Source organism: Methylobacterium planeticum (assembly GCF_008806345.1).
GTDB classification, from domain to species: domain Bacteria; phylum Pseudomonadota; class Alphaproteobacteria; order Rhizobiales; family Beijerinckiaceae; genus Methylobacterium; species Methylobacterium planeticum.
Window position 1 is genome coordinate 54214 of the sequence record NZ_VZZJ01000002.1, and the last position, 56522, is coordinate 110735.

Below are 56522 nucleotides of genomic sequence, written 5' to 3' on the forward strand. Positions count from 1 at the left end.
AGGTCGCCGCCGCCTGCCGCTACTGGTCGGGGGACATGGCGGCGGTGGTCTCGAATGCGGGCTTCACCCCGGCCGCCCGCAAGCTCGCGGCCGCCACCGGCGTACGCCTCCTCCACCACGACGACCTCGAGGACCTGCGCCCGATGCGGCAGGTCACGGGGCGAAGCCGCAGCGCGGCCCCGCAGGCCTGAGGATCGGGCAGCGGCGTCTCAGGAGGGGCCGTCTCAGGAGGAGCCGTCGAGGGGCAGCCAGCGCCGGCCGTCCCGGGCAAGGAGATCCTCGGCGCCCTTCGGCCCGTCCGTGCCGGCGGCGTAATCCTCGACGCCCGCGCTCTTCCAGGCGGTCAGCAGCGGGTCGACCGCGGCCCAGCCGGCCTCGATGTTGTCGGCGCGCTGGAACAGCGTCGCGTCGCCCACCATGCAATCGTACAGCAGGGTCTCGTAGCCGACATTCGGCGCCTCGGTGAAGAAGTCGGCGTAGCGGAAGCGGGTGTCGACCCGGCCGAGCGCCATCTGTGGCCCGGGCCGCTTCACGTTGAGCACCGTGCTTGAGCCCTGCTCGGGGTCGATCGTCAGGCGCATCACGTTCGGGGCGAGCTCGGTCACGGCGCTCTCGCGGAAGAGGTGGAACGGCGGCGGCTTGAAGTGGATCGCGATCTCGGTGAGCCGGTCGGTCATGCGCTTGCCGGTGCGCAGGTAGAACGGCACCCCGGCCCAGCGCCAGTTCTCGATCTGGAGCTTGAGGGCCACGTAGGTCTCGGTGTTCGAATCCTTGGCGACGTGCGGCTCCTCCCGGTAGCCCACGACCGCCACGCCCGTCTCGGTGCCCGCCACGTACTGGCCGCGCACGGCGTCCTCCGGGGCGATCGGGCGCACCGCCTCGGCGACCTTGGCCTTCTCGCCGCGCACCGCCTCGGCGTCGAAGGAGTTCGGCGGCTCCATCGCCACCATGCAGAGGAGCTGGAACAGGTGGTTCGGCACCATGTCGCGCAGGGCCCCGGTCGGCTCGTAGAAGCCGCCGCGCTCCTCCACCCCGATGGTCTCGGCCGCGGTGATCTGGACGTGGTCGACGTATTCGCGCCGCCAGATCGGCTCCAGCATGCCGTTGGCGAAGCGCAGCGCCATGATGCTCTGGACCGTCTCCTTCCCCAGGAAATGGTCGATCCGGTAGAACTGGCTCTCGTCGGCCTGCTTCAGGATGCGGGCGTTGAGGGCCTTTGCGGAGGCCAGATCGGAGCCGAAGGGCTTCTCGATCACGACCCGGCGGAAGGCGCCGTCGGCTTGCTCGAGGAGGCCGGCCTGCCCCAGATGCTCGACGATCGGCCCGAAGAAGCGGGCCGCCACCGCGAGGTAGAACACGGCGCTGCCCGCGACCTTGCCCTTCAGCGCCGCGTAGGCCGCCGGATCCGCGAAATCGCCCTTCAGGAAGTGGATCCGGTCCCGCACGAAGCCCCAGGCCTTGGGGTCGATGTGGTCGGCGTGGAATTCCGAGGTGGCGTCCCGGGTGAAGGATTCCATCGTGGCGGTGAGGTCCTGGCGCAGGCCCTCGTCGCTGTTGTCGTTGTGGTCGACGCCCAGGATCTTGAAGCCCTCGGCGAGGAGGCCGGCGCCCGCGAGGTTGTAGAGGGCCGGCATCAGCAGGCGCTTCGTCAGGTCGCCCGCCGCCCCGAAGATCACCAGGGTGCAGGGCGGGGCGGCCGTCGTGCCGCAGGCGGCGGGCTCGTTGAGCGTCACGGTCTGGTCCATGGGCAGAGGCTCCCGGTGCGAGCGGACCCGCGCGACAAGCTGAGCCGGCGGGATCGCACGTCAAACGGCCGATGCCGCCCGGCGTTCCGGCGCGGCAGGGCTGCGTGCGCGTCGCGACGGGCCCGCATCGCGGCGGACGGGCCGCGGCGGACGCGGCTACTCGTCCGTGCGCACGGCCTGGCCGCCATCGACCGGCAGGCGGGCCCCGAGGAGTTCCGGCCCCCCCGGCAGGCTGCGCACGTCCCAGCCGCCCCCGAGCGCCCGGATCAGCGACACCGCCGTGGTGAAGCGGCTGAGCCTGACCTGGAGCGCCGCGACCTCGTTGTTGAGGGCGAGGGCCTGGGCGGTGATGACCGTGGTGAAGTTTTGGGTGCCGGCCCGGTACTCGTTGAGGGTGATCTCGACGGCGCGCCGGGCGGAGGCCACGGCCTGGTCCTGGGCGGCCTGCTGGCGGGCCAGGATGCGCACGCCGGCAAGCCCGTTCTCGACCTCGCTGAAGGCCGTGAGCACCACCTGGCGGTAATTGGCCACCGCCCCGTCATAGGCCGCCCGGGCCGCCCGGAGGGCGGCCGAGCGGGCACCGCCGTCGAACAGCACCTCGGTGCCGGCGGCGGCCACCGACCAGACCTGGTTGGCGGCCGAGAACAGGCCGTTGCGCGGGTCCCCGGAGATGCCGCCGGACGCCGAGAGCGTCACGGTCGGGTAGAAGGCCGCGACCGCGACCCCGATCAGCTCGCTCTGGCTCTGCACGCTGCGCTCGGCCTGGGCCACGTCCGGGCGCCGCTCGAGGAGCTCGGAGGGGATGCCGACCGGGACCGCGGGCGGGCGGGCGCCGAGGCTCGCCACCGGAATCGAGACTTCCGAGGGCGGGCGCCCGACGAGGAGCGCGATGGCGTGCTCGAAGGTGGCGCGCTGCAGGCCGACCGCGATGGCCGAGGCCTGCGTCGTCTGCACCTGCGTCTGCGCCGTGATCACGTCCGAGCGGGCGGCCACGCCCGCGTTGTACTGGTTCTCGGTGATCGCGAGGGTGCGCTTGTAGGCTTCCACCGTCTCGTTCAGCAGGCGCTGCAGGGCGTCGGTGTAGCGCAATTGCAGGTAGTTCGTGACGATTTCGGCCTGGACCGAGAGGCGCACGAGCCCGATCTGGGCCGCGTCGGACTGGGCCGAGGCCACATCGCTCTCGATGTTGCGGCGGGTGCCGCCGAACAGGTCGAGCTCCCAGCTCGCCTGTCCCTGGAGCGAGACGTTGGTGCGCTCGACGCCGCCGGCCCGGGTGCGCGAGAGGCCGGGCGCCCCGATCACCGTGGGGTAGAGGGCGGCGCGGGCCTGCTCGACCAGGGCCCGCGCCTGCCGGTAGCCGGCCACCGCCTGGCGCAGGGTCTGGCTGTCGACGTCGACGAGGCGCACGAGCCGGTCGAGGGCGGGGTCCCTGAACACCCGCCACCAGTCGCCGCGCTCGGCCCCGTCATTCGGCTGGGCCGCGCGCCAGCCCTTCTTCGACGCCACGTAGGCGGCGCCGTCCTCGCGCTGGCCGCCCTCCTTGAAGGCGAGCGGCGTCTCGACGGAGGGGCGCGTGTAGTCGGGCCCGACCATGCAGCCGCCCGTGACGGCGGCCAGCCCCATGGCCGCCAGAAGCCCCCGGATCCGCATCATTCGGCGGCCGGTAGCGCGGGGCCGCCGCCCGCGGCCCGGCGGGCGCGGCGCGCCATCGCCCAGTGCCGCAGCCGGTCGAGGTAGAGGTAGACGACGGGGGTCGTGTAGAGGGTCAGGATCTGGCTCACGATCAGGCCGCCGGCGATCGCGATGCCGAGCGGACGGCGCAGTTCCGAGCCCTCGCCGCCGGCGAGGATCAGGGGCGCCGCGCCGAGCAGCGCGGCCAGCGTTGTCATCATGATCGGCCGGAAGCGCAAGAGGCAGGCCTCGAAGATCGCGTCGTGCGGGTTGGCGCCGTGGGTGCGCTCGGCGTCGAGGGCGAAGTCGATCATCATGATCGCGTTCTTCTTCACGATGCCGATGAGCAGGAACACCGCGATGAGGGCGATCACGGTGAATTCCGTGCCCGAGACGAGGAGCGCCAGGAGCGCGCCGATGCCGGCCGAGGGCAGCGTCGAGAGGATCGTGATCGGGTGGATGAAGCTCTCGTAGAGGATGCCGAGGATCGTGTAGACGGCCAGGATCGCGGCCAGGATCAGCAGCGGCTGGCGCGAGGCCGAGGCCTGGTAGTTCTTGGCCGCGCCCGCGAACTCGCCGTGGATGGTGGCGGGCAGGCGCAGGGAGGCCATCGCCTCCTCGATCGCCGCGGTGGCGTCCGACAGGCTGCTGCCCGGCGCCAGGTTGAACGAGATCGTGGTGGCGACGAACAGGCCCTGATGGCTCACCTGCACCGGCGCGTTGCCGGTCTCGAGGCGGGCGAAGGCCGAGAGCGGGATCATGGTCTCCTTGGCGCTCGAGACCGGCGCGCTCGACGAGGCGCCCCCCTTGCTCGCCGCGATGGCGTTGGAGGCGGCGTTGCGGGCGGAATCGCTCGCGATGGCGGCGGCCGTGGTCGAGGGGTCGGTGGCCGTGGTATCGGGCGCGGCCGCGGTGCTGCCGGTACCGTTGGTGTTGGCCGTGCCGTTCGCCGCCACCGTGCCGGCCACCGCGTTCGTGGTCGCCGAGCCCCGGGCCTTGCCGCCCGAGGTCGAGACGTAGACCATCTTGAGCGTCTCGGGCGATTGCAGGTAGCGCGGGGCGATTTCCATCACGACGTGGTACTGGTTCAGCGGGTTGTAGATCGTCGAGACCTGCCGCTGGCCGAAGGCGTCGTAGAGGGTGTTGTCGATCTTGTCGGGGGTGATGCCGTAGCGGAAGGCGGTCGCCCGGTCGATGACGAGGCGGCTCTCCAGCCCCCCCTCCTGCTGGTCCGAGGTCACGTCGGCGAAGATCGGGTTCTTCTGCAGCGCCTGCAGCAGTTGGGGCGCCGCCGCGTAGAGCTCCTCGGAGGTGTCCCCCTGCAGGGTGTACTGGTACTGGGCGAAGCTCTGGCGCCCGCCCATGCGCAGGTCCTGGCGCGGGAACAGGAACAGCCGGGCCCCCGCCACCTGGGCGAGCTTCGGGCGCAGGCGGTTCATCACCTCGGTGATCGACGGGCGCTGGCCCCGCGGCTTCAGGCTGACGAAGACGTTGGCGGAATTGGTGCCGCGCCCGCCCGTGAAGCCGACGACGCTGTCCACCGCCGGGTCCGCCTGCACGAGGGCGGTGGCCTGGCGCAGCTTCTGCTCCATCGCCTGGAAGGAGATGCGCTGGTCGGCCTGGATGCCGCCCATCATCTGCCCCGTATCCTGCTCGGGGAAGAAGCCCTTCGGCACGATGACGTAGAGGTAGATGTTGAGGCCGATCGTGGCGAACAGGATCAGCATCACGAGGCGGCCGTGGCGCAGGCCGAAGCGCAGGGAGCGCTCGTAGCCCCGCAGGGTGCCCTCGAAGGCGCTCTCCAGCCCGCGGATGAACAGGTTCGGGCGCCGGGACGGATCGTGCGTCTCGGGCTTCAGGAGGCGCGCGCACATCATCGGCGTCGTGGTGAGCGAGAGCACCAGCGAGATCAGGATCGCGAGCGACAGGGTGACGGCGAATTCCTGGAACAGCCGCCCGACGAGGCCGCCCATCAGCAGGATCGGCAGGAACACGGCGACGAGCGACAGGCTCATCGAGATCACCGTGAAGCCGACCTCGCGCGCCCCGAGGAGCGCCGCCTCGACCCGGGACTTGCCCTGCTCGATGTAGCGCTGGATGTTCTCCAGGACCACGATGGCGTCGTCGACGACGAAGCCCGTCGCGATGATCAGCGCCATCAGGGACAGGATGTCGAGGGAGTAGTCGAGCAGGTACATCGCCGAGAAGGTGCCGACGATCGAGATCGGCACCGCCACCGCCGGGATCAGGGTGGCGCGCCACGAGCGCAGGAACACGAACACCACGAACACCACGAGGGCGACCGCGATCAGCAGGGTCTCCTCGGTCTCGGCCAGCGAGGCCCGGATCGTGGCGCTGCGGTCGCCCGTGAGGGTCAGGTCGATGTCCCCCGGCAGGGCCGCCTGGACCTGGGGCAGCGCCGCCTTCAGGCCCTTGATGGTCTCGACGACGTTCGAGCCCGGCTGCTTGTAGATGAACAGGATGACGCCGGCCTTGCCGTTGATCAGGCCGAGGTTGCGCTTGTCCTCGACGGAATCGATCACCCGGCCGACATCGGTCAGGCGCACCCCCGCCCCGTTCCGGTAGGCCACCACGATGTCGCGGTACTCGGCGGCGGTGCGGCCCTGGTCGTTGGCGTAGAGCTGATAATGGCGGTTGCCGGTCTCGATCGCGCCCTTCGGCGAATTGGCGTTGGCGGAGGCGAGCGCCGCCCGGATGCCCTCGAGGCCGATGCCGTAGTGGAACAGCGCCGTCGGATCGAGCTCGACCCGGACCGCGGGCAGGGAGGAACCGCCGATATCGACGTTGCCGACGCCGGGCAGCTGGGACATCTTCTGCTGCACCACCGTGGCGGCGGAATCGTAGAGCTGGCCCGGCGACAGGGTGTTCGAGGTGAGCCCGAGGATCAGGATCGGGGCGTCGGCCGGGTTGAACTTCCGGTAGGTCGGGTTCTGGCGCAGCGCCGTGGGCAGGTCGGCCCGGGCCGCGTTGATCGCCGCCTGGACGTCGCGGGCCGCCCCGTCGATGTCGCGGTTGAGGCCGAACAGCAGGACGATGCGCACCGTGCCGGTGGAGCTCGTCGAGGTCATCTCGTTGACGTCGGCGATCGCCCCGAGGCGGCGCTCGAGGGGTGCCGCGACCGTGGTCGCCATGGTCTCGGGGCTCGCGCCCGCCATCTGCGCCTGGATCAGGATGACGGGGAAATCCACCTGCGGCAGGGGCGCGACCGGCAGCTTCAGGAAGGCGAAGATGCCGGCGAGCAGCACCCCGATGGTCAGGAGCGTGGTGGCGACCGGGCGCCGGATGAACGGCTCCGAGACGTTCACGGAAGCGCCTCGCCGGCCGGCACCCCGCCCCCGCGCCGTCCCGTGACGCGGCGCTCCAGCCGGTCGAAGGCGAGGTAGATCACCGGGGTCGTGAACAGCGTCAGCACCTGGCTGACGATGAGGCCGCCCGCGATGGCGATGCCGAGGGGCTGGCGCAGCTCCGAGCCGACGCCGGTGCCGACGATGAGGGGCACCGCCGCGAAGAGCGCGGCGAGCGTCGTCATCATGATCGGCCGGAAGCGCAGGAGGCAGGCCTCGAAGATCGCGTCGGGCGGGCTCATGCCCTCCTCGCGCTCGGCCTGGAGCGCGAAGTCGATCATCATGATCGCGTTCTTCTTCACGATGCCGATGAGGAGCACGATGCCGATGATGGCGATGACGTCGAGGGAGAGCCCGAACAGCATCAGCCCGAGGAGCGCCCCGATCCCGGCGGAGGGCAGCGTCGACAGGATCGTGATCGGGTGGATGAAGCTCTCGTAGAGCACGCCGAGCACGATGTAGACGGTGACGATGGCGGCGAGCACGAGGAACAATTCGTTGCCGAGCGCCGCCTGGAAGGCGAAGACCGAGCCCTGGGGCACGACGCGGAAGCTCGACGGCAGGTCGATCTCGCGCCGCGCCGCCTCGATCGCCTCGACCGCCTGGCCGAGGGCCGCCCCGGGGGCGAGGTTGAACGAGACCGTGGTGGCCGGGAACTGGCCGAGATGGCTGATCAGGAGGGGCGCCCGCCGCTCGCTGACGCGCGCCACCGCCGAGAGCGGCACCTGGCCGGACGTCGCCGTCGAGGAGGGCAGGTAGATCGTGTTGAGGCTCTCCAGCGTCCGATGCAGCTCGGGATCGGCCTCGAGGATGACCCGATACTGGTTCGACTGGGTGAAGATCGTCGAGATGATGCGCTGGCCGAAGGCGTCGTAGAGCGCGTTGTCGACGGTGGCGGGGGTGATGCCGTAGCGGCCCGCCGTCGCCCGGTCGATGGTGACGTAGGCCGCCAGCCCGCTGCCCTGGAGGTCGCTCGCCACGTCCGAGAGCAGGGGCGAGCGCTGCAGCGCCGTCACGAAGCGGGGCACCCAGGTCTCGAATTCCTCGAGGTTCGGGTTCTCCAGGATGACCTGGTACTGGGTCGCCGAGACCGCCGTGTCGATGGTCAGGTCCTGCACCGGCTGCATGTAGAGGCGGATGCCCGAGACCCCGGCGCTGGCCTGCTTCAGGCGGTCGATGATGCCGCTCCCGGTGGCCGTGCGCTCGTCGCGGGGCTTCAGGTTGATCAGGAACCGGCCCGAGTTCAGCGTCACGTTCTGGCCGTCGACGCCGATGAAGGAGGACAGGCTCGCGACGTCCGGATCCTTGAGGATCAGGCCCGCGAGGCGCTGCTGGCGCTCGGCCATCGCCGCGTAGGACACGGTCTGGTCGGCCTGGGTGATGCCCTGGATCACGCCCGTATCCTGCACGGGGAAGAAGCCCTTGGGGATCACCACGAACAGGTAGCCGGTGAGCACGATGGTGCCGAGGGTGACGAGGAGCGTCAGGCCCTGGTGGTTCAGGACCACCCGCAGCGCCCGGCCGTAGGCCGCGATGGTGCCGTCCATCGCCTGGCGGCCCATGCGCGACAGGAACCCCTCGCGGCGGCGGACCTGATCCGGCGGCACGTGCTTGAGGAGGCGCGCGCACAGCATCGGCACCAGCGTGAGGGAGACCACCGCCGAGATCACGATGGTGGCCGCCAGCGTGATGGCGAATTCGTGGAACAGGCGCCCGACCACGTCGCCCATGAACAGGAGCGGGATCAGCACCGCGATGAGCGAGACGGTGAGCGAGATGATGGTGAAGCCGATCTCGCGCGAGCCCTTGAGCGCGGCCTCCAGGGGCGAGTCGCCGTCCTCCACGTGGCGGGCGATGTTCTCGATCACCACGATGGCGTCGTCGACCACGAAGCCCGTCGCGATGGTGAGGGCCATCAGGGACAGGTTGTCGAGGGAGAAGCCGTAGAGGTCCATCACCGCGAGGGAGCCGATCAGGGAGAGCGGCACGGACAGGCTCGGGATCAGGGTCGCCGAGAGGCTGCGCAGGAACAGGAAGATCACCAGCACCACGAGGGCGATGGCGAGGCCGAGCTCGAACTGAACGTCCTTGACGGAGGCCCGGATCGTGGTGGTGCGGTCGGTGAGCGGCGTGACCGTGATGGCGGCCGGCAGGGTCGCCTGGAGCTGGGGCAGCAGCGCCTTGATCTTGTCGACGGTGGCGATGACGTTGGCGCCGGGCTGGCGCTGGATGTTGAGGATGACGGCGGGCGTCTCGTCCATCCAGGCGCCGAGCTTGGTGTTCTCGGGCCCGTCCACCACGTCGGCGACGTCCGAGAGGCGCACCGGGGCGCCGTTCTTGTAGGCGATGATCGCGTCGTTGTAGGCGCGCGGGTCCCGGATCTGGTCGTTGGCGTTGATGGCGTAGGATTGCTTCGGGCCGTCGATGTTGCCCTTCGGGGTGTTGACGTTGAGGTTCGTGATCGTGGTGCGCAGGTCGTCGATGTTGAGGCCGTAGGCCGCGAGCGAGCGCGAATTGAAGCGCACCCGCACCGCCGGGCGCTGACCGCCCCCCATGCTGACGAGGCCGACGCCGGCCACCTGGGAGATCTTCTGGGCGAGGCGCGTCTCGGCGAGGTCGCGCACCTGCGTCAGCGCCATGGTCTTGGAGGTGAGCCCGAGCGTCAGGATCGGCGCGTCGGCCGGGTTCACCTTGGCGTAGATCGGGGGCGCCGGCAGGTCGGAGGGCAACAGGTTGCCGGCGGCGTTGATCGCCGCCTGGACCTGCTGCTCGGCGATGTCGAGGGAGAGGTCGAGGCTGAACTGCAGGGTGATGACCGAGGCGCCCGCCGAGCTCTGCGAGGTCATCTGGTTGAGGTTGGCGAGCTGGCCGAACTGCCGCTCCAGCGGCGCGGTCACGGCCGAGGTCATCACCTCCGGGCTCGCGCCCGGATAGAAGGTCTGCACCTGGATCGTCGGGTAATCCACGGAGGGCAGGGCCGAGACCGGCAGGTTGAGGTAGGACACCATGCCGACGATCAGGATCGCCAGCATGAGGAGCGTCGTCGCCACCGGCCGCAGGATGAAGAGGCGCGACGGGTTCATGGGCGGCGCCCCGCCGCGCGGGCCGGGCCTTCATCGAGCCGCGCGGGCGCGCGCATCCGGCCCGTCACCGCAGCCCGAGGGGCTGCGCGATCCGCGATCGACCACGCCCTCGGGACGGAGAGGCCTGGATGGGACGGGTTCACGGCGCCGGCTGCCGCTCGCGGCGGCCCTGCCTGCGCTCCCGGGGCGGCGTCTCGCCCGCCGCGGCCCTGTCGGCCCCCGATTTGTCGCCCGAAGCCTTGTCGCCAGAAGCCTTGTCGCCAGAAGCTTTTTCATCGGCCGCCCTGTCGCCAGTCGGGGATTCGGGCGGGGCGGCGGGGCCGCCGGTGATGCGCACGCCGGCGCCGTCGCGCAGGCGGTCGGTGCCGTCGGTCACGACCCGGTCGCCGACCTTGAGGCCCTCGGTGACGGCGGTGCGGGTGCCGTCGGTCTCCCCGACCTTGATCGGGCGCACCGCGACCTTCTCGTCCCCGTCCATCAGGTAGACGTAGGTGCCCGGCGTGCCGCGCAGGATCGCGGCCGTCGGGACCACGGGGGCGTTGCGCACCGTGTCGACGGTGAGCTTGGCGTTGACGAACTGGTTCGGGAACAGCGCCTCGTCGTCGTTCTGGAAGATCGCGCGCAGCTTCACGGTGCCGGTCGTCGTGTCGATCTGGTTGTCGACGGTGTCGAGCACCCCGGTGCCGATCTCGTTGGCGTCGCCCCGGTCGTAGGCGCGCACCACCAGCTTCGCCCCCGCCCGCACCTGCCGCATCACCCGGGAGACGTCGTCCTCCGGCAGGGTGAACAGCACCGAGATCGGGTGGAGCTGCGTCACCACCACGATGCTGGTCGAGGCGGCCGTGATGTAGTTGCCGAGGTCCACCTGCCGCAGGCCGACCCGGCCGTCGACCGGCGAGGTGATGCGGGTATAGGCGACGTTGAGCTTCTGCTGGTCGACGAGGGCCTGGTCGGCCGCGACCGTGCCCTCGTTCTGCTTCACGAGGGCTCCTTGGGTGTCGACGTTCTGCTTCGAGATCGAGTCCTGCTGCACGAGGCGCTGGAAGCGGGCGAGGTCGAGCTTCGAGTTCTGCAGGAGCGCCTGGTCGCGGGCGAGCTGGCCCTGGTACTGCGCCAGCAGCGCCTCGTAGGGCCGCGGGTCGATCTGGGCGAGGAAGTCGCCCTTCTTGACCATCTGGCCCTCGCGGTAGCCGATCTCCGTGAGGTAGCCGCTGATCTGCGAGCGGATCGTCACGGTGGCGAGGGGCGTGACCGTGCCGAGCCCCTGGAGCACCACCGGGATGTCTCCCGCGACCACGCTCGCGATGCCGACGGCCTGGGCCGGCTCGCCGCCGCCGCCATGCCGCCCGCCCCGCCCGGCGCCGCGGCCCTTGGCGGCGCCCGGCTCACCCGCGACCTGGGTCTTCGAGGCGTCGTACCAGCGGTGCCCGATCGCCCCCGCCCCCATCAGGAGAAGGAGCACGAGGAGCCAGCGGCCGATGCGGCTGCGCCGGCGCGTCGTGCGGGCCGGCGGCGATTCCACCGGGATCTCGCGCGCCGTCTCCGTCCGGATGGGTGAGCTCTCGTTCATACCTGCTTAACCTGAGCGCCTGCCGGCGAGCGATCCCGAAGGTCTGCGGATGCCCCGCGGCGGCCCGTCCTGCATCGTCGCCCGTATCCGCCCTGCACCGGGACCGGAGGCCGGTTGTCCGTCGAGACCGCCTTCCGATCAGACGTCGTGCGCATTTCGTTCTGTACAAGATTCCTAGGAGAATCGCGCGTGCGGCATCTTCGTGGAGACGCCCCGGCGCAGGATTGCCCAGGGTCCGCTCCATGCCCGCGCAATACGTTCTCAGTACGGCACCGACGTTTCCAAGGTGTTGCTGCCGCCAGGGCGATACCGTCAGGGGCGCTCGAGCGAGCGGTAGAAACGCACCACATCGCGAAAAGGCTCATCCACCGGCGCGACCGGCATGGTGAGCCGCAGGGCCACCCCGAGGGCGCCGATGGCGAGGGCGAGGGCGAGGCAGGTTCGCATGAGGCGCGCAGCGGAATCGTTCGGCGAGGGGCCCGTTGTAGCGGCCGGGGGGCGAGGTGCACACGCGAAAAGGGCCGCCAACGAATTGGCGGCCCTCTCCACGACCGGAACGGCACTTCACTGGGATCGAACGAGGGGGCGGAGTTCCATCCAGGCGAAGGCCGTACCAGCCGTGTGTCGGAAACCTATCTCACGAGTGATGAATGTCAACATTCGTCACTCGGTCCGAGCCGCGCCGGGATCGGCGACGTGCGCTTGCGCACGCTTCGCCGGGCGGAGCGATCGTGATACTGCCCGCCCGCAGGCGTCTCCACGGAGGGCGCCACGACCGCACAAGTTTCGGACATCACGGCAGAATTTCTCGCATGAACCCGGTCTTCGCCGATCTGCCGACCTCGGTCTTCGAGGTGATGTCGCGCCTCGCCCGAGAGACCGGGGCGATCAATCTCGGCCAGGGTTTCCCCGACGATCCGGGCCCCGCCGACATCCGTGCCCGGGGCGCCGAGGCCCTGCGCGACGGATACAACCAGTACCCGCCGATGATGGGCTTGCCGGCCCTGCGCCGGGCCATCGCGGCACATTACGCCCACCATCAGGGCCTCGCCCTCGACCCCGAGACCGAGGTGATGGTGACCTCGGGCGCCACCGAGGCGCTCGCCGGCGCGCTGCTCGCCCTGATCGAGCCCGGCGACGAGGTGGTGCTGTTCGAGCCGCTCTACGACGCCTACCTGCCGCTGGTGCGCCGGGCCGGCGGCGTCCCCCGCATCGTCACCCTGCGCCCGCCCGCCTTCCGCCTCGACGCGCAGGCCCTGGCCGAGGCCTTCTCGGCGCGCACCCGGGTCGTCCTCCTCAACAATCCCCTGAACCCCAGCGCCACCCTGTTCTGCGACGAGGACCTCGCGCTGTTGGCGGGGTTCTGCCAGCGCTTCGACGTGGTGGCGGTCTGCGACGAAGTCTGGGAGCACGTCGTCTTCGACGGCCGCCGGCACCGGCCCCTGATCAGCCTGCCGGGCATGCGCGGGCGCACGGTGAAGATCGGCTCGGCCGGCAAGATCTTCAGCCTGACGGGCTGGAAGGTCGGCTTCGTGATGGCGGAGGCGCCCCTGATGCGCGTCCTCGCCAAGGCGCACCAGTACATCACCTTCACGACGCCCCCGAACCTGCAGGAGGCCGTGGCCTACGGGCTCGCCAAGGCGGACGCGTACTTCACCGGGATGCGCCGGGATTTCGCCCGTTCCCGCGACCGGCTCGCGGAGGGCCTGCGCGCCCTCGGGGTGCCGGTGCTGCCCTCGCAGGCCACCTACTTCCTCAACATCGACATCGCGGATCTCGGCTTCCCGGACGACGTCGCGTTCTGCGAGACCCTGGTGCGCCGCCACGGGGTCGCGGCGATCCCCGTGAGCGCGTTCTACGCGCGGAGCCCGATCCGCACCCTGGTGCGCCTGTGCTTCGCCAAGGGCGATGCCACCCTCGACGCGGCCCTGGAGCGGATGTCGACGCTGCCCCGGAGGTCCGCATGAGGGAGACTCGCACGCGGGAGGCCCGGATGAGGCCGCCCGCGCGCGTCCCGGGCCTTCGCGGGCGAGACCTCGCTCACGCGCATGGTCCTGACCTCGACCCTGATCTCGACCCTGATCTTGGCCCTGATCTTGGCCCTGATCTTGACCGCAAACTTCGCCGCCCGCCAGGCAAGCCGAGCCTTGCCGAGACCGGGGGCTGGGGCCACATCCTTCCCCATGACCGCTTTCGAGTCCTTCCGCGCCGCGCCCCGGGATCCCGCGATGGCCTTCAGGCCGGCGGGCGGGGCCAACCCGGCCTTTCCCTTCGCCGACATGAGCCGCGAGGCGAGCCTCGCGCGCCTCGAGAAGCTGGCCCACCTCCTGGATTCGGCCTTCCTGATCCCGGGCACCAACCGCCGCGTCGGCATCGACGCGGTGCTCGGCCTCGTGCCGATCGTCGGCGACTTCGCCGGCATGCTGATGTCGTCCTACATCGTCTACGAGGCCAAGCGCCTCGGCGTGCCGCGCTGGCTCCTCGCCCGCATGGCCCTGAACGTCGCCTTCGACGGGATGGTGGGCGTGGTGCCCCTCGCGGGCGACCTGTTCGACGCGGCCTTCAAGGCGAACCGGCGCAACGTGCGCCTGCTGCGCCGCCATCTGGAGCGCACCGGCGGCTTGCGTCCGAACGAGATCGAGGGCACGGCATTCCGCATCGACGGATGAGCGCGTGGCCGAGGACCGGGGGGCGGAGACGATGAACGAGGTCGCCCGCCCCGGGGAGGCCGAGGCCGTCTCGGCGCCGATGCCGGGCGCCCAGCCGATCGTGCTGGCGCCCGCGACCCGGCGCGGCCTCTCGCCCCTGAACCGGCGCCGGCTCGCCAATTTCCGGCGCAACCGCCTCGGCTTCTGGTCCTTCGCGATCTTCGTCGGGCTGTTCGGCCTCAGCCTGTTCGCCGAGGTCATCGCCAACGACAAGCCGATCATCGCCTCCTACAAGGGCGAGATCCTGTTCCCGGTCCTGATCGACTACCCGGACGAGAAGTTCGGCGGCTTCCTGGCGCGCACGGATTACCGCTCGGAGGAGACCCGCCGGGAGATCGCCGAGAACGGATGGGCGATCTGGCCGCCGATCCCCTATTCCTACGACACCATCCTGACCGGGCTGCCGACGCCCTCCCCCTCCCCGCCGACCTGGCTGCTCGACGACGCACAGTGCCGGCCCGTCGCCGAGAGGCGAGGGGGTACGGGCTGCCGCGACATCGAGTGGCACTGGCTCGGCACCGACAACACCACCCGCGACGTCCTCGCCCGCGTCATCTACGGCTTCCGGATCTCGGTGCTGTTCGGGCTGATCCTGGCGCTGATCTCCTCGGTGATCGGCGTCGTCGCGGGTGCGGTGCAGGGGTACTTCGGCGGCTGGGTCGACCTCGCGTTCCAGCGCTTCATCGAGGTCTGGAGCGGCATCCCGACCCTCTACCTCATCATCATCATCTCGGCCTTCATCGCGCCGGGCTTCTTCGTGCTGCTCGGCATCCTGCTGCTGTTCTCCTGGGTGGCGCTCGTCGGCGTGGTGCGGGCGGAATTCCTGCGCGCGCGCAATTTCGAGTACGTGCGGGCGGCGCGTGCCCTCGGCCTCTCGAACATCCGCATCATGGCGGTGCACCTCCTGCCGAACGCCATGGTGGCGACCCTGACCTTCCTGCCCTTCATCCTGAACGGCTCGATCACGACGCTGACCTCGCTCGACTTCCTCGGCTTCGGCCTGCCGCCCGGCTCGCCCTCGCTCGGCGAGCTGCTCGCCCAGGGCAAGGACAACATCCAGGCTCCCTGGCTCGGGCTGACGGGCTTCGCCGTCGTCGCCACGATGCTGAGCCTGCTGATCTTCGCGGGCGAGGCGGTGCGGGACGCCTTCGACCCGCGCAAGACCTTCCGGTAGGCCGCCCCGGCGCGAGATGGCGCGCGGGAACGGGTGGAGGGAGATACCGGCCACGCCGCTCGGCGGCGTGGCCGGGCGGCCGGGGCCGGACGAGCCGCGTGGTCGGGCCGCCCTGGCTCCCCTCCTCGACGCTCGGCGCCGACCTCCTACTTGCCGCTGGCGCCGCCGCCCGCGGAGTTCGATTGCGGCTTGTTGTTCTGCTCGGCGTTGCCGGCAGCGCCGGAGGAGCTGTGCGGGTCGCGGCCCTGGGCCAGAACGGGTGTTGCGAGAAGCAGTGCGATCGCACCGGCAGCAGCGAACAGCTTCATGGGAGCTTTCCTCGGAATGGCCCAGCTCGCTCAGGTCGAGCGAGACTGATGATGGGCGTGTGGACACAACCACTAATCGAATTGATGGGTTGCTTCCCAACATCGCGCAAAAAATTCACAGCCGAATGCTGCGGCCCTGCGACCCGATACCTGCCCCGAACAAATCGGGACGGAACTGTTATTTCGAGAAACCAGCATCTCTTGCCGAGGCCGAACACCGAGGCATCGTGATGATCACTACGATTTCATTTGAAATTTTTCTGTTCAACCCGAATCCGTATTGAAGGAACGAAGACATTCTCGGCGGGCCGATCATGGGTCTGCGCAATCCCTCTATCGGATTCCCCGAGCGAATGCTGTGTGGTCCTGATCCTCAACAGGCTAGCCGGGATGACGGCCCGGATCGATCAATGTCGCGGCCCTCAGTGGCGGAGCCGTGGAGCCATCTGGGCACTAATGTCAGAGCGTTGAAGTGGCAAAACCGTACAATGAGCAACATTTTTCTGAATTTCCATGAGGATTTGCTTATTGTTTATAGGAATTCAGAACAGGTCGTCCGGGCGGTTGGCGAGAATTTCAACGATCAATCCTGCCTTGCATTTGTATCTTAACAGCTTCCTGCTTGCATTCCTTGGATAGTGTCATAACTTCCCGCCAGAGGGGACGTCAGGTAAGGGATCATGAAAATGTCGGACGGTGAACAAACACAGCACGACACGCATATCGAACGCACCGTCGATGTCGTCTCGGCCTATGTTGCGAACAATTCAATTCCGACAGCCGATCTGCCGGCCCTGATCACCAGCGTCCACGAGGCTCTGCATGGACTTGCTGCGGGCACGGCCCGCCCGGAATCGGATGCGGTCGAGAAGCCCACGCCGGCGCAGGTCCGCAAGTCGATCCGTCCGGATGGACTGGTGAGCTTTATCGACGGCAAGTCGTACAAGACCCTCAAGCGCCACCTGACGAAGCATGGCCTCGATCCGCACAGCTACCGCGAGCGTTTCGGTCTGCCGGCCGACTACCCGACCACCTCCGCCAACTACTCGGCCCAGCGCTCCGCCCTCGCCAAGAGCCTCGGACTCGGCCAGCCCGGCCGCAGCGCCGCGGAGGTCGAGGAGCCGGCCGAGGCCCCCGAGGCCCCGAAGGAGACGGGCGGGCGCCGCCGGGGGGCGGCCGCGGGCACGACCGGCAAGGGGCGCGGGAGCCGCAAGACGGCCGCGGCCGCCTGAGCGAGGCCAGGTTCGGCCGTCGGCGCGGCGTCGCGCCCGCAAGGCGGCTGCCATCGACGGCGCGGTGATCCGAGGGCGCGCGGCGAACGCGGTCCCCGCACCGGGCCCGGAGCCCGGCCGCCCGCCTAGATCGGCGACGGGCGTCGGCCGAGGAGCCAGTCCCTGGCCCGCATCAGCAGGGCCGGACGCACCCGGGCCACGTCGTCTCCGTCGAGGAGCGGAGAGGCGGAGAGGGCGGCAAGGTAGGCCTCCTCCGCATCGCGGCAGGTGCGCAGGGCCGCGTCGGCGGCGGGCATGCGGCCAGAGAGGGAGGCCTGGAGGCCGAAGCTGCGATGCAGGCAGCCCCGCCAGGCGCCGTGCAGCTCCGCGACCGCGCCCGCGAAGGCCGGCACGGGACCGAGGCCGGGCAGCGTGCCGGCGACGATTGCGGCGGCCAGAACCAGGGGACGGATCGTCATGCGCGGGCGGCTCCGGAAGCGCCGCATCCTCGCGCCCGCACGCTGAATTTTCCCCTAACCGCGCCCCGTCCGGCTCGTCCCGGATCGGGAACGCTCAGCGGTTGGCCGTCGTCACGGGGGAGAGGCTGCGGCCGAGGGAGACCCAGGCGACGCTGTCCTGGCTCTCGCGCTTGATGAAGGTGTAGCCGGTGCGCCGCCAGGGCAGGATCGTATTGGTCTTGTTGTCGAGGATCATGTCGCCCCGGTCGGTGATCAGGGTGAGGACCGCGTGGCCCTCGCCCTTCTCGTCGATCACCACGGTCATCCGCATGGCGCGCCGGGGCAAGCCGGCCTCGGCCAGGAGATGGCGCTTCAGGAGCTGGAAGTCCTCGCAATCGCCGATGCCGTCCTCGGCGAGGTCCCAGCGGTCCGGCACGTGGAGGTGGTCCATGTCGGTCATGGCCTGCACGGCCTTGTTCACCCGCTTGTTCACCGCCACGACGGTGTTCCAGATGGCGGGCGTCAGGGTGATGCTCGCGGGCTCGTTGCGGTCGACCGCGCATTCGGCGGCATAGGCCTGGCAGAAGGCCACCCAGGCCGAGATCGGCTTGGCCTCGCCGGAGGCGGTGGCGGCGCTCGGCACGCTCGGAAGGGCCGCGAAGGTCTGGGCACCGGCGGGGGCGGCGAGCAGGCCCGCCGCGACGGCGAGCCCGGCGACGACCTTGCGCAGAGCGGACCTTCTGCCCGACACCGCATCCCGCCCCTTGGAAATCGCGAACCGCATCGCCGTGGCCCAACCCGTTAAGCTTTCGTTAACGAAGCTCTCACGCCCGGGCTCCCACCGCAATCGGGGTGATTCAGATTGGGTTAACGCTGTGCGCAACTGCCCCGGTTATCCCGAGCCCGGCGACCGGGGGCCGCAGACGCGGCAAGGCCCCGGCCCGGAGAAGGCCCGGCCCCCAGCGACGATTTCGGATCTCGGATGGGTGAGCGGGCGCGGCGGCGCGGTCAGGCGCGCGCGCGGCGGAGGCGCACCGGATCGCGGGCCTCAGCCCGCATGCGTGTTGTGGATCTGGTCGAAGTCGAGGAGCGCCGTCTCGATCACGATCTGCGTGCGGCTGATGACCTCGAGCTTGCGCAGGATCTCGGAGACGTGGGCCTTCACGGTCGAGTCGCCGACCTGCAATTCGTGCGCGATCTGCTTGTTGAGCTTGCCCTGGCGGATCATCATCAGCACCCGCAATTGCTGCGGGGTCAGGCGCGCGACCCGCTCGGCGAGAGAGGATTTCTTGGAGGCCGCCGGACCCGGATGCGCCAGTTCCGGCGGGATCGCGAGGGCGCCGCTGAGCACGTCCGCGATGGCGCGGGTCAGGGTGGTCTTGTCGACGGCCTTGGGCACGTAGCCGGCCGCGCCGTGGTGCAGGGCCTCGCGCATGATGCGCGGATCTTCATGGCCCGAGACGATCAGGATCGGCACGCGGGGAAAGCGGGTGCGGATCGTCACGAGGCCGTCGAAGCCGCTGACGCCCTGCATCGAGAGGTCGAGGAGGGTGAGGTCGATGCCGCGATGGGCGGCGAGGATCCGGCAGGCGCCCTCGATGCCGTCGGCCTCGTGCAGGGTCGCGTCCGGATAGGTCAGCCGGATGGTGCTGGCGAGCGCGTCGCGGAACAGCGGATGGTCATCGACGATCAAGAGCTGCATGGCCGCCCCTCCCGCGGCGTCCTCGGCCCCCGCGCCCGGCATCACGGCGTCCTGCCCGGTGGAGCTTCGGTCCAACACAACACTCCTGCGGCGCGCAAACACTCGTGCGGGTTCGACCGGCGCGGACGCGTCGATCGAGGGGCCGGCGGCCTCGGAACGCGAGCGGGTGTTGAGAAAACCGCCCGCGTTCCGGGACCTTAGCATATCCGCCGCCGGAGGGCTGCCCCGGCGGCGAACTGCTATCGCGCGATCGAGCCCCGCCTCAGCGCGAGGCCAGGGTCTTCGGCAGCTTGAAGGCCCAGAAGCTGCCGCCCTGGTTGATGCCGGCGGTGGATTTGGCCACCTCGCCGCCCCAGAGCGGCACCGCGCCGCCCCAGCCGGCCGCGACGCCGACCCATTGCTCGCCGTCCTGCTCCCAGGTGATCGGCGAGGCGACCACGCCGGTGCCGACCTGGAACTTCCAGACCTCCTCGCCGGTCTTGGCGTCGAAGGCCTTGAGGAAGCCCTCGGGCGTGCCCGTGAAGACGAGGTTGCCCGCGGTGGTCAGCACGCCGGCCCAGAGCGGAGCCTTGTTCTTGTACTCCCACACGGTCTTGCCGGAGGCCGGGTCGATCGCCTTGAGCGAGCCGATATGGTCCTCGAAGATCGGCTTGATGGTGAAGCCGGCACCCAGATAGGCCGCGCCCTTCTTGTAGTTCACGGGCTCGTTCCAGATGTCCATGCCCCACTCGTTCGAGGGAACGTAGAACAGCTTGGTGTCCGGGCTGTAGGCCATCGGCATCCAGTTCTTGGCGCCCAGGAAGCCCGGCACCGCGAATACGCTCTTGCCCTTCTTGCCGTCCTCGGACTTCGACGGATCGCCGGGGCGGAAGGCGTCGTCGTAGATCGGCCGGCCCTTGTCGTCGATGCCCTTGGCCCAGTTGATCTGGCTCACGAACGGCGTGGCCGAGACGAACGCCCCGTTCGTCCGGTCGAGCACGTAGAAGAAGCCGTTGCGGTCGGCGGTGGCGCCGGCCTTGATGGCCTTGCCGCCCTTGTTCAGCTCGAACGGGATGAACTCGTTGACGCCGTCATAGTCCCAGCCGTCATGCGGGGTGGTCTGGTAGCCCCAGACGATCTCGCCGTTCTCCGGGTTGAGCGCGATGCGCGAGGCCGACCACTTGTTGTCGCCCGGGCGCAGGGCCGAGTTCCACGGCCCCGGATTGCCCGTGCCGAAGTAGATCAGGTTGGTCTCCGGGTCGTAGGTGCCGCCGAGCCAGGTGGCGCCGCCGCCGAACTTCCACATGTCGCCGGGCCAGGTCTCGTTGACCTTGCCGGTCATGGTCGAGGGCTTGCCGTTGAGCGTGCCGACATGGCCCTCGATCACCGGGCGCTGCCAGACGATCTCGCCCGTGTCGGCGTCGCGCGCCTCGACCCGGCCGACGACGCCGAACTCGCCGCCCGACACGCCGGTGATGATCTTGCCCTTCACGATGATCGGCGCGGCGGTGTAGCTGTAGCCGGCCTTGAAGTCGTCGATGTCCTTCTTCCACACGACCTTGCCGGTCTTCTGGTCGAGGGCGACGAGCTTGGCGTCGAGGGTGCCGAAGATGACCTTGTCCTTGTAGAGCGCGGCGCCGCGGTTGACGACGTCGCAGCAGGGCAGGATGCCCTCGGGCAGGCGGGCGTTGTACTCCCAGAGCTTCTCGCCGGTGCGGGAGTTGATGGCGTAGAGGCGCGAGTAGGAGCCGGTGACGTAGAGGACGCCGTCCTTGACCAGCGCCTGGCTCTCCTGGCCGCGCTGCTTCTCGCCGCCGAAGGAGAACGAGTAGGCCGGCACCAGGCCCTTGATGGTGTCGCGGTTGAGGGTCTTGAGCGGGCTGTAGCGCTGGGCCTGCGGACCGAGGCCGTAGGTGACGACGTCGTTCGTGGTCTTGGCGTCGTTGAGGATGTCCTGCTCGCTCACGCCCTCCGCCAGGGCGGGCATCGCGGTCGCGCCGGCGAGGAGCGCCGTCGCCCCCGCCGCCGACAGGAACCGATGTCTCAGTCTCATGGCATGTCCTCCGTCATGGTCGTGCGGCCCGATTCTTCGGCGCCGTCAGGGCTTGGTCCCTCGATTCGAAGGCGCCCCTTGAGACCAGCGTAGGGCGAAGCGCAACGATGTCTTATTGGCCTTTGGTCGAAGTTCTTCGGTTTTTCTAAGAAAATCTGCGGCCTCGGTACTGCGTTCGACGCCGGACATCTCGCAGATGCAGCAACGATCGGGGTGATCGACTGGTCGATCCGGCGTCTCGACCCGTCTCGATCGAGCGGAAACGCGCCATCGTCCCTCGAAACCGGTCGCCCGGCCGCGGAACTGGGTCGGTGCAGCGCCCTGGCCCGGTGCCGGCGGCGCGATCCGGCTACCCCGGCCCGAGCCGCCTCAGTAGCCCTTCGGGGCCGTGAAGCTGACGCCGTAGGCCGCGCAGATGGCCGACAGCCGCCCCTCCGCGATCAGGGCCGTGATGGCGTCGCCGACCGCGTAGGCGAGATCGCGGGAATCGGTGCGCACCGCGCCCCCGATCTCCCAGCGGGTCTTGACCAGGCCCGGGACCGCGACCTCGACGACCGGATTCGCCTCGGGCGCGGCCCCCCCCGCCTTGAGGGCGGCCTCGAGATTGGCGCGGGTGCCGGCCAGGATCGTGGTCTCTCCGGCGAGATAGGCCCTGGCCGCCTCGTCGAAGGCGCGGAAATGCTTGAGGTTCTGCCGGTAGCGGCCGCCCTCTGCGGTGAGCAGCATCAGGTCGGAAGCGCTCGCGCCCTCCACGGCGACCGCCTGGCCCTCGATGTCCTTGAGGGCGTCGAAGCCCTCGAGCTTGCCCTTCCGGTAGGCGAAGGCGAGGTGCTGATCGAAATAGGGGCTCGTGAGGAAGATCTGCTCGTTGCGGGTCGCGAGTTCCCGGTCGTGGGGCACGTGCAGCATCAGGTCCGCGAGGCTGGAGCCGGCGAGGTCGCCCTTCCAGAGATTGAGGCGGAAATCGCCGTCGACGTTCTCCCCCGCATCGACGATGCGCAGGTCGAGCTTGACCCCGAGCTTCTCGGCGACGGCGCGGGCCAGATCGACGTCGATGCCGCGCGGCCGGCCCGCCTCCTCGCTCGAGAACGGGGCGTTGTCGCCGTAGAGCGCCACCCGGACGGTCCCGGAGGCCACGACTTCGTCGAGGGGCCGAGCCTGGGCCGGCGCGGCCAGCAGCAGGCCGCAGGCGACGAGCCCGAGGTGGCGCCGGAGGAAGGCTCCGACATGTTCGATCGCCCGCATCGCGTCAGCCCATCCCCTCGGCGCCCTCAATCCTCGTGCTTGGATTCGATATAGCTGCGGATCGCCCAGAGGGCTTCCTGCGAGAGAGTCCCCTCGAAGGCCGGCATCTTGGTCATCCCGTTGATGATGGCGCCGTGGCGGACGCGCTCCTGGAACCAGGTGTCGCCCTCCTGGCCCTTGTCGAGGTAGCGCAGGTCCGGCGCGAGGCCGCCGGAGATCATCTGCAGGCCGTGGCAGCGGGCGCAGTTCTGATTGTAGCCGGAATCACCGATCGCGATGGCCTTGGCGTTGCCCCGATAGGGGTTCTCGCCGCGCCAATCGTCGCCGAGCGCGTCGAGGCCGGTGGTGTCGACGGGCTGGGGCTGGACGTCGCCGTGGGCGCGCACGGCCTGCGCCGACAGCATGAGGCCGAGCGCGACGAGCGCGCTCCCCGCCAGCATGGGGAGCTTCGACATACCGTTTCCTCCTGATCTTGCGGGGACGGTATCAAGCGGGTCGGCCCAAACCCATTGTGCTTTGGTACACTGTACTTTGGTACGGAGCGGTCGGATCGAAAGGAAGTGCACCTTCGTCCAATACCGGCGCGCCCCGATTTCACCCTATCGTCGCCGCAACGACAGGCCACAGGGTGGAAGCGAGAACGGCCGCGATGCGGGCTGAGAGAGAGCGTCGACACGGCCCGGCCGGGCGGCACGCCGCCCCGGCCCGTCTCGCTGCGCTCGGCGCCGGCCTCCTCGGACTCGCGCTCCTCGGCGACACCGCGGCGGCGGACCCCGCCCCGCCCGTCGCGATCCACTACCTCGAACGCCGCATCGAGCGGCCGACGCCCCTCAACAACGAGGATCCGATCCCCGGCGACGAGGGGGCCCGGGGAGCCGGGCTCGGGCTGAAGGATTCGAACGCGACCGGCCGGTTCGTCTCCCTGAGCTTCACCCTCGCCAGCAAGGTGGTGGAGCCCGGCGAGGATCTGGCGGCGGCCTTCCGGGCGCTCGGACAGCCGCGTTTCCTCGTCGTCAACGCGCCGGCCGAGGACGTGCTGGCGCTCGCCGACCTGCCGGAGGCGCGCGACACCCTCTTCCTCAATGTCGGCGCCCCCGACACCCGCCTGCGCGACGCGGATTGCCGGGCCAGGCTCCTCCACGTCCTGCCCTCGCGGGCGATGCTGGCCGACGCCCTCGTGCAGCTTCTGGCGTTCAAGCGCTGGACCCGGATCCTCCTCATCTCGGGGCCCGAGCCGGGGGACGCGCTCTACGCCGAGGCCCTGCGCCGCAGCGCCAAGAAATTCGGCGCCCGGATCGTCGCGGAGGCCCGCTTCGACGTGCACGGCGCCGACATCCGCGACACGGCCTTGCGCGAGTTCGCCCTGGTCACCCGGGGCCCCGAGCACGACGTCGTGGCGGTGGCCGACGAACAGAACGGCTTCGGCACGAACCTCGTCTACAACACAGCCTCGCCCCGGCCCGTCGTCGGCACGCAGGGGCTCACCCCCGCCGCCTGGGGCCGGCCGGTCGAGGCCTGGGCGGCGGTGCAGCTCCAGGGCCGCTTCACCAAGCTCGCCGGCCGGCCCATGCGCCCGATCGATTACGCCGGCTGGCTCGCCGTCCACGCCATCGGCGAGGCGGCGGTGCAGCTGAGGTCGGGCGACCCGACGGCGATCCAGGCCCTGATGCGCTCGCCGCGCTTCGAGGTCGGCGGCTTCAAGGGGCGCCCCCTGAGCTTCCGGCCCTGGAACGGGCAGCTGCGCCAGCCCGTCTTCCTGCTCTGGCCGGGGGCCGTGGTGGCGAGCGCGCCGCTGGAGGGCTTCCTCCACCACCGCACCGACCTCGACACCCTCGGCCTCGACGCGCCCGAGAGCGCCTGCCGGGCTTTCACGGGAGGGGCCGGATGATCCGCTCACGCACAGGACGCGGCAAGGTCCCGATGACGCTGTCCCCTCTCCCATTCCTCCCGGGTCTGGCCCTGGCCCTCGGGCTCGCAGCCGGCGCGGCGCGGGCCGAGGAGATCTTCGTCACGAACGAGCGCGACAACAGCGTCTCGGTGATCGACACCGCGACCTTCGAGGTCGTCCGCACCTTCCCGGTCGGGCGGCGCCCGCGCGGCATCGTGTTCTCGCGCGACGGGCGCCAACTCTTCGTCTGCGCGAGCGATTCCGACGCCGTGCAGGTGATCGACCCGGAGACGGGGCGGCTCCTGCACAACCTGCCCTCCGGCGAGGACCCGGAGCAGTTCGCCCTGGCCCCCGACAACCGCACCCTGTTCATCGCCAACGAGGAGAACGCGACCACGACCGTGGTCGATGCCGAGACCCGCAAGGTGCTCGCCCAGATCGATGTCGGCATCGAGCCCGAGGGCATGGCGGTGAGCCCGGACGGCCGGATCGCGGTGACGACCTCCGAGACCACCAACATGGTCCACTGGATCGACGTGCCCTCCCTCAAGGCGGTGGATGCCACGCCGGTCGGCCAGCGCCCGCGCCACGCCGAGTTCACCCGGGACGGGACCAAGCTCTGGGTCTCCTCGGAGATCGGCGGCACGGTGGCGGTGATCGACGTCGCCACCCGCAAGGTCGCCGAGACCATCGGGTTCGAGATCAAGGGCATCGCGGGCGACCGGATCCAGCCGGTGGGCATCACCCTGACCCGGGACGGGCGCTTCGCCTTCGTGGCGCTCGGCCCCTCCGACCGCGTCGCGGTGATCGATGCCCGGACCTACAAGGTGCTGAACTACATCCTGGTCGGGCGCCGGGTCTGGCATCTCGCCTTCACGTCGGACGAGAGCCGGCTCCTGACCACGAACGGGGTCTCGGGCGACGTCACCGTCATCGACGTGGCGGCCGCCAAGGCGCTCAAGAGCATCAAGGTCGGCCGCTTCCCCTGGGGCGCCGCCGTGCGCCCGAGCGCGGCGCACCGCTCCGCCGGCGCCGAGCCGTGAGGCGCAATCCGGCGCCGATCGTCCCCCGGGACCAAGCGTCGCTTCCGGGCGAGCCCGGAGCCCGACAGGCGCGCGGCGGGCATGCGATCCGGGACCGCCGGCGGCGCAGGATCCTGCCGCATCGGCGGCCCCGGCCGGGCGGAGGTGCCGCCGCGGGGCATCCGCGGGCCGGCAGGGCGCTGGGCCTCCTCGCCCTGCTCTGGGTTCCTCTGCTCTGGATCCCCCTGCTCTGGGTCCTGCCCGCCGCCGCCGGCAGCCTCGATCGGGCAGGCCTGGAGAAGCTCTTCCCCGCGCCCCTCGTCGTCGGCGAGAAGGACGAGGCGGCGCCGGTCTGGCCGATCCTGAAGCAGGAGGCCGGGTCCTACGAGGTCTTCGCCTACGCCTTCGAGTCGATCGATCTCGCGCCGATCCCGGGCTTCGGCGGCACGCCGCCCGACCTGCTGATCGCGCTCGCGCCCGACGGGAGCTTTCGCGACGTGCGGGTGATCGCCCACCACGAGCCCGTCTTCCTCGAGGGCCTCGGCGAGGCGCCGCTCTTCGCCTTCGTGGAGCAGTATGTCGGCCTCTCGGCCCGCCGCGCGATCCGGGTCGGACGGCCGAACGCGCGGGCGGGCGGGGCCGCACCCCAGGCGGTGGTGGACGGCGTCTCGATGGCGACCGCCTCGACGCGGGTGATCAACGAATCGATCCTGGCCGCCTCCCTGGCGGTCGCCCGCCGGAAGCTCGGCTTCGGGGCGGCGGCCCAGGTCGGCCTGAAGGTCGAGGCGAAGCCCGACCTGTTCGAGCCCCTGAGCTACCGCCAACTCCTCGAGCGCGACTACGTGAAGCGCTTCACGGTGACGAACGCGGAGGCGGAGGCCGCTTTCAAGGGCACCTCCGTGGAGGGATCCTCGGAAGGGCCGCCGGAGGCGGTCCTCAGCGACCTCGTCATCGCCTACCTCAACGCTCCCTCGATCGGCCGGAACCTCCTCGGCGAGGTGCGCCACGCCGCCCTGATGCGCGAGCTCGGCCCCGGCGACCACGCCGTCATGGTGGTGAGCGCCGGCCCCCTCAATCCGCTCGGCGACGACTTCGTGCTCGGCTCGGTCCCGGATCGCCTCTCGATCCAGCAGGAGGGCCTGACGATCAACGCTCGCGACATGGCGATCGAGCGCCGGGGCGCCGGCATGGAGGGCCTGCCCTCGGGCCCCTGGACCATCCTGCGGATCGGCAGCCAGGCGGGGTTCGATCCGGGCGCCCCCTGGATCCTCACCGAGAAGATCGTGCGGGAGCGGGGCCAGATCCTGGTCGAGCGCATCGCCCAGGAGATCTCGGCACCCTACGCCCTGCCGGCGGCGCTGTTCACCCGCGAGACGCCGGATGCGGGCCCGAGCTGGATCGAATCCTGGCGGGCGCGGGGCGTCGAGCTCGGGCTGATCGCCGCCTCCCTCGGCCTCCTCGTGCCGGTGCTGGCGCGTCAGCGCGGCCTCGTCTCCGACCAGCGCCGCTTCACTCCGTTCCGCCTCGCCTTCCTGGCCTTCACGCTCCTGTTCATCGGCTGGTACGCGCAGGCGCAGCTCTCGGTCTTGACCCTCGTGGGCCTCGTGCGCGCCGCGGCGGCGACGCATGACCTCAGCTTCCTCCTCTACGATCCGCCCTCGCTCCTGCTCTGGGGATTCGTGCTGGCGACCCTGGTGATCTGGGGGCGCGGCACCTTCTGCGGCTGGCTCTGCCCCTTCGGCGCCCTGCAGGAACTCGCCGCCTGGGCGGCAGGGCCCCTGCGCATCCGCCAGATCACCGTGCCGCCGCGGCTCGACCGGGGGCTGCGCCTCGTGAAATACGCCGTGCTCGCCGGGATCCTCGGGGCGGCGGCCCTCGCCTCCCCGCTCGCCGACAGCCTGTCGGAGGCCGAGCCCTTCAAGACCGCGATCACCCTCTCCTTCGTGAGATCGAGCCCCTTCGTTCTCTACGCGGCCGGGCTGATCGTCCTCAACCTCTTCGTCTACAAGGGATTCTGTCGCTACCTCTGTCCCCTCGGGGCCGGCCTCGCGCTCGCCGGGCACCTGCGCATCCTCGACTGGATCCCGCGGCGGGCCGAGTGCGGCTCGCCGTGCCAGCTCTGCAAGGTCCGCTGCCGCTACGGCGCCATCGCGCCCTCGGGGGCGGTCGATTACGCCGAGTGCTTCCAGTGCATGGATTGCGTCACGATCATCCACGACCCGCGCCAATGCGTGCCGCAGGTCGTGGCACGCAAGCGCGGCCGGAGGCTGACGCCGCGGCCGGTGGCGGCGGAATGATGGGGCCGCGCATGCCGATGCGGCGACGCAGATTGCTCCTCGGCACGGTGGGAGCCCTGGCGGCGGCGGCCGGTCTCGGCGGCAGCGCGGCGTTCCGCAGCCTCGCGGCGGGCCGCGGGCTCGCGACGCGGACCCGTGCCGGCCTCGCACTCGGCACCACCGTGGCGCTGACGCTCGCCGGGCGCGACGAGGCTGACCTCGAGGCCGCCCTCCGGGAGGGGTTCCGGGCGATCCGCGCCGTCGAGGCCGCCGCGAGCCTGTTCCGGACGGACAGCGCGCTGGCGCGCCTCAACCGCGACGGGATCCTGCGCGCGCCCGATCCTCTCCTGGTGACGCAGTTGCGCTTCGCCCTCGACCTCGCGGCGGCGAGCGGGGGCGCCTTCGACCCGACCGTGCAGCCCCTCTGGACCCTCTGGGCCGGACATGCCGCCCGGGGCGGGCGCCCGGCGGACGCGGCCTTGCGCGAGACCACCGCCAGTGTCGATTGGCGCCGCGTCCGGCTCGAGCCGGACGCGATCCGCCTCGAGCCCGGCATGGGCCTGACCCTCAACGGCCTCGTCCAGGGCTTCGCCGCAGACCGGGTGATGGCCGTCCTCGAGGCGCACGGCATCGCGGACGCCTTCGTCGATACGGGAGAGTTCGGCGCCCGCGGGCAGCATCCGGACGGCACGCCCTGGCGCCTCGGCCTCGCCGACCCGCGCGCGCCGCACGCGATCGCCGAGGTGCTCACGCCGTTCTCGGGCTTCGCCTCGACCTCCGGCGACTACGCCACGAGCTTCTCGCCGGACCATGCCGACCACCACATCTTCGACCCCGCCACCGGGCGCTCGCCGGCGGCCCTGTCCAGCGTCACCGTGACGGCCCCGACCGGCCTCCTCGCCGACGGCCTCTCGACGGCCGCGATGGTGCTCGGGCCGGCGGCGGGGCAGCGCCTCGTCTCGGATTATCCGGGCTGCGCGGCGCGGTTCACCCGGAAATCCTGAGCCTTCGGTGGGGCCGCGGAGCCCGTGCCGGGTCAGTAAATCCGCGCCGTCGAGGTCCGGTTGCGCGCAACTGCACCGCTCGACATAATCCCCGCATAAGAGAGCGGGCATCCAAGCCCAGCACATGACGGGAGTGGAACGTGGATCAGGGCACGCAGATGCGCGCGCATCTGTGCGGAATCAGGACGGCGTGGACCGGCGCGGCCGATGCCGCGCGGGCTGTTTCCGAGATCGCGGACGCGATCGGCGGGGCCGAGATCGCGCAGCTCGTCGTGTTCTTCTCCCCCGATTACGAGCCCGCCGCCCTCAACCGCGCGCTCAAGGCGCATTTCCCCGGCGCGGCGACGGCCGGCTGCACCATGTCGGGCGGCTTCTCCCCCGCGGGCGGCCTCGACCGGGGGCTCGTCGTCATCGGCTTCCCGGCCAAGGGCTTCCGCATCGTCTCGACGGTCCTCGACGCCATCGGGCATCTCGACGTCGAGCGCACGGCCTCCGCCGTCCGGTCGCTGCGCCGCACGCTCGAGCCGCACGGCCCGGACGACCGGCGGGAGCGGCGCTTCGCCCTCTCGCTGATCGACGGCCTCACGGATGCGGAGGAGACGGTGGTCTCGGCCATCGCCTGGGCGCTCGACGGGATCCCCCTCGTCGGCGGCTCGGCCGGGGACGACCTCACCTTCCGGGACACGGTGCTGCTGCACGATGGGGCGATCCACCGGGACGCCGCGGTGCTGCTCCTCGTCGAGACCGATTTCCCGGTCCAGATCTTCAAGAGCGACAATTTCGAGCCGACGAGCACGAAGTTCGTGGTCACGGCCTCCGACAACGAGGGCCGCGTCGTCCACGAGCTGAACGCCGAGCCGGCCGCCCGCGAGTACGCCATGGCGGTCGGGCTCGATCCCGAGGGCCTCTCGCCGATGAGCTTTGCCGCCTACCCGCTCGCGGTGAAGATCGGCGGCGAGTATTTCTGCCGCTCGATCCGGCGGATGAACCCGGACGGCTCGCTCAGCTTCTTCTGCGCCGTCGACGAGGGCGTCGTGCTGACGCTGGCTCAGCCCTGCGACATCGTCGCGGCGACGCGCGCCGAGCTGTCCCGCCTCGACGAGGCCCTCGGCGGCCTCGACCTCGTGATCGGCTTCGAGTGCGTGCTGCGCCGGCTCGATGCCGAGAGCCGTCAGGTCCGCCACGGCATCGCGGAACTCTACCGGCGCTACAACGTGGTCGGCTTCGAGACCTACGGCGAGCAGTACCGGGCGATGCATCTCAACCAGACTTTCACGGGCATCGCGATCGGCCGGGTGCCGGCGCCCGCCGGCCTCGCCTGACCGGCACCCGCGCATGCTCGCCACCCCCGATTCCCTCGAGCGGCGCATCGAGAAGCTGGAGCGCATCAACGCCGCGCTGATGGCCCATGTCGAGCGCAACATGGACCAGCAGGGCGGCGCCTACTCGCTGTTCCAGACCGCCATCACCCTGGAGGGCCGCGTCCGCAGCCGCACCGAGGAGCTGACCGGGCTGATGCACCGGCTCGAGCGCTCGAACGCGGCGCTCGCCACCGCCAAGGAGGAGGCCGAGACCGCCAACCGCTCGAAGACCCGCTTCCTCGCGGCCGCGAGCCACGACCTGCTTCAGCCCCTCAACGCCGCCCGCCTCTCGGTCTCGGCGCTGGCCGACCTGCCCCTCGGGCCCGAGGCCGCCACGATCGCGAACCAGGTCGAGCGCGGACTGCAGACCATTGAGGACCTGATCAAGACCCTCCTCGACATCTCGAAGCTCGATGCCGGGATCGTCCGGCCGGAGGTGAAGCCCGTCTGCCTGCGCGACCTCTTCGCGACGATCGCGGGCAGTTTCAAGCCGTTCGCCGCGCGCAAGGGCCTGCGCCTGCGGGTGCGCGGGCCGGACCTCGTGGTGATGAGCGACGTGGCGCTGCTCCAGCGGATCCTGCAGAACCTCGTCTCGAACGCGATCCGCTACACCGAGAGCGGCGGCGTGCTCCTCGCCGCGCGGCGGCGGGGGGAGGGCTGCCGGATCGACGTGGTGGATTCCGGCCGGGGCATCGGCGACGGCGAGCGCGACCTCGTCTTCGAGGAGTTCTACCGCGGCGGGGCGGGGCGGGGATCGCCGGAGGAGCCCGGCCTCGGGCTCGGCCTCTCGATCGTGCGGCGCATGGCGCAGGCCCTCGACCACCCGCTGACCCTGGCCTCGCGCCCGGGCCACGGCACCCGCATCTCCCTCGCGCTGGCTTTGGGCTCGGCCCAGGCCGAGCCGCCCGCCCACGCGATGCCGGTGGCGACCCGGCTGACGGGCGCCCGCATCCTCATCGTCGAGAACGACCAGGCCACCGCCGACGCCCTGAAGCGGCTCCTGCAGAACTGGGACGCGCAGGTCTCGGCCTATCGCGATCTCGCGGGCGTCGCCGCGGGGGTGGCCGCGGGCAGCGTCGCCCCGGACCTCCTCATCCTCGACTACCATCTCGACGACGGGGCCTGCGGCCTCGACGTCGCCGCCTACCTGCGCAACCTGACCCAGGCCGCCCTGCCGGTGATCGTCACCACGGCCGACTATGCCTCCGAGATCGAGGGCCGCGTCGCCGGGATCGGGGCGGAGCTGATGCACAAGCCGATCAAGCCGGCGCAGCTGCGCTCCCTCCTCACCTACATGCTGGCCTGACGCCCCCGTCAGCGGCGGCCGCCGAAGCCGCCCGGGCCGCCGCCCGGTGTCCCGAGGCCGCCGCCGGGCGCCCCGAGGCCGCCGCCGGGCGCCCCGAAGCCGCCGGGACCGCCCGGACCCGGGCCGCCGAATCCCCCCGGACCGGCGCCCGGACCTCCTCCACCCGGCCCACCGCCGGGACCCGGGCCTCCCCCGCCCCCGAAGCCGCCGGGCCGGTCGCCCGGCGAGGGCCGGGTGTCGATCTCGAGGCCGCGCGGAGACGGGCCGCCGCCCGGGCCGTTCGGGCCGGTGCCGGGCAGGCCGTGGCGCAGGTCGAGCCGGTCCGGCGCCCGGTCGAAGCGGCCGGGCCCGTCCGGCGCGCGCTCCGGGCCGCGCTCGAAGCCACCCGGCGGACGGCGGTCGTCGATGCGCAGCTGCTCGACCGTCAGGCGCCCGTCGCGGGCGACGTCCGTGGTCAGCACGGCCCGCACGCTGCCGCGGCGGGGCACGTCGGCGCTGGCCCCGCCCGCGACGCCGATGCCCGAGCCGAGGGCGAGCCGGTCGCCGTTGCGGCCGATATAGGCCTCGATCGAGACCCGCCGCAGGCCCGGTACGAACAGCGCCCCGGCCTCCGTCGCGTTCGCGACCCGCAGGCCGCCCGCCGCCGGCTCGCCGGTCACGAGGGCGCGGCTTCCGACGAGGGCGGCCTCCATCCCCTCCAAGCGCAGCCCCCCGATCATCGCCGCGCCGTCCGGGCCCCGCCGGACCGGGCCCGCAACCTGCGCGGGGCCGGTGGCGCGGGACTCGATCAGGCTGGCGACGACGACGCCGTCGGGCCGGCGCAGGCCGCTGACGGCGACCCGGTCACCCGCGGACCAGCGCCCCTTGAGCCCCGCGGTGGAGATCCGCTGCCCCAGCACGGTGAGGCCGCCCCGCGTCACCGCCTCGACGGGGCCGACCACCTCGCTGGTGACCTCGATGCGGCCCGTCGCGAGGCCGCGCCCGGCCTCGCGGGCGACGACCCGCACCACCTGGCCGATTCTGAGGTCGCCGGCCCGGGCGGGGGCGCCGTCGATGCGCACCGCGACGTCGGCCGGGTAGGCGATGCGCAGGTCGTTGACGATGATCGAGCCGAAGCGGCGGATCGTGCCGATCACCCCGGTGCCGCCGATGCCGCGGTCCCCCTCCCCGAGGGGGCCCTCGTTGCCGCCCTCCGGACGGGAGCCCCCCTCCGGGCGGGCGCCGGTGCCGCCGATGCCCTGGTCGCGGATCGGCGCGTCCGGCGCGGCGCGGCCGGTCCGGGGCAGCAGGGCGCCGCCGAGCCCGGCGAGCAGGCGCAGCAGGTCGCGACGGGACGGGGCGGGCGGACGCACGCGGCCATGTCTCACGCGGCGTCACCGGAGCCTTGGGGAGCCCGGCGCGGCGGCGCCTCCTCCGCGTAGACGTAGAGGCCGAAATTCCAGCGGTGGTCGCCGCCCGGATCGGTCGCGCAGGCGGCATGCGCCTCGCGGTTCGCCTGGGCCAGGGCCTCCATGGCGATCTCGCGGGCGCGCCGCTCGAGGTGCCGGGCGAGTTCGGCGGAGAGGCCGTCGTAATGCACGGCCCGCTCGAGGAAGCGGGGCGCCTCGCCCATGATGTTGGCGACGCTCGCGGCGATGTGGTCGTGGAGGTTGCGCCCGAAATAGTAGAGCTGCGGCTCGCCGCCGCCCTTCGGCACGTAGGCCGCCTCGGCCAGGACGATGCGGCCCTGCGGATCGAGCAGCGCGAGCCCGCGGTCGAGCCACTCGTCGAGGACGGCACGGGGGCGCAGGTCCCGGGTGACCCCGGAGACGAGGCTCTCGAAGGAGACCTCGCCGTCCTCGCCCGCCCGCGGCAGCGGCAGGGGCCGCCCCTGCCCGTCGGTGAAGTGCGGATCGGCGAGCCAGCGGGCGATGATCCGGCTCGTGCGCGAGACCACCGCCGGCACCGCGCTCACCGGCGCCCCCGCCCCGCGCAGGCGCCGGACCTCCTTGCGGTGGATGCCGGTGAGCAGGCTGACGCGGCTATCCGTCTGCTCCTTGCCGGGCAGGGCGAAATCGTACTCGGCCACGTTCACGTAGAGCTCGCGCAGGAGATTGATGAGCGCCGGGAAGGTGATGCCGCGGGCCACGAACAGCCGCACGAGCGGGCGCAAGAGGCGCGCCACCGGGGCATGCAGGCTTGCCCCCTCGGGGGACGTGTCGGGCATCTCGGACATCGGCGCACCATAGATCGCCGCCCGTGGGACACAATCCCACATCGTGTGCGAACGCACGCCGGATCACCGAAATCCGATTGACGTGGGAATTTTACACACGTATCTCTCAAGCGTGGTCAAATTTCCCACGGAACGACGTCGATGCCCGAGACGAAGCTCAACCTGTTCGCCCCTTCACTCCCGCCGATGCGCCTCGTCGACCCGCCGCGGCAAGTGTCGACGACGTCCGGTCTTGCCCCCCTTCGCCGCGGCCTGTTCTGCCTGGCCGCGCTCGCCCTGCCCGTCCTCGGCATGACCCTCGCGGACAAGGTCCACCGCGCGGGACCGGCCGGGGCGATGCAGGCCGCCGCCGGTTCGCTTGTCCCCTCGGGCGGATCGGCGGCGGCACATCCCACGGTCACCCGGCTCGCACGCGAGGCCGGCTCCACCGCCCTCCCGCCGGCCGGCCTCATCCTGAGGGCGAGCCTCCCGACCGACCCGTCCTCCCCGCGGTGATGCGCATGAACCCGGCCTCCCTCCCGAGCGCGGTGATGCGCCGCCCCGACGATTCCGATCCCTGCGGCGGCACGCGGATCCTCGATCTCGCGATCTGCCTGATCCTCGCCGTCACCATCGTCAGCCTGCTGATGCTGGCGCTGTGAGGCGGGACCGCCCAACCATGAGACACACGATGCTGAAGCCGATTCCGGCCGTCCTGCTTGGCCTCGCTGCCCTCGGATCCGCCACGGGGCTCGCCCCGGCGCGTGCGGCCGACCTGCCGCTCCGCCAGAGCCCGCCACCGCTTCCCCTCCCGCCGGCCTTCACCTGGACAGGATTCTATCTCGGCGTGAATGCGGGCTACGGCCTGCGCGGCGCGCCGAGCAGCTTCACCGACGCGACCTACGGCAGCGTCAGCCAGGGCTCGCGCGACCGGGGCGGCTTCCTCGGCGGCGCCCAGGCGGGCTACAATTACCAGTTCACGCCGGGTTCGGGCGTCGTGGTCGGCGTCGAGACCGACATCCAGGGCACGGCCTTCGCCAGGGCCGACGCGGCCTATCTCGGCACCACTCCCTATTACAGCGTGCGCCCGAGCCTCGATTACTTCGGCACGGTGCGGGGCCGCGTCGGCTACGCCTTCGACCGGGTGCTGATCTACGGCACCGGCGGCTTCGCCTACGGGGGCGGCTCGACCGCGTCCGACGCCTCGGCCTATTCCGGCACGCGGCCGGGCACGACCAGCACCGGCTACGCGGTCGGCGGCGGGCTCGAATACGCCTTCACCGACAAGCTCTCCGCCAGGATCGAGGCGCTCTACGTCAACCTGCGCCAGCGCGCCTCGGGCACGGCGACCTACGACGCCACGATCCCGGCCTATTACGGCCTCGGCCGCGTCGATCCCGGCTTCGCGGTGGTGCGGGTGGGCCTGAACTACCGGTTCTGAGGTCGCCGGCACGGCTTCGTGTGCGGTGCGGTGCGGATCGGTTGCCGCAGCGCGGCCGTGACCCATCTTGGCGGGCGAAGGGGCCTCTCAACCGTAACGAGAGGACCTGTCCGGAAGGACCCGCCTTGACTGCTCCTCTCCTCGACCGCCTCCTTGCGGCCACCCGCGTCGCGGCCGTTGCCGCCATGGCGGCCGGCGCGGTCACGACGACCGCGCCGGCCGCCGCGCAGGACCTGCCCAGGATCGATACGGCCCGTGGCGCCCTGCTGATCCACGGCAACTTCTGCGGACCGGGCAATCGCGGACCGGGCTACCCACCGATCGACGCCCTCGACGTCGCCTGCATGCATCACGATGCCTGCACGCCGCCGCCGGGGGATCTTCCGCACTGCGCCTGCCACGATCGCCTGCACGTGGAGGCGGGCCGCGTCGCCCTCGACCCGGCGGCCCCGCGGTCGATCCGTGACAAGGCGAAGTTCGTCTCGGACGGCGCCCTGTTGCTGCCCTGCCTCGACTGAGGCGGAACCCGGGGCGCGCCGATCGGGCGCCGGCCCCGGGATGCCGGCCCGGCTGGCCTCAGGCCGCGTCGGTGGCGGCCGGCTTCGGGCCGCCCTTGGCGACGCCCACGAGGGCGGGGCGCAGGACCCGGTCACCGATGATGTAGCCGGACTGCACCACCTGCACGACGGTGCCGGTCGGCACCTCGGGGTCCGGCACCTCGAACATCGCCTGATGCCGGTTCGGGTCGAAGCGCTGGCCCTGCGGCTCGATCAGCTTCACGCCGTGGCGCTCCAGCGTCTTGGTGAGGTCGCGCTCGGTCAGCTCGATGCCGTCGAGGAGCCCCTTGAGGGCGCCGTCCGCGCCCGCGCGGCTCTCGGCCGGCACGCTCTCGACGGCGCGGCGGACGTTGTCCGCCGTGTTGAGCATGTCGCGGGCGAAGTTCGTCACCGCGTAGGTGCGGGCGTCGGCCACCTCGCGCTCGGTGCGCCGGCGCAGGTTCTCCATCTCGGCAAGGGTGCGCAGGACCCGGTCCTTGAGTTCGTCGCGCTCGGCCATGAGGGCGGCCAGGGCCTCGGCGCCCGGCTGCGGCTCTGGCGCGGCCCCGGCCTGCCCGGCGCCGTTCGCGCCGCCGCGGTCCTCCCGCTGCTCCTCATGCTCCATGTCGTTGCCCATCATTGCGATTCTGTCGTCCGGAATGGTCAGGGGGGTCGGCGCTGATATCAGGCGGCGGAGCCGTGAAATCAACCCGCGCCGCGCGCCGGAACGGGCCGCCGCTGCGGCAGGACCAGGACCGCGGCCGCCGATTTCCGCGGAACGACCCGGAAGGACGACCGGTTGGGAGGTCCGGATCCGCCGCCGGGCCGCCCGGCCGGATCACGACACCCACGACCGGACACGCGCACGGCAGGAAACGGGGACCATCGCCTTGACCCCGGGCATCACCGCCCTGCGCACCACCCTCCTGGCCCTCGCGCGCCTCGGCGGCACCGCCGGCGCCGCCCTCGCAGAGGGCGGCGCCCCGAGCAGCGGCCAGGGCGGCGGCGCCAGCACGAGCTCCGGCAATCAGGTCGGCAGCGAGACGAACCCCTCGGCGAATACCGGCCGCTGAGCCGGGCCGCCGGACGGTCTGGGCGAGGGGTGGTGCGCCCCTCGCCGGATCACGCCTCCCGCGGCGGCGGGGCGATCACCAGGGCCTCGAGGCCCTCCGCCTTGAGGGCGGCGACGTCCCCCGCGAACACTTCCATCACCGTGCTGCGGATCGTGGCCTGCCGGTCGGGCTGGGTCACGCGGGTGCCCGTGAGGTCCGTGACGTAGAAGACGTCCACCGCCCGCTCGCCGAAGGTCGCCACGTGGGCCGAGGTGATGTTGAGGGAGAGGCGGCTCAGCGCCGTCGTCAGCTCGTAGAGCAGACCCGGCCGGTCGAGGCCGGTGATCTCGATGACGGTTTCGCGGCTCGACAGGGCGTTGTCGATGAAGACGTCGGGCGGAACCGGGAAGGTCTTGGCGCGGGCGCTCGTCGGCGGGTGCTTGTCGGCCACGAGCTCGGCGATCTTGATCTCGCCCTTCAGCGCCTTCTCGATCGCCGCCGTGATGCGCTTGGCGCGGCGCATCTCGTCCTCGTCGCGCTCGAAGGCGCGGGAGACGAAGATCGAATCGAGGGCGAAGCCGTCCGTCGTCGTGTAGATCTGCGCGTCGACGATGTTGCCGCCCGCCGCCGCGCAGGCGCCGGTCACGATGGCGAGCAGCCGCGGGTGGTCGGGGGAGTAGACCGTCAGCTCGGTGACGCCCCGCACCGGGTCGGTCTCGACCTCGGTGCCGACGGTGCGGCCGTCCTCGGTCAGGCGCTTGATGAAGCCCGCATTCTTGAACTGGCGCAACGCCTCGACCTTGAGCCAGTAGGCCTGGTTGTGACGGGCCGCGTAGGCATCGAACGCCTCCGAGCCCCAGTCGGTCAGCTGCTCGCGCAGGGCCATCTGGATCAGGCGCACCCGGTCGGTGCGGGCGATCTCGGAATGGCCGCCCGAGAGCACGACCTCGGTCTCGTCGTAGAGGGTTCGGATCAGGGTGCCCTTCCAGGCGGTCCAGACGCCCGGCCCCACCGCCGTGATGTCGGCCACCGTCAGGATGGCAAGGAGGCGCAGCCGCTCCAGGGTCTGCACCACCCCGGCGAACTTCTCGATGGTCTTCGGGTCCGACAGGTCGCGGCTCTGGGCCGTCATCGACATCAGCAGGTGATGCTCGACGAGCCAGGCCACCGTCTCGGTCTCGGACTGATTGAGGCCGAAGCGCGGGCCCAGCCGCTCGGCGATGGCCGCGCCCGCGATGGAGTGGTCCTCCGGGCGCCCCTTGGCGATGTCGTGCAGCAGGATCGCGACGTAGAGCGCCGTGCGGTTGTGGATCGTGCCGATCAGGCGCGAGACCAGGGGGAATTCCTCGTCGACGCGGCCGGAATCGATCGCCGCCAGCACGCCGATCGAGCGCAGCAGGTGCTCGTCCACCGTGAAGTGGTGGTACATGTTGAACTGCATCATCGCGACGATGCGGCCGAAATCCGGGATGAAGCGGCCGAGCACCCCCGCCTCGTTCATCTGCCGCAGGATGGTCTCGGGGGAGTTCTTCGAGGTCAGGATGTCGAGGAAGAGGCGGTTCGCCTCCGTGTCCGAGCGCAGGGAATGCCCGATCAGCCGGAGGCTCCGGTTGGCGAGGCGCTTGGCGTCCGGGTGGATCGCGAGGTTGTGCCGGTCGGCGAGCCAGAACAGCCGGATCAGGTTGACGGGATCGCGCTCGAAGGCGTCCTCGGCCCGCAGGTTCACCCGACCGTGGTCGAGCCAGAAATCCTCCGCCTCGATGGCGGTGGCGCGGAAGCGGTCGCGGAAGCGGCCGATCCAGCGGTCGAGCACCGGGGTGCGCTTGGCGTGGCGCGCCTCGAGTTCCGAGCAGACGATGGCGGTGAGGTCGCCCACGTCCTTGGCGATCAGGAAATAGGCCTTCATGAAGCGCTCGACGCCGGACAGGCCGCCCCGCGCCCCGTAGCCGATGCGCTCGGCGATCCGGGGCTGCAGGCCGAAGGACAGGCGCTCCTCGGACCGGCCCGTGACGAAGTGCATGTGGCAGCGCACCCGCCACAGGAACTCCTCGCAGCGCTCGAACAGGCGGTACTCCTCCGCGGTGAACAGCCCGGCCGCCACGAGCTCCACCTGATCGCGGACCCGGTAGGTATATTTCGCGATCCAGAACAGGGTGTTGAGGTCGCGCAGCCCCCCCTTGCCGTCCTTGACGTTCGGCTCGACGAGGTAGCGCGAGGCGCCGGCCTTGGCGACGCGGGCGTCCCGCTCGCGCAGCTTCGCCTCGACGAACTCGTGGGCGGTCCCGATCACGAGCTCCATGTCGAAGCGCGTCACCATCTCCTCGAACAGGCTGCGCGTGCCGAAGATGAAGCGGGCCTCGAGGAGCGCGGTGCGGATCGTCATGTCCGCGCGGGCCTCGCGCAGGCACTCCTCCACCGAGCGGGTGGCGTGGCCGACCTTCACCTTGAGGTCCCACAGCACGTAGAGCATCGCCTCGACGACGCTCTCCGACCAGGCGGTCTGCTTGTAGGGCAGCAGGAACAGGAGATCGATGTCCGAGCCCGGCGCCATCGTGCCCCGGCCGTAGCCGCCGGTGGCGACCACGGCGAGCTGCTCGCCGGTGGACGGGTTGTCGTTCGGGTAGAGGCGCCAGACCACCGCGTCGTGGATCGCCTTGACGAGGGCGTCCGTGAGGCTGCTGATCGCGCGCGCGCAGGCAATGCCGTCGCGATCCTTCAGCAGGCGCTTCTCGGCCTCCTTGTGGCCGCGCTCCAGAACCTTGCGCAGTTCGGGGACCAGCACGGCGCGCAGTTTCGTCGGCTCGCGGGCCTCGCGGTCGAGATTGTCCAGAACCTTGTCGAAGGCTGCTACGGCGTCAAACATCCTTCCCCCGTAGCATGTTACGCTCAGGCTGCCAGGGGGCGGGCGCGACACGGCGTCGTGACCATCACGAGCATCCCCGGCGCGTTCTCTTCCGCGGAAAATTCGTTTGACTTAAAGAACGCGACTGCCTAGCTCATAGGCGCCGGCGCCAGGGAGAGCGGGCGGCTGAATGGGAGGTTTCCATGACGTTGCGCCTCGACCGCCGGATTTTCGCCGGGACCGTCCTGGGAATCCTCGCCTGCGGGACGCTCGCGCTCTCCGGCGCCGCCCCGGTCCGCGCCGCCGACGTCCAGGAAATCCGCCTCGACTGGGCGACCTACAACCCCGTCAGCCTCGTCCTGAAGGAGAAGGGCTTCCTCGAGGAGGCGCTGAAGCCGCAGGGCATCAAGGTGCGCTGGACGCAATCGCTCGGCTCCAACAAGGCGCTGGAATTCCTCAACGGCGGCGCCATCGATTTCGGCTCCTCGGCGGGGGCCGCGGCGCTGCTCGCGCGCATCAACGGCAATCCGATCAAGGCCGTCTACGCCTTCTCGCGGCCGGAATGGACCGCGCTCGTCACCCGCAAGGACACGGGGATCGCCAAGGTCGCGGACCTCAAGGGCAAGCGCATCGCGGTGACGCGCGGCACCGACCCGCACATCTTCCTGATCCGCGCGCTCCAGGGCGCCGGGCTCACCGAGAAGGATGCCAAGCTCGTCCTGCTGCAGCATCCGGACGGCCGCACCGCCCTCGACCGGGGCGACGTCGATGCCTGGGCCGGCCTCGACCCGATGATGGCCGCGGCCGAGATCGAGAACAACGACGTCCTGTTCTTCCGCGATCCGGCCGCCAACACCTGGGGCGTGCTCGACGTGCGCGAGGATTTCGCCACGGCGCATCCCGAACTCGTCAGGCTCGTGATCGCCGCCTACGAGCAGGCCCGGACCTACGCGCTCAAGAACCCCGAGGCCCTGAAGGCCGCGCTGGTGGCGGCCACGAAGCTGCCCGAGCCCGTCATCGCCCGGCAGATCGAGCGCACGGACCTCAGCCAGCCCGCCATCGGCCCGACCCAGGCCGAGGCGATCCGGGCGGCGGGCGCCGCCCTGCAGCAGGCCGGCGTGATCGCGGCCGACACCAACGTGCAGGCCGCCGTCGACGGGCTGATCGACCCGCAATTCAATCCGGCGCCCGCGCGCTGACGGGGTCCCGGACGGCCGCATGAGCGCACCGACCCTGACGCAGACGGCCCCGCAGACGCCGGCCCCCGCCACGCCGGCCTCCCCGGTGCCCGCGGCCCCGCGCCGGACGGCCGGCCTCGGCCGGGGCCTGCGCCTCGCCCTCGGGCTGGTGCTGCCGCTGGTCCTCGCGGTCGGCTGGGAATGGGCGGTCCGCTCCGGCCTCGCGCCGGGACGCCTGCTGCCGCCGCCGAGCCGGATCGGCGCCACGCTCTACGGCCTCGCGGCCTCCGGCGAGCTGACGACGCACGTGGCGGCGACGCTCCTGCGCGTCGGCCTCGGCTTCGCCTTCGGGGCGGTGGCGGGCATCCTGGTCGGGGCGCTCACCGGAACCCTGCCGCTCGCGCGCGATCTCCTCGACCCGAGCCTGCAGGCGTTGCGGGCGGTGCCGTCCCTCGCCTGGGTGCCCCTGTTCATCCTCTGGCTCGGGATCCTGGAGACGCCGAAGGTGGCGCTCATCGCGGTCGGCGTGTTCTTCCCCGTCTATATCGGGGTGGCGGGCGCCATCGCGTCGGTGGACCGCAAGCTCGTCGAGGTGGGGCGCATCTTCCGCCTCTCGAAGCTGGCGCTCGCGCGGCGCATCCTGCTGCCGGCCGTGCTGCCCGCGACCCTGGTGGCCCTGCGCACCGGCCTCGGCCTCGGCTTCCTGTTCGTGGTGGCGGCGGAGCTGATGGGGGCGTCCGAGGGGTTGGGCTACCTGCTCGTCGACGGCCAGCAATTCAGCAAGCCGGACCAGATCCTCGCCGCCATCATCGCCTTCGCGGTGCTGGGCAAGCTCGCCGACGCGCTGCTCGTCGCGCTGACGCGGCCCCTCGCCCGCTGGCAGGACACGGCCCGGGAGACGTTGTAGCGGGTGGGCCCCGCTCAGGCCTCGCCCTCGTCCGCCGCCTCGGCGGAATCGGACTTCGCCTCGGCCTCGCGGCGCGGCTGCGAACCGCGCGCGCCCTCGACCGGCGGGAACAGCTCCGCGAGCCCGGCGGCGATTCCGTACAGGACCGGGTCCGAAGCCGGCCCGGTGCGGGGTGGATCGAGATCGCTCCGAAACATGAACCCGTACCTTCCCCCCGCGGCGCGCCTTCCTCGTTGCCGCTCGCTTCCGGTAATCCGAGGGGCAGCCCCCGGGCTGCCGTGCAAGGGGGTTAATGCAATGGCGGGCTTTTCGTTTCACGCGAATGTCGCAGGCCGGAGGACCGCCTCAGCCGCGCCGGCGCAGGACCGTCCGGGTGCTCGGGATCGCGCAGGCCGCGGGCTCGACGCGCAGCACCACGCCGCTCGGGCAGAGGGCCTGACAGCCCAGGGCGGCGTCGATCTGGTTGCGCCCGCAGGCTTGCGCGAAGCAGAACCGGCCGAGATCCTCGCAGACGGCCGCGAAGCGCCCCGCCGCGGGCCCGCCGCCGAGATCGGCGGCACCCGCGGGGAGCGCGGCCGCCCCGGCCAGCGCCATCCCGAGCGCGGCGAGGCGGCGGCGGATCGGGTTCGGGAAAGGGGTCACGGCCGCAACGTCTCCGATCGACATTCGCTCAAGCCTGTAGCATCGGGCGGGGCCGACACCCTATGCCATTCCCGTGACACGCCTTCGCCGGATGCGAAGCGCAGGGCGGAGCCGGACGCGTGCTGACGATCGAGGACCTCTCCAAGACCTACGCGGACGGCACGCAGGCGCTCTCCGGCATCGGCCTCGACGTGCCGGCGGGCGAGATCGTCGCGCTGATCGGCGGCTCGGGCTGCGGCAAGACCACCCTGCTGCGCCTCGTGGCCGGGCTCGACCGGGCGAGCGCGGGCACGATCCGGCTCGACGGCGAGCCGATCGCGGCCCCCCATCCGGGGGTCGGCCTGGTGTTCCAGGAGCCGCGCCTGCTGCCCTGGCTCAGCGTCGCCGGCAACGTCGCCTTCGGGCTCGCCGACCTGCCCCGGGCCGAGCGGCGCGCCCGCGTCGCCCACGCGCTGGAGCGGGTGGGCCTCGCCGAGCATGCCGGGCGCTGGCCGCGGGAGCTCTCGGGCGGGCAGCAGCAGCGCGTCTCGATCGCCCGCGCCTTCGTGGCGAACCCGCGGGTGCTCCTCCTCGACGAGCCGTTCTCGGCGCTCGACGCCTTCACCCGGCGCGACCTCCACGGGCACCTGCTCGCCCTGTGGGCGGAGACGCGCCCGACGGTGCTCATCGTCACGCACGATGTCGGCGAGGCGGTGGCGCTGGCCGACCGGGCCGTGGTGATGCGCCCGAAGCCCGGGCGCCTCGACGACGCCGTCGCGCTGCCGCTCCCCCGCCCGCGCGACCCGGCCGCGCCCCAGAGCGAGGCCGCCACCCGGACGATCCTCGCCGCCCTCGACCGCTCGCTGCGCCCGGCCGAGGCGGCGCCCGTCAACGCGAACTGGTGGTAGTGACTGGTCTCGCGGGCGGCTCGGCTGGCCGAAGCCGGACAGTCACGCTAGATCGCGACGCACGACCCATCATCAACGAGGAAACGCCCATGGACGCCACCGCCCTGCGCGCCCTTCAGGCTCCCCTGAAGGACCAGTACCGCAACACCCCGGATTCCGCCGTCATCACCCTCAGGGCCAAGGGCTCCCTCGACGACACCGGCATCGCCTGCAAGGTCGAGACCGGCCGGGCGCTCGCCGTGGCGGGGCTGCATCCGGCCACCGGCGGCTCGGGGGCGGAACTGTGCTCGGGCGACATGCTGCTTGAGGCTCTGGTGGCCTGCGCGGGCGTGACCCTGAAGGCGGTCGCCACCGCCCTGGAGATCCCGCTGCGCGCCGGCACCGTCTCGGCCGAGGGCGACCTCGATTTCCGCGGGACGCTCGGGGTCGACAAGGAGGCGCCCGTGGGCTTCCGCGCCATCCGCCTGGCCTTCGCCCTCGACACCGACGCCCCCCAGGAGAAGCTCGACCAGCTCCTCAAGCTGACGGAGCGCTACTGCGTGGTGTTCCAGACCCTCAACCACAAGCCGGAACTCGCGGTCAGCGCGACCAAGGGCTGAAGACCGCGACCCGGGCGGGGCGGCGCGCATGGCCGCCCCCGCTGATCCCTCCGCGCGCCGCCCGAGCGGCGCGCGGGTCTTGTCGTGGCGCGCCTCAGACCATCGCGGGCTTGGCGTGGACCGGCGCGGCCGAGAGCCCGAGCCAGTTCCGGCGCATCGGCTTCAGCACGAAATAGGCGAGGATGGCGGTCAGCAGGTCGAGGCCGATCGCGATCGAGAAGACCGGGATCCAGTTGCCGGCCGAATCGTGGATCAGCGCTGCGACCGGGCCGCCGAGGAGCGAGCCGACGCCCTGCGCCATGTAGAGGAAGCCGTAATTCGTGGTGGCGTGCTTGGTCCCGAAGGTGTCGGTGAGGATCGAGGGGAACAGCGAGAAGATCTCGCCCCAGGCGAAGAACACCACCCCGGACAAGAGCGCGAACGCGTAGGCGTTCTGGCGATAATAGAGCAGCAGGCAGATCGCCAGGGCCTCGCCGGCGAAGGCGATCGCCATCGTCTGCTCACGACCGATATGGTCCGAGACCCAGCCGAAGAAAGGTCGGGTCAGGCCGTTGGTGATGCGGTCGAAGGTGAGGGCGAAGGGCAGCGCCGCGAAGCCGAACACCAGGGCGTCGGCGACGCCGAACTCGCGGGCGAAGCTCGCGAAGTTCGCCACCACCATCAGGCCGCCCGTCGACATCATCGCCATCATGCCGAACATCAGCCAGAACAGGGGCGTGCGCAGCATCGCCTTCGGGGCGGTGTCCTCAGCCGCGGCGATGATCCGGGCTTCCGGCAGCGCCGGCAGTTCACTGGGCTCCGGGGCACGCAGGCCGAGCGCCGCCAGCACGCCGACGCCGCCCAGGATGCAGCCGAACACGAGCAGGGTGTGGCGGAAATCCGTGGCCGCCATCAGGTCGGTGATCGGGAAGGTGGTGATCATCGCGCCCATGCCGTAGCCGGCCGCGACCACGCCCACCGCGAAGCCCCGGCGGTCCGGGAACCAGCGCACCATCAGGCCGACGATGCCCACGTAGACGATGCCGGTGCCGAGGCCGCAGAGAAGCCCGTAGGTGGCGTAGAGGGAAAACAGGCTCTCGGCGTAGGAGGCCGCGACCCAGCCGAGGCCGCTCAGCGCCGCGCCGATCGCGATCATCAGCTTGGCGCTGAAGCGCTCGATCAGCCAGCCCTGCACCGGCGAGAAGAAGGTCTGCAGCACGATCACCAGCGTGAAGGTGATCTGCACCGCGGCGAGCGAGGCGCCGGTGCTCGTCTGGAAGGGTTTGACGAACAGGGTCCAGACATATTGCGGGCTCGAGATCGTCATCATCACGACGAGCCCGAGCAGAAGCTGCACCCATCGGCGGCGTTGATGAATCTTATCCATTACGGTCTCCAGCGACCATAGACCTTGAGCAATAATTGTGCCGTCATGGCACCAAAGGCGAAGCTTAAGCAAAACACAAAAGGACTAACCAAGCGTCCTCTTCTAAGATCGCTTGCTCGACTGAATACGTTCCGAAATGCTCGACTCAGGCACGGAGCTCACAGGCCCAGCGCGCCGCCGTCCGAGCGGGGATCGTGCATCGCCTCGATGCGGCCGTTGCCGGGGTGGCGCACGAGCATGCCGGCATGGCCGAGCGAGTCGATATAGGCGCCGCCGAGCTCCTCGATCTCGTGGCCCATGCGCCGCAGGGCCGCGATGCAGCCCGAGTCGAAGCGGTCCTCGACCTTCACGGTCAGGGATTCGGCGCCCCAGGTCCGCCCGTAGAGCAGGCGCGGCGCGTCCACGGCCTCCGCCGGGCTCATGCCGTAATCCGCATAGCGCGTGAACACCTGCGCCTGAAATTGCGGCTGCCCGTCGCCGCCCATGCTGCCATAGGCCGTCACCCTGCCGTCATCGAAGGCAGCGAGCGCCGGAATCAGGGTGTGGAAGGGCCGCCGCCCCGGCTCCAGGGGGTTCACCGCCTGGGGGTCGAGGGAGAACGACATGCCGCGGTTCTGCCAGTGGATGCCGGTTCCGGGCAGGACCATGCCGGAGCCGTATTCCCAGTAGATCGACTGGATGTAGGAGACGGCCATCCCGTCCCCGTCGATCACGCCCATCCAGACCGTGTCACCCTCGCCCGGGTTGCGCAGGGGCAGGCTCGCGGCGCGGGTCATGTCGATGGCCGCCGCCTCGCGGGCGACGCTCTCGGGCGTGAGGACGCGCGCGGGGTCGGTCCGCAGGCGGTCGAAATCCGTCACCACCCGGTCGCGGATCGCGAAGGCGCGCTTCGTCGCCTCGATCAGCCCGTGGTAATACGCGGCCGTCTCGGGCGCGCGGATGTTGAGCCGGTCGACGATGCCGAGGATCAGCAGCGCGGCGAGCCCCTGGGTCGGCGGCGGGAAATTGTAGATCGTGGCGTCGCGCCGCCGGATCGACAGGGCCTGGCGCTCGCGGGGCCCGTAGGCCTCGAGATCGGCCCGGGTCACGGGGGCGCCGAGGCGCTCGAGATCGGCGGCGATCTCGCGGCCGATATCGCCCCGGTAGAAGTCGTCGAGCCCCGCATGGGCGAGCTGCTCGAGGGTCGCGGCCAGCGCCGGCAGACGCCGCGTCTCGCCGGCGGGCCAGGGCTTGCCGTCCTTCAGGAAGGTCGCGGCGAAGTTCGGCGCGTCGTGCAGGGTGTCGAGTTCCTTCGGGACGTAGCGCGCCTCGGAGGGCGAGACCGGGCAGCCCTCGCGAGCGTGCCGGATCGCGTCGGCGAGGAGCGTGTCGAGGGGCAGCCGCCCGCCCAGCGCCCGGGCGAGCTCGCGGGCGAGCGCCCAGCCGCCGATGGCGCCCGCCACCGTCACGGCCGCGTCGGGTCCGCGCGCGGGAATCGCGTCGTAGCCCCTCTCGCGGTAGCGCTCCCGCGTCGCGAGGCGCCCGGCCGGGCCGCAGGCCTCGATGCCGCGCACGCGCCCGCTCGCCTCGCGCACCAGCCAGAAGCCGTCGCCGCCGATGCCGTTCATGTGCGGGTAGGCCACCGCGATCGCCGCCGCCATGGCGATCATGGCCTCGATGGCGTTGCCGCCCTGCGCCAGCACGGTCTGGCCGGCCTGCGCCGCGAGGCTGTGGGGTGCGGCGACGGCGGCTGAGGAGAAGGTCGGGGTCTCGGGCATGGGGATCCGCTCGCAAGGCTCGAACCGCCGATGGCTTACGGGAGGCGGACCCGGTCTGCAAAGGGGCGGGCGACCGCCCGGCCGCGCGGTCACAAGCGCGTGAATCCGCCCGCTATCCCCGCTGAAATAACCTGAGAGAAATTTATACGGATTACTATTACCTCAGGTTTGATAAAGGGTGGGTCGACGCTCTCCCACGCAACGGTTGCCCATGTCCGGGACGCTCTATTTCGGCGACAATCTCGACGTCCTGCGCGAGCACGTGGCCGAGGCCAGCGTCGACCTGATCTATCTCGACCCGCCCTTCAACTCGAAGGCCACCTACGCGATCCTGTTCCGCTCCCCCGATGGCAGCAAGAGCTCCTCGCAGATCAAGGCCTTCGAGGACACGTGGTCGTGGAACGACAGCTCCGAGCGGGCCTTCGACGACGTCATGGGCGCGGGCCGCACGGAGGTGGCGAACCTGCTCCGCTCCATGCGCCAGTTCCTCGGCGACAACGACATGATGGCCTACCTCGCCATGATGTCGGTGCGCTGCCTCGACCTGCACCGGGTCCTGAAGCCGACGGGCTCGCTCTATCTCCACTGCGACCCCACCGCGAGCCACTATCTCAAGCTCATCCTCGACGCGGTGTTCGGGGTGAGGCAGTTCCGCAACGAGATCGTCTGGCGGCGCACCCGCGGTCATTACGACCGCAAGCTCGCCAAGTTCGGGGCCGTCCACGACACGATCCTGTACTACAGCAAGTCGGACGCGCGCCGGTTCAACCCGATCCTGCTGGAGCGCGAGGGCGCCGCCCCGAAGACCCACGACCTCTTCGTTCACACCGACGGCAAGCTCTACCGGAAGGGCGATTGCCGCGCGCCCGGCAACCGCGGGCCGCTCTACGACTGGAACGGCCACAGCTTCCACTGGCGTTTCTCACCAGAGGAGCGCGACCGGCTGATCGCGGAGGGGCGCATCGTCTATACGCGCAGCGGCATGCCGCGGGTGCTGCGCCCACTCGGCAACGGACGCGGTACGCCGCTCCAGGACATCTGGACCGACATCGACGCCCTCAACTCGGGTTCGGCCGAGATCCTGGGCTACCCGACCCAGAAGCCCGTGGCCCTGCTCGAGCGCATCATCGCCGCCTCGTCCGAGCCCGGGGACGTGGTGCTCGATCCCTTCTGCGGCTGCGGCACGGCGGTCCACGCCGCGCAGAAGCTGCGCCGGCAATGGATCGGCATCGATGTGACGCCGCTCGCCATCAACCTGATCGCGCGCCGCCTCGGCGAGGCCTTTCCGTCGGTCCTGTTCAACGTCCGGGGCATCCCGCGCGACATGGACGGCGCGCGGGAGCTGGCGCTGCGGGACAAGCACCTGTTTCAGCTCTGGTGCGTCGACCTCGTCGACGCCCAACCCTACCGCGACGGGCGCAAGGGCGCCGACGGGGGCATTGACGGGCTGATCTACTTCAAGCCGGACGGGGGCAGCACGCGGGCCGTGATCGTCTCGGTGAAGGGGGGCGCGCATGTGGGCGTCGGGCAGATCAAAGACCTGCACGCCACGATGATCCGCGCGCAGGAGCCCATGGGGCTGTTCGTGACGCTGACGCCGCCGACGCGGCCGATGGAGCGCGAAGCCGCCGCCGCCGGCCTCTACGATGCCGGCCATCACCGGGTGCCGCGCATCCAGATCCTGACCATCGCGCAATTGCTGCAGGGCCTGCGTCCCAAGATTCCCTTCGGGCACAGCCTGAGCTTCAAGAAGACGGCGCGGGAGCGGGATCGGGCGGCGCAGGCGCGCCTCGACCTCGATTGAGGCCTGCGCGGGCCGCATCGTCGCGCCGCTCAAGCCAGGCGCGATCGCCGCCCTATCTCCTCCGGCAGCATGCTGATTTTCGAGTGGGTCGTCGGCGTCCTCCTGGGCGCGGTGTTGCTGGCGGCACTGGCGCGTCGGGTGGGGGCGCCCTATCCGGCCTTCCTGGCCCTCGGCGGGGTGGCACTCGCCTTCGTGCCCGGGGTCCCCAACCTGAAGCTCGATCCGGAACTGGCGCTCGCCCTGTTCCTCGCCCCCGTCCTGCTGGATGCCGGCTACGACACCTCGCTGCGCGACCTCAAGACGAACTGGCGCCCGATCGCCGGGCTCGCCTTCGGGGCGGTGGCGGTGACGACGATCGCGGTGGCGCTCGTGGCCAAGGCCCTCGTGCCGGGCATGCCCTTCGCGGCCTGCATCGTGCTCGGGGCCATCGTGGCGCCCCCCGACGCGGTCGCGGCGCTCTCGGTCCTGCGGCATGTCAGCCTGCCCCACCGGCTCACCACGATCCTGCGCGGCGAGAGCCTGCTCAACGATGCGGGCTCGCTCCTCGTCTACCGGCTCGGGGTCGTGGCGGCGATCACCGGCACCTTCAACCCCTCCGAGATCGCCCCGACCTTCCTGATCGGGGTCGTCGGCAGCCTCGTGGCGGGGCCGGTCCTCGCCTTCGCGTATGTGGGAGTGATGCGCCGCTTCCAGGATACCGCGAGCGTGATCGTGCTGCAATTCGTGGCGGCCTTCGGCATCTGGATCGCCGCCGAGGGCCTGGAGCTCTCCGGCGTTCTCACCGTCGTCACCTTCGCCATCACGGTGGCGCGCTACTCGCCCGGCATCACGGCGCCGCGCACCCGCATCCTGTCCTACGCGGTGTGGGACACGGCGGTGTTCGTCCTCAACGTCCTCGCCTTCGTGCTGATCGGCATCCAGATCTCGCCGATCCTCGAGCGCCTGAACCAGGCCGAGCAGGTCTCGGCGTCGCTTCTCGCCGGAATGGTCTTCCTCACGGTGGTCCTCACCCGCATCGCCTGGGTGCTGCCCGCGAGCTGCATCGACCGCCTCGAATTCACCGGTCCCCGCAAGGGGCGGCGGGAACCGGCCGCTTCGGCGGAGGAGGAATGCGCTCCGCCGGGCCTCGGCCTCCGGGCCGCCGTGGCGGTGTCGTGGTCGGGCATGCGCGGCATCGTCACCATCGCGACGGCGCTGGCCCTGCCGCAGGGGGGCCCGGACGGCGGCTTCCCCGACCGCGACCTGATCGTGTTCACGGCCTTCTGCACGGTGATCGGCACCCTGGTGGTGCAGGGCCTGACCCTGGGCCCGCTCCTGGCGCGGCTCGGGCTGGAGGACGACGATCCCGTCGGCCAGGAAGTCGGCCGGGCGCGGGCCGAGGCCTACGCGGCGGCCCTGGAGAGCCTCGATTCCAAGGCGTCCGAGGGCCCGGAGGTCGTGGCGACCGAGGCCCTGCGCGAGGAGTTCCGGGCGGCCCTCGAGGAGGCCAGGACCCACGACGAGGGCCGCGCTCCCGAGACCCTGCCCTCGGATGCCGTCCGGCGCCGCGCCATCGCGGCCGCCCGCGACACGGTGCTGCGCCTGCGCAAGGAAGGCCGCATCGGCGACGATGCCTACTACGTCCTCGAGGAGGAGTTCGACTGGGCCGAGCTCAACGCGACCCCCCGCGCCGAGACCTGAGGGGCGGTCAGGCGGAGCGCCCGAGCCGCGCCTCGATCGCGTCCCAGACCGAGACCGCGAGGTCGGGGCCGCCGAGGCGCTTGATCGCCCGGATGCCCGTGGGCGAGGTGACGTTGATCTCCGTCAGGTGCCCGTCGATCACGTCGATGCCGACGAGGATCAGGCCGCGCCGCCGGAGTTCGGGACCGATCGTGGCGCAGATCTCGCGTTCGCGCGCGGTGAGGTCGGAGGCCGCCGCGGCGCCCCCCCGCACCATGTTCGAGCGGATGTCGTTGAGGGCCGGGACCCGGTTGATCGCCCCCATCGGCTCGCCGTCGACCAGGATGATGCGCTTGTCGCCCTCGGTGATCTTCTCGAGGAAGCGCTGCACCACCCATTGTTCGCGGAAGGTGGCGCTGAACAGGTCGAACATCGAGCCGAAATTCGGGTCCTGCTCCGAGACCCGGAACACCGCCGCGCCCCCGTGCCCGTGCAGGGGCTTCATCGCGATGGTGCCGTGCTCGCGCCGGAACGCCTCGATCTCCGCCTTGTCGCGGGTGATGAGCGTCGGCGGCATCAGCTCGGGGAAGTCGAGGACGAACAGCTTCTCGGGGGCGTTGCGGACCTCGACCGGGTTGTTCACCACCAGCGTCTCGGGGTGCACGTGCTCGAGGATGTGGGTTGCCGTGATGTAGGCCATGTCGAAGGGCGGATCCTGGCGCATCAGCACCACGTCGGCCTCCGAGAGGTCGATCCGCTCGATCGGGCCGAGACTCGCATGGGCGCCCTCGACGTCGCGCACCGTCAGCGGCTCGACCCGCGCCGTGGCGCGCCGGCCCTGGAGCGAGAGCCGTTCGGGGGTGTAGTGGAGGAGCCGGTGCCCCCTCGCCTGCGCTTCGAGCAGCAGGGCGAAGGTGGTGTCCCCGGCGATCCGGATCGCCTGGATCGGGTCCATCTGGACCGCCACGGTGAGGGCCATGTGCGTCTTCTACCTCGGTGGAACGGGATGCGAGGGCCGCCCCCTCCGGTCACCCTCGGCAGCCTTGGCCGAACGATCCGGCCGAGTCTACTCGGCAGTCCAACCGGCCCGGTCGCCGCCTAGTTGTTCGGCATCGACTTCGAGCCGGAGCGGCGGTCGTAGTCGCCGATCGCGGAGCGGCACTCGGGGGAGAGGCGCTTGCGGTTGCGCGTCATGCACTTCTCCGCGTCGTCGCTGTTGGGATCGACGCCTGCGCAAAGCCGGAAATAATCGTTCGCGCAGCCGAGTTGCAGGCCCTGGTCCTCGCGCTGCGCGAGGGCGGGGCTCGCCGCCAGCAGCAGGAATGCGAACGGAGCGACCTTCAGGGCGGCCGAGCGGCCCAGCAGCGCGGCGCACGCGCGTCGTGAGGTATCCAGTCGCATCCAGCCTTGTCCTTCGGTGTCGTTGAGAGAGAGACGGCATATCGGGCATGCCGGTGGCTAGGCAAGCGTCGGCGCCCGATGCGGTTCCGCCCGGACCGGTCACGAATCCAAGCCTGTTGCGAAACTGCGTCGCTCCGAAAATCCGGTCCCCGAGACAAAGGGGCCCCGTTCGCGGAGCGAACGGGGCCGAGTGCAAGGGAGGAAACGCCCGCCATGGGCATCCGGAGCGATGCAAGGGGCACGCCAGCCCGATTGGATCGCTTTGCTCGGCGACGTTGCGCCCCAGGGCTGAAGCACCCGGAAATCCCATCGGCGGCCCGGCAACGCTCCGTTAACCATGCCGTGCTGATGTCCCCCTACGCCCTTGTCGATGGAGCCGAGCGGCGAACGCGACGCGCCGGCCTCATCCCGGTCCCGAAGCCGGGAACACCGCCAGGAAACCTGCCATGATCCGAACCCGAGAGACCACGCCGAGCCTCGGCGGACCGCCACGCACCACCGGGACCGTCCTCGCCTTCCCGGCCGGCCAGCGCCCCCGGCGCGAGGGACCGGCCACGGGCGAGCCCCGCGGCGAGATCCTGCTGTTCCTGGGCGTGCGCTACGAGCGGGTGGCCGAGCCGGATGCCGCTCCGGCGGCGCCGCGGCGCTGCCATTCCTGACCACGCCCCGAACACGATCGCCGCGGCCGTCGGGCGGCCCGCTGCCGATCGGAGAGCCTGTCCGGCCATCATGAGACCGACCCGCTCCCGTCCCGTCCGATCCGCGCAAAGGTGCGGCCTCCCCGAGTCCGGCCCCGCCGCGACGATGCCGCGCAAGCTGGCCGGGCTCGGCCTCCTCGTCCTGCTCGGCTCCTGCGCGCAGGAGGGTGATTTCGGGCGGCCGAAGGCGGGGGCCTGGAACAGCCTCGTCGAGACCACCGGCACGCTCGCGGCCCGCGAGCGCGGCGAGCCCGCCTCCCGCTTCCCCCTCACCGACGAGGAGCGCGTCCTGCGCGACCGCGCCTGGCGCTTCCTGATGCCAGCGGCGGGCCACGACGCCTTCCTCGACGTGCTGGCGAACCTCACCCGCACCCGCGTGCTGCCGCCGGCCTGGCGCGTCCCGGACGTCGCGGCCTACCACGCCACCCTGATCTCCGAATCCTTCCGCTCGCCGGTCTCGCGCTACCGCCGCCTCTCCGAGGATGCGACCGCGGACGGGCGCCTGATCCCGGGCTTCGCGGCGGTGGCGGCGCGGGTGACGGACGCCGACGCCCTGCGCCTGCGCAGCCTGCCCTTCGTGAAAGTGTTGGACGATTTCGACGTGCGCAACGCCGCCATGCGGGTGGCCGAGAACCGCTGCCTGATCGCCTGGGTGCGCCTGGAGGTGGGCGGGCGGGTGGCGCGCTACCGCTACGCCCTGGAGCACCTCGTGATCGAGGTGCCGGGCCCCGAAGCCCTCGGCGTCGAGCGCATCCTCGCGGCCCTCGACGGCCGCCGCGCCCTCCTGGAGCCGCTGCTGCCCCCCGACGCGGCCCTGCGCTGCGGCCTCGCCGGTGTCGAGGCGCCCGTGACGGTGCTGGCCCCGGCCGAGCGGCCCCTCGTCACCAAGGACTGACGGGCCGCCCCGCCTCAGCCGTTCGGCTTGGCCGGCTCCTCGCTCGGGCTGTCGATGGTGCAGGAGACGGCCTGGACCGCCTCGTTGGCGGCGGGCCGCTGGCTCGGCAGGGCGGCGATCACCCGCACCACGACGTAGCCCTGGCGCTCGGGGGCGACGATGCGGACGTCGCGGCTCGGCTCGTTCTCGTCGTCGTTGGCGAGCGCCTCGTCGTACTGGGCCCGGGTCAGGATCACGAGGTCGAGGGCGCCGCGCACCGCGGCCTGGTCGGTGACGGCGTAGAAGGCACCGCGGCGCCCGTGCACGGCGAGCGACAGCATCTGCGGCCCCGTGCGGGCCGAGACCCGCATCGGCCCGTCCTCGAGGTTGTAGGCGCAGACGCCCACCGCCACGGAGGGGTCGGGGATCGGCAGCCACGCCTCGGCGGGGGCCGGGTTGTCGCCGGTCGACAGCGTGTAGATGCGCTGCGGGTGGTCGAGGCTCTCGCTGGTGCCGGAACGCGTCAGCGCGTCGCTCTCCGAGAGCGCCGGGATGGCCAGGACCGTGACGATGTGGACGAGGCCGGCCAGGACCAGCCCGCACAGGGTCGCGAAGAGGAAGCGGGGCCTCATGAGCGGCACCCCAGCCGGGTGATGGCGGGCAGGGAATCGCGGTCGAGGGAGCCGGTGCTCGCCGCCACGGGGGTGTCGTAGAGGCGCAGCGCCAGCCGCACCGGGCCGCTGGCGCGGGGGCTCGGCAGCCAGTTGCCGGGCTCGACCTCGGGCCCCACCATGATGACGAAGCGGCCGTCGCGCTCACGCAGGATCTCGGTGGAGGTGAAGCCCTCCCGCATCGGCGGCCGGGCAGGGTCGCGGGCGCCGCGGCCCGCGATCGTCAGGGTCCAGGCGCGGGCGGGCGGGGTGACGCCGGCCAGCCGGTAGGTGCAGGTGGCGTCCAGCGTCGCGCCGGAATCGTCGGTCGCGGCGGTGACCAGCATGCCCTCGCCCACCGCCAGGGGGATCTCGCCCCGGCGCGCGTTGACGGCGCGGGCGTAAGGGTCGGCCCCGACCGAGCCGGTGCGCGGCCACGCCGTCCAGGGGCCGATGCTGACGCCTCCGAAGGGATAGCCGCCCCGCGTCGCCCAATCGGCGCTGGCGAGGCCGAGGCCGGCTCCGAGCGCCAGGGCGTAGAGCACGAGCCCGACATTCGAGGTCTTGCGCAGGAATCGGCCGGCCGATCGGCCGACCGTCCGGCCGACCAGGCCGCCGACGGATCCGCCGGACGGGCGGCCGGCCCCCTCCGCCGTCTCGGCGCGCGGCGCCCGTAGCCGTCCCAAGGTCTCGCTCACGCTCGTCACGACCCGCCGCGCCTCACGGAATTCCGATGCGGCCACCGACGGAGCGGGTGCCCTCGGCCACGCTGCCGGTCGGGGCGTTGCTCGCCGCGGGCTTGCCATCGCCGGCCGCGGGCTTGCCATCGCCGGCCGCGGGCTTGGCATCGCCGGCCGCGGGCTTGCCGGGCGCCGGCTTCGCGGCGCCGGCGCTCGCCGGCTCGACGGTGCGGAACAGCCCGTTCAGGCTGCCGATGACCTCGAAGGAGCGCCGCGAGATCTTGCCGGCGGCGCTCGCCGCCGCGTTGACGGGCGCGGCGGTGCTGGCGCTCGCCTGCGCGGCCGGACGGTTGCCGTCCTTCAGGCCGGGCATCGGCTTCAGCTCGATGCCCTGGTGGGCGGTCTCCATCACGTCGTGCCAGGTCGTGGCGGGCAGGGAGCCGCCGGTCATCTTGTTCGTCGAGGTATGGTCGTCGTTGCCGTACCAGACGGCGCCCACGTAATTGCCCGTATAGGCCACGAACCACGCGTCCCGGTAGGCGTTCGTGGTGCCGGACTTGCCCGCGACCTTGATGCCCTCGAGCTGGGCCCGCTTGCCGGTGCCCTCCTCCACGACCTTGTTCAGCATGAAGTTCATGTCGGCGACGACCTGGGTCGAGAGCACCTGCTCGGGCTTCTCGTCGTCGTGGCGGTAGATCACCTCACCGGCGGAGTTCTTCACCTCCATGGCCGCGTAGGGCTTCGCCCGCTTGCCGCCGTTGGCGAAGACCGCGTAGGCGGCGGCCTGGTCGATCACGTTCACCTCGGCCGAGCCGATCGGCAGGGAGACCGAGTCGGTGAGCGGCGTGGTGATGCCCATGGCGTGCGCGGTCTCGATGATCTTGCCGCGCCCGGCCTTGGCGGCCCGGGCCTCGTGGCTGATGCCCATCGCCTTGCCGAGGGCGATCGAGACCTTGATGGGGATCGTGTTGATCGATTTCGCCACCGCGAGCCACAGCGGCTGCCGGCCCGAGAACGAGCGCCCGTAATTCTGCGGGCACCAATTGCCGATGCAGACGGGGGAATCGACCACCGTCGTGTCCGGCCGGTACTGGCCGGAGGCGAGGGCCGCCGCGTAGACGTAGGGCTTGAACGAGGAGCCGGGCTGGCGCAGCGCATCGGTGGCCCGGTTGAACTGGCTCTCGCCGTAATCGGCGCCGCCGACCATCGCCCGGAGCGCCCCGTCCGGGTCGAGGATGACCATCGCGGCCTCGTCCACGTCGTACTGGTCGCCGAACTTGCGCAGCACGCCCGCCACGACCTCGTCGGCCTTCTTCTGGATGCCGATGTCGAGGGGCGTCTTCACGGTGAGCACCCGGTCGCTGCGGAGCTTGCCCGCATCCGCCATGCCCTTGATCTCGCCGAAGGCCCAGTCGAGGTAGTAATCGGCCGTGATGTCGCGGGTGCGCGTCACCGGCGTCGCCGGGTTGCGCAGGGCCGTCTGGATCTGGCCCTCGGTGACGAAGCCCGCCTCGACCATGTTGTGCAGCACGTCCACCGCCCGGGCGCGGGCCGCCGGCAGGTTCACGTGGGGGGCGTATTTCGTCGGCGCCTTGAACAGGCCCGCGAGCATGGCGGCCTCGGCGAGGCTGATGTCCTTCAGCGGCTTGCCGAAATAGTAATCGGCCGCCGCCACCGCCCCGAAGGTGCCCCCGCCCATGTAGGCGCGGTCGAGGTAGAGCTTCAGGATCTCGTTCTTGGTCAGGTGGCTCTCGAGCCAGAGCGCCAGGAAGGCCTCGTTGATCTTGCGCTCCAGCGAGCGCTCGTTTGTGAGGAACAGGTTCTTGGCGAGCTGCTGCGTGATCGAGGAGCCGCCCTGGGTGTTGCCGCCGCCCCGCGAGTTCGAGACCACGGCCCGCAGGGTGCCGATCGGGTCGATGCCCCAATGCTCGTAGAAGCGCCGGTCCTCGGTCGAGACCAGCGCCTTGATCATGATGTCGGGGAAGTCGTCGAGCTTCAGCGAATCGTCGTGCTTGATGCCCCGGCGCCCGACCTCGGTGCCGTAGCGGTCGAGGAAGGTGACGGCGAGGTCCTGCTGCTTCAGCCAGTTGTCGCTCGTCAGGTTGAAGGCGGGCTGCGCCAGCGCCAGCATCAGGATCGCGCCGCCGGTCCCGACCGTGACGCCCTCGCTCGTGAGGTCGAGGACGACGCGCTTCCAGCCGCGGACCGACAGCGCGCTCATGCGCT

50 protein-coding genes (2 of these 50 only partly in view) are annotated in these 56522 nt (G+C 71.2%); 24 read left to right on the top strand and 26 right to left on the bottom strand.

The window, feature by feature from the left end:
- On the top strand, positions 1–191 hold the 3' end of the coding sequence (locus F6X51_RS02175; RefSeq protein ID WP_150961580.1) for a restriction endonuclease. The gene continues 601 nt to the left of window position 1, outside the view; only the last 191 of its 792 coding nucleotides appear in the window; the start codon falls outside the window, past its left edge; the stop codon is at positions 189–191.
- Positions 192–224: 33 nt separating this feature from the next.
- On the opposite strand, the gene zwf is transcribed toward F6X51_RS02175, so the two are convergent.
- The 6 genes from zwf to F6X51_RS28850 all read right to left on the bottom strand — a co-directional run bounded on the left by zwf (position 225) and on the right by F6X51_RS28850 (position 11881).
- On the bottom strand, positions 225–1745 hold the full coding sequence (gene zwf / locus F6X51_RS02180; RefSeq protein ID WP_150961581.1) for a glucose-6-phosphate dehydrogenase: 1521 nt from the start codon (positions 1743–1745) through the stop codon (positions 225–227).
- A 156-nt stretch (positions 1746–1901) separates the two neighbouring features.
- The gene (locus tag F6X51_RS02185; protein WP_150961582.1) at positions 1902–3398 is read right to left on the bottom strand and encodes an efflux transporter outer membrane subunit; all 1497 of its coding nucleotides are present in this window, start codon (positions 3396–3398) and stop codon (positions 1902–1904) included.
- A complete protein-coding gene (locus tag F6X51_RS02190) occupies positions 3395–6742 on the bottom strand; it encodes an efflux RND transporter permease subunit (protein ID WP_150961583.1) in 3348 nt (1115 codons plus the stop codon). Before F6X51_RS02190 ends, F6X51_RS02185 begins: the two co-directional genes overlap by 4 nt.
- Positions 6739–9864, bottom strand: coding sequence for an MdtB/MuxB family multidrug efflux RND transporter permease subunit (locus F6X51_RS02195; RefSeq protein WP_150961584.1), 3126 nt, complete (start codon positions 9862–9864; stop codon positions 6739–6741). The genes F6X51_RS02190 and F6X51_RS02195 overlap by 4 nt, the downstream gene beginning before the upstream one ends.
- Before the next feature lie 139 nt (positions 9865–10003).
- Positions 10004–11434 carry an MdtA/MuxA family multidrug efflux RND transporter periplasmic adaptor subunit gene (locus F6X51_RS02200; protein WP_150961585.1) on the bottom strand — a complete coding sequence of 477 codons (1431 nt, stop codon included), beginning with the start codon at positions 11432–11434 and terminating at the stop codon, positions 10004–10006.
- Between the two features lie 312 nt (positions 11435–11746).
- On the bottom strand, positions 11747–11881 hold the full coding sequence (locus F6X51_RS28850; protein WP_281407616.1) for a hypothetical protein: 135 nt from the start codon (positions 11879–11881) through the stop codon (positions 11747–11749).
- Positions 11882–12246: 365 nt separating this feature from the next.
- Here F6X51_RS28850 and F6X51_RS02205 point away from each other — a divergent pair, with 365 nt between their 5' ends.
- From F6X51_RS02205 to F6X51_RS02215, 3 genes are all read left to right on the top strand, one after another.
- A complete protein-coding gene (locus tag F6X51_RS02205) occupies positions 12247–13401 on the top strand; it encodes an aminotransferase (protein ID WP_150961586.1) in 1155 nt (384 codons plus the stop codon).
- Positions 13402–13662: 261 nt separating this feature from the next.
- Complete coding sequence (locus tag F6X51_RS02210; RefSeq protein ID WP_150961587.1) at positions 13663–14103, top strand: DUF4112 domain-containing protein; 441 nt, start codon at positions 13663–13665, stop codon at positions 14101–14103.
- A 31-nt stretch (positions 14104–14134) separates the two neighbouring features.
- Positions 14135–15316, top strand: a complete 1182-nt coding sequence (locus F6X51_RS02215) for an ABC transporter permease (RefSeq protein ID WP_150961843.1) — start codon at positions 14135–14137, stop codon at positions 15314–15316.
- A 146-nt stretch (positions 15317–15462) separates the two neighbouring features.
- On the opposite strand, the gene F6X51_RS27670 is transcribed toward F6X51_RS02215, so the two are convergent.
- Positions 15463–15624: a hypothetical protein gene (locus tag F6X51_RS27670; protein ID WP_191969988.1), complete on the bottom strand. Its 162-nt coding sequence runs from the start codon at positions 15622–15624 to the stop codon at positions 15463–15465.
- A gap of 686 nt (positions 15625–16310) precedes the next feature.
- On the opposite strand from F6X51_RS27670, the gene F6X51_RS02220 reads away from it, so the two are divergent.
- Positions 16311–16856: a MucR family transcriptional regulator gene (locus F6X51_RS02220; protein ID WP_150961588.1), complete on the top strand. Its 546-nt coding sequence runs from the start codon at positions 16311–16313 to the stop codon at positions 16854–16856.
- 125 nt (positions 16857–16981) lie between these two features.
- Here F6X51_RS02220 and F6X51_RS02225 read toward each other — a convergent pair whose 3' ends face one another.
- The 6 genes from F6X51_RS02225 to pedF all read right to left on the bottom strand — a co-directional run bounded on the left by F6X51_RS02225 (position 16982) and on the right by pedF (position 22727).
- Positions 16982–17314: a hypothetical protein gene (locus F6X51_RS02225; RefSeq protein ID WP_191969989.1), complete on the bottom strand. Its 333-nt coding sequence runs from the start codon at positions 17312–17314 to the stop codon at positions 16982–16984.
- 94 nt (positions 17315–17408) lie between these two features.
- Positions 17409–18077, bottom strand: coding sequence for a transglutaminase-like cysteine peptidase (locus F6X51_RS02230; RefSeq protein WP_150961589.1), 669 nt, complete (start codon positions 18075–18077; stop codon positions 17409–17411).
- Between the two features lie 264 nt (positions 18078–18341).
- Positions 18342–18995, bottom strand: a complete 654-nt coding sequence (locus F6X51_RS02235) for a response regulator (RefSeq protein WP_150961845.1) — start codon at positions 18993–18995, stop codon at positions 18342–18344.
- A 262-nt stretch (positions 18996–19257) separates the two neighbouring features.
- Positions 19258–21027, bottom strand: a complete 1770-nt coding sequence (locus F6X51_RS02240; protein WP_150961590.1) for a PQQ-dependent methanol/ethanol family dehydrogenase — start codon at positions 21025–21027, stop codon at positions 19258–19260.
- 369 nt (positions 21028–21396) lie between these two features.
- Complete coding sequence (locus F6X51_RS02245) at positions 21397–22272, bottom strand: substrate-binding periplasmic protein (protein ID WP_150961591.1); 876 nt, start codon at positions 22270–22272, stop codon at positions 21397–21399.
- 26 nt (positions 22273–22298) lie between these two features.
- Entirely contained in the window at positions 22299–22727 is a 429-nt protein-coding gene (gene pedF, locus F6X51_RS02250; protein WP_246696573.1) for a cytochrome c-550 PedF, read from the bottom strand.
- A 194-nt stretch (positions 22728–22921) separates the two neighbouring features.
- On the opposite strand from pedF, the gene F6X51_RS02255 reads away from it, so the two are divergent.
- The 6 genes from F6X51_RS02255 to F6X51_RS02280 all read left to right on the top strand — a co-directional run bounded on the left by F6X51_RS02255 (position 22922) and on the right by F6X51_RS02280 (position 31129).
- Entirely contained in the window at positions 22922–24160 is a 1239-nt protein-coding gene (locus F6X51_RS02255) for an ABC transporter substrate-binding protein (protein WP_150961592.1), read from the top strand.
- 32 nt (positions 24161–24192) lie between these two features.
- Complete coding sequence (locus F6X51_RS02260) at positions 24193–25203, top strand: YVTN family beta-propeller repeat protein (RefSeq protein WP_150961847.1); 1011 nt, start codon at positions 24193–24195, stop codon at positions 25201–25203.
- A gap of 113 nt (positions 25204–25316) precedes the next feature.
- Entirely contained in the window at positions 25317–27479 is a 2163-nt protein-coding gene (locus F6X51_RS02265) for a 4Fe-4S binding protein (RefSeq protein ID WP_407658432.1), read from the top strand.
- A gap of 11 nt (positions 27480–27490) precedes the next feature.
- Positions 27491–28462 carry an FAD:protein FMN transferase gene (locus tag F6X51_RS02270; RefSeq protein WP_150961593.1) on the top strand — a complete coding sequence of 324 codons (972 nt, stop codon included), beginning with the start codon at positions 27491–27493 and terminating at the stop codon, positions 28460–28462.
- Between the two features lie 140 nt (positions 28463–28602).
- Complete coding sequence (locus tag F6X51_RS02275; RefSeq protein ID WP_150961594.1) at positions 28603–29784, top strand: FIST N-terminal domain-containing protein; 1182 nt, start codon at positions 28603–28605, stop codon at positions 29782–29784.
- Positions 29785–29797: 13 nt separating this feature from the next.
- Entirely contained in the window at positions 29798–31129 is a 1332-nt protein-coding gene (locus F6X51_RS02280; RefSeq protein WP_150961595.1) for an ATP-binding response regulator, read from the top strand.
- 8 nt (positions 31130–31137) lie between these two features.
- Here the strand turns inward: F6X51_RS02280 and F6X51_RS02285 are convergent, their stop codons facing one another.
- Entirely contained in the window at positions 31138–32481 is a 1344-nt protein-coding gene (locus tag F6X51_RS02285) for a DUF5666 domain-containing protein (RefSeq protein ID WP_150961596.1), read from the bottom strand.
- A gap of 11 nt (positions 32482–32492) precedes the next feature.
- Positions 32493–33344, bottom strand: a complete 852-nt coding sequence (locus F6X51_RS02290; protein ID WP_150961597.1) for a DUF6502 family protein — start codon at positions 33342–33344, stop codon at positions 32493–32495.
- A gap of 141 nt (positions 33345–33485) precedes the next feature.
- On the opposite strand from F6X51_RS02290, the gene F6X51_RS02295 reads away from it, so the two are divergent.
- From F6X51_RS02295 to F6X51_RS02305, 4 genes are all read left to right on the top strand, one after another.
- Complete coding sequence (locus tag F6X51_RS02295) at positions 33486–33839, top strand: hypothetical protein (protein WP_150961598.1); 354 nt, start codon at positions 33486–33488, stop codon at positions 33837–33839.
- Between the two features lie 5 nt (positions 33840–33844).
- On the top strand, positions 33845–33985 hold the full coding sequence (locus F6X51_RS27675; protein ID WP_191969990.1) for a hypothetical protein: 141 nt from the start codon (positions 33845–33847) through the stop codon (positions 33983–33985).
- 29 nt (positions 33986–34014) lie between these two features.
- A complete protein-coding gene (locus tag F6X51_RS02300; protein ID WP_150961599.1) occupies positions 34015–34764 on the top strand; it encodes an outer membrane protein in 750 nt (249 codons plus the stop codon).
- A gap of 125 nt (positions 34765–34889) precedes the next feature.
- Positions 34890–35282 carry a hypothetical protein gene (locus F6X51_RS02305; RefSeq protein WP_246696574.1) on the top strand — a complete coding sequence of 131 codons (393 nt, stop codon included), beginning with the start codon at positions 34890–34892 and terminating at the stop codon, positions 35280–35282.
- 58 nt (positions 35283–35340) lie between these two features.
- On the opposite strand, the gene grpE is transcribed toward F6X51_RS02305, so the two are convergent.
- The gene (gene grpE / locus F6X51_RS02310) at positions 35341–35940 is read right to left on the bottom strand and encodes a nucleotide exchange factor GrpE (RefSeq protein WP_150961600.1); all 600 of its coding nucleotides are present in this window, start codon (positions 35938–35940) and stop codon (positions 35341–35343) included.
- Between the two features lie 250 nt (positions 35941–36190).
- On the opposite strand from grpE, the gene F6X51_RS02315 reads away from it, so the two are divergent.
- Entirely contained in the window at positions 36191–36373 is a 183-nt protein-coding gene (locus F6X51_RS02315) for a hypothetical protein (protein ID WP_150961601.1), read from the top strand.
- 49 nt (positions 36374–36422) lie between these two features.
- On the opposite strand, the gene F6X51_RS02320 is transcribed toward F6X51_RS02315, so the two are convergent.
- The gene (locus F6X51_RS02320) at positions 36423–39215 is read right to left on the bottom strand and encodes a [protein-PII] uridylyltransferase (protein ID WP_150961602.1); all 2793 of its coding nucleotides are present in this window, start codon (positions 39213–39215) and stop codon (positions 36423–36425) included.
- Positions 39216–39397: 182 nt separating this feature from the next.
- On the opposite strand from F6X51_RS02320, the gene F6X51_RS02325 reads away from it, so the two are divergent.
- Complete coding sequence (locus tag F6X51_RS02325; RefSeq protein WP_150961603.1) at positions 39398–40393, top strand: aliphatic sulfonate ABC transporter substrate-binding protein; 996 nt, start codon at positions 39398–39400, stop codon at positions 40391–40393.
- Between the two features lie 19 nt (positions 40394–40412).
- Positions 40413–41279 carry an ABC transporter permease gene (locus F6X51_RS02330; RefSeq protein WP_150961604.1) on the top strand — a complete coding sequence of 289 codons (867 nt, stop codon included), beginning with the start codon at positions 40413–40415 and terminating at the stop codon, positions 41277–41279.
- Positions 41280–41293: 14 nt separating this feature from the next.
- On the opposite strand, the gene F6X51_RS02335 is transcribed toward F6X51_RS02330, so the two are convergent.
- Both F6X51_RS02335 and F6X51_RS02340 read right to left on the bottom strand, forming a co-directional pair.
- Positions 41294–41476: a hypothetical protein gene (locus F6X51_RS02335; protein WP_150961605.1), complete on the bottom strand. Its 183-nt coding sequence runs from the start codon at positions 41474–41476 to the stop codon at positions 41294–41296.
- 148 nt (positions 41477–41624) lie between these two features.
- Complete coding sequence (locus tag F6X51_RS02340; RefSeq protein WP_246696575.1) at positions 41625–41921, bottom strand: hypothetical protein; 297 nt, start codon at positions 41919–41921, stop codon at positions 41625–41627.
- 119 nt (positions 41922–42040) lie between these two features.
- Here F6X51_RS02340 and F6X51_RS02345 point away from each other — a divergent pair, with 119 nt between their 5' ends.
- Positions 42041–42808 (top strand): ABC transporter ATP-binding protein, encoded by a 768-nt coding sequence (locus tag F6X51_RS02345; RefSeq protein WP_150961606.1) that lies wholly within the window; start codon positions 42041–42043, stop codon positions 42806–42808.
- 89 nt (positions 42809–42897) lie between these two features.
- On the top strand, positions 42898–43407 hold the full coding sequence (locus tag F6X51_RS02350) for an OsmC family protein (protein ID WP_150961607.1): 510 nt from the start codon (positions 42898–42900) through the stop codon (positions 43405–43407).
- A gap of 94 nt (positions 43408–43501) precedes the next feature.
- On the opposite strand, the gene oxlT is transcribed toward F6X51_RS02350, so the two are convergent.
- Positions 43502–44773, bottom strand: a complete 1272-nt coding sequence (gene oxlT, locus F6X51_RS02355) for an oxalate/formate MFS antiporter (protein ID WP_150961608.1) — start codon at positions 44771–44773, stop codon at positions 43502–43504.
- Positions 44774–44931: 158 nt separating this feature from the next.
- Positions 44932–46530, bottom strand: coding sequence for a gamma-glutamyltransferase family protein (locus F6X51_RS02360; protein WP_150961609.1), 1599 nt, complete (start codon positions 46528–46530; stop codon positions 44932–44934).
- A 211-nt stretch (positions 46531–46741) separates the two neighbouring features.
- On the opposite strand from F6X51_RS02360, the gene F6X51_RS02365 reads away from it, so the two are divergent.
- Together F6X51_RS02365 and F6X51_RS02370 are read left to right on the top strand one after the other, a co-directional pair.
- Positions 46742–48334 carry a DNA methyltransferase gene (locus F6X51_RS02365; RefSeq protein ID WP_150961610.1) on the top strand — a complete coding sequence of 531 codons (1593 nt, stop codon included), beginning with the start codon at positions 46742–46744 and terminating at the stop codon, positions 48332–48334.
- A 69-nt stretch (positions 48335–48403) separates the two neighbouring features.
- Positions 48404–50014, top strand: coding sequence for a Na+/H+ antiporter (locus F6X51_RS02370; protein ID WP_150961611.1), 1611 nt, complete (start codon positions 48404–48406; stop codon positions 50012–50014).
- A gap of 7 nt (positions 50015–50021) precedes the next feature.
- Here F6X51_RS02370 and gshB read toward each other — a convergent pair whose 3' ends face one another.
- The gene (gshB, locus tag F6X51_RS02375; RefSeq protein WP_150961612.1) at positions 50022–50972 is read right to left on the bottom strand and encodes a glutathione synthase; all 951 of its coding nucleotides are present in this window, start codon (positions 50970–50972) and stop codon (positions 50022–50024) included.
- Positions 50973–51091: 119 nt separating this feature from the next.
- Positions 51092–51394 (bottom strand): hypothetical protein, encoded by a 303-nt coding sequence (locus F6X51_RS02380; RefSeq protein WP_150961613.1) that lies wholly within the window; start codon positions 51392–51394, stop codon positions 51092–51094.
- Between the two features lie 446 nt (positions 51395–51840).
- Between F6X51_RS02380 and F6X51_RS02385 the strand changes: the two genes are divergently transcribed.
- Positions 51841–52053: a hypothetical protein gene (locus F6X51_RS02385; RefSeq protein ID WP_150961614.1), complete on the top strand. Its 213-nt coding sequence runs from the start codon at positions 51841–51843 to the stop codon at positions 52051–52053.
- 145 nt (positions 52054–52198) lie between these two features.
- Positions 52199–52987, top strand: a complete 789-nt coding sequence (locus F6X51_RS02390) for a hypothetical protein (protein WP_150961615.1) — start codon at positions 52199–52201, stop codon at positions 52985–52987.
- 14 nt (positions 52988–53001) lie between these two features.
- Here F6X51_RS02390 and F6X51_RS02395 read toward each other — a convergent pair whose 3' ends face one another.
- The 3 genes in view from F6X51_RS02395 to F6X51_RS02405 are tightly spaced (at most 13 nt apart) and all read right to left on the bottom strand, a layout consistent with a single transcriptional unit that may run on beyond the window.
- Positions 53002–53598: a DUF1254 domain-containing protein gene (locus F6X51_RS02395; protein WP_150961616.1), complete on the bottom strand. Its 597-nt coding sequence runs from the start codon at positions 53596–53598 to the stop codon at positions 53002–53004.
- The gene (locus F6X51_RS02400) at positions 53595–54323 is read right to left on the bottom strand and encodes a DUF1214 domain-containing protein (protein ID WP_407658416.1); all 729 of its coding nucleotides are present in this window, start codon (positions 54321–54323) and stop codon (positions 53595–53597) included. Before F6X51_RS02400 ends, F6X51_RS02395 begins: the two co-directional genes overlap by 4 nt.
- Positions 54324–54336: 13 nt before the next feature.
- Positions 54337–56522 carry the 3' portion of a transglycosylase domain-containing protein gene (locus tag F6X51_RS02405; protein WP_150961618.1) on the bottom strand. 130 nt of this gene lie beyond the right edge of the window, so the window shows 2186 of its 2316 coding nt (coding positions 131–2316); its start codon lies off the right edge, out of view; it ends in the stop codon at positions 54337–54339.

Excerpts from the sequence above, each read along its gene's own strand:
- F6X51_RS02350 (WP_150961607.1), top strand. The coding sequence starts at position 42,898 with ATGGACGCCACCGCCCTGCGCGCCCTTCAGGCTCCCCTGAAGGACCAG.
- F6X51_RS02335 (WP_150961605.1), bottom strand. The coding sequence starts at position 41,476 with ATGTTTCGGAGCGATCTCGATCCACCCCGCACCGGGCCGGCTTCGGAC.
- F6X51_RS02320 (WP_150961602.1), bottom strand. The coding sequence starts at position 39,215 with ATGTTTGACGCCGTAGCAGCCTTCGACAAGGTTCTGGACAATCTCGAC.
- F6X51_RS02220 (WP_150961588.1), top strand. The coding sequence starts at position 16,311 with ATGTCGGACGGTGAACAAACACAGCACGACACGCATATCGAACGCACC.
- F6X51_RS02280 (WP_150961595.1), top strand. The coding sequence starts at position 29,798 with ATGCTCGCCACCCCCGATTCCCTCGAGCGGCGCATCGAGAAGCTGGAG.
- F6X51_RS02225 (WP_191969989.1), bottom strand. The coding sequence starts at position 17,314 with ATGACGATCCGTCCCCTGGTTCTGGCCGCCGCAATCGTCGCCGGCACG.
- gshB (WP_150961612.1), bottom strand. The coding sequence starts at position 50,972 with ATGGCCCTCACCGTGGCGGTCCAGATGGACCCGATCCAGGCGATCCGG.
- F6X51_RS02185 (WP_150961582.1), bottom strand. The coding sequence starts at position 3,398 with ATGATGCGGATCCGGGGGCTTCTGGCGGCCATGGGGCTGGCCGCCGTC.
- F6X51_RS02380 (WP_150961613.1), bottom strand. The coding sequence starts at position 51,394 with ATGCGACTGGATACCTCACGACGCGCGTGCGCCGCGCTGCTGGGCCGC.
- F6X51_RS02235 (WP_150961845.1), bottom strand. The coding sequence starts at position 18,995 with ATGCAGCTCTTGATCGTCGATGACCATCCGCTGTTCCGCGACGCGCTC.
- F6X51_RS02395 (WP_150961616.1), bottom strand. The coding sequence starts at position 53,598 with ATGAGGCCCCGCTTCCTCTTCGCGACCCTGTGCGGGCTGGTCCTGGCC.
- F6X51_RS02240 (WP_150961590.1), bottom strand. The coding sequence starts at position 21,027 with ATGAGACTGAGACATCGGTTCCTGTCGGCGGCGGGGGCGACGGCGCTC.
- F6X51_RS02295 (WP_150961598.1), top strand. The coding sequence starts at position 33,486 with ATGCCCGAGACGAAGCTCAACCTGTTCGCCCCTTCACTCCCGCCGATG.
- F6X51_RS02370 (WP_150961611.1), top strand. The coding sequence starts at position 48,404 with ATGCTGATTTTCGAGTGGGTCGTCGGCGTCCTCCTGGGCGCGGTGTTG.
- oxlT (WP_150961608.1), bottom strand. The coding sequence starts at position 44,773 with ATGGATAAGATTCATCAACGCCGCCGATGGGTGCAGCTTCTGCTCGGG.
- F6X51_RS02360 (WP_150961609.1), bottom strand. The coding sequence starts at position 46,530 with ATGCCCGAGACCCCGACCTTCTCCTCAGCCGCCGTCGCCGCACCCCAC.
- F6X51_RS02270 (WP_150961593.1), top strand. The coding sequence starts at position 27,491 with ATGCCGATGCGGCGACGCAGATTGCTCCTCGGCACGGTGGGAGCCCTG.
- F6X51_RS02260 (WP_150961847.1), top strand. The coding sequence starts at position 24,193 with ATGACGCTGTCCCCTCTCCCATTCCTCCCGGGTCTGGCCCTGGCCCTC.
- F6X51_RS02390 (WP_150961615.1), top strand. The coding sequence starts at position 52,199 with ATGCCGCGCAAGCTGGCCGGGCTCGGCCTCCTCGTCCTGCTCGGCTCC.
- F6X51_RS02205 (WP_150961586.1), top strand. The coding sequence starts at position 12,247 with ATGAACCCGGTCTTCGCCGATCTGCCGACCTCGGTCTTCGAGGTGATG.
- F6X51_RS02365 (WP_150961610.1), top strand. The coding sequence starts at position 46,742 with ATGTCCGGGACGCTCTATTTCGGCGACAATCTCGACGTCCTGCGCGAG.
- F6X51_RS02215 (WP_150961843.1), top strand. The coding sequence starts at position 14,135 with ATGAACGAGGTCGCCCGCCCCGGGGAGGCCGAGGCCGTCTCGGCGCCG.
- F6X51_RS02330 (WP_150961604.1), top strand. The coding sequence starts at position 40,413 with ATGAGCGCACCGACCCTGACGCAGACGGCCCCGCAGACGCCGGCCCCC.
- grpE (WP_150961600.1), bottom strand. The coding sequence starts at position 35,940 with ATGATGGGCAACGACATGGAGCATGAGGAGCAGCGGGAGGACCGCGGC.
- F6X51_RS28850 (WP_281407616.1), bottom strand. The coding sequence starts at position 11,881 with ATGCGAACCTGCCTCGCCCTCGCCCTCGCCATCGGCGCCCTCGGGGTG.
- F6X51_RS02230 (WP_150961589.1), bottom strand. The coding sequence starts at position 18,077 with ATGCGGTTCGCGATTTCCAAGGGGCGGGATGCGGTGTCGGGCAGAAGG.
- F6X51_RS02210 (WP_150961587.1), top strand. The coding sequence starts at position 13,663 with ATGGCCTTCAGGCCGGCGGGCGGGGCCAACCCGGCCTTTCCCTTCGCC.
- F6X51_RS02385 (WP_150961614.1), top strand. The coding sequence starts at position 51,841 with ATGATCCGAACCCGAGAGACCACGCCGAGCCTCGGCGGACCGCCACGC.
- zwf (WP_150961581.1), bottom strand. The coding sequence starts at position 1,745 with ATGGACCAGACCGTGACGCTCAACGAGCCCGCCGCCTGCGGCACGACG.
- F6X51_RS27670 (WP_191969988.1), bottom strand. The coding sequence starts at position 15,624 with ATGAAGCTGTTCGCTGCTGCCGGTGCGATCGCACTGCTTCTCGCAACA.
- F6X51_RS02200 (WP_150961585.1), bottom strand. The coding sequence starts at position 11,434 with ATGAACGAGAGCTCACCCATCCGGACGGAGACGGCGCGCGAGATCCCG.
- pedF (WP_246696573.1), bottom strand. The coding sequence starts at position 22,727 with ATGTCGAAGCTCCCCATGCTGGCGGGGAGCGCGCTCGTCGCGCTCGGC.
- F6X51_RS02255 (WP_150961592.1), top strand. The coding sequence starts at position 22,922 with ATGCGGGCTGAGAGAGAGCGTCGACACGGCCCGGCCGGGCGGCACGCC.
- F6X51_RS02195 (WP_150961584.1), bottom strand. The coding sequence starts at position 9,864 with ATGAACCCGTCGCGCCTCTTCATCCTGCGGCCGGTGGCGACGACGCTC.
- F6X51_RS02290 (WP_150961597.1), bottom strand. The coding sequence starts at position 33,344 with ATGTCCGAGATGCCCGACACGTCCCCCGAGGGGGCAAGCCTGCATGCC.
- F6X51_RS27675 (WP_191969990.1), top strand. The coding sequence starts at position 33,845 with ATGAACCCGGCCTCCCTCCCGAGCGCGGTGATGCGCCGCCCCGACGAT.
- F6X51_RS02300 (WP_150961599.1), top strand. The coding sequence starts at position 34,015 with ATGCTGAAGCCGATTCCGGCCGTCCTGCTTGGCCTCGCTGCCCTCGGA.
- F6X51_RS02245 (WP_150961591.1), bottom strand. The coding sequence starts at position 22,272 with ATGCGGGCGATCGAACATGTCGGAGCCTTCCTCCGGCGCCACCTCGGG.
- F6X51_RS02325 (WP_150961603.1), top strand. The coding sequence starts at position 39,398 with ATGACGTTGCGCCTCGACCGCCGGATTTTCGCCGGGACCGTCCTGGGA.